Genomic DNA, 57,671 nt, shown 5'->3' with positions numbered 1-57,671 from the left:
TGACGGGCGTGGGCCGTCACTGCAGGCCGAACCGTCCTTCTTCGCCGGCGGCTTCGAGATCCAGGATGAAGGCTCGCAGCTCGTCACCTTGCTGGCCGGCGCGCAGCCGGGCCAGACCGTGATCGATCTCTGCGCCGGGGCCGGCGGCAAGACGCTGGCGCTGGCGGCGCTGATGGGCAATCAGGGGCGTTTGTTCGCGACCGACCTGGACAGCCGCAGGCTTGCGCCGTTGCATGAGCGGCTGGCGCGCTCGGGCGCGACCAATGTCGAGATCCGCATTCCGCGCAGCCGCGGTCACGAGCCCCTGATCGACCTCGCCGGACAGGTCGATCTAGCCTTGGTCGATGCGCCCTGCACGGGCTCTGGCACCTGGCGGCGCAATCCCGATGCGAAATGGCGCGTGCGGCCCGGCGCCCTGGCCGAGCGCGTCAAGGACCAGGCCGAGGTTCTGGCGCGCGCCGCGCGGCTGCTGAAGCCGGGCGGGCGCATCGCCTATATCACCTGCTCGATGCTGCCGGACGAGAATGACGAGGCCATCCGGGCTTTCCTCGCGCGGCATGCCGGGTTCGCGGTGGTGCCGCTTGCGCAAGTGCTGGCCTCGACCGAGGGGGACTTTGGTTTGCTCGCCCGTTTCGCCACGGAATTCGGCCTGCAGCTCTCGCCACGTCGCACCGGGACGGACGGATTCTACCTGGCTTGCACGCAACGCATCGCTTGAAAGCCAACAGGACGTTGCACGCTCGCGCGCGATCCATTAACCGAACGCGATGACGAGCGAAAAAATCCACGACTCCATTCTCATCATCGACTTCGGCAGCCAGGTGACGCAGCTGATCGCGCGCCGCGTGCGCGAGATCGGCGTCTATTGCGAGATCGCCCCGTTCCAGTCGGCATCCGAAGCCTTCCAGCGCCTCAAGCCCAAGGGCGTGATCTTTTCCGGCGGCCCCGCCTCGGTGCCGGACGAGGGCTCGCCCCGCGCGCCGCAGGAGGTGTTCTCGACCGGACTACCGGTGCTCGGCATCTGCTACGGCCAGCAGACCATGGCGCATCAGCTCGGCGGCAAGGTCGAGAGCGGCCACGCGGCTGAGTTCGGCCGCGCCGATGTCGAGATCGTCACGCCTTCGGCGCTGTTCGAAGGCATCTGGGAGGAGGGTGGTCGCTACCCCGTCTGGATGAGCCATGGCGACCGCGTCACGCAGCTCCCAGCGGGCTTCTCGGTCAAGGCGACCTCGGAGAACGCGCCCTATGCGGTGGCGAGCGACGAGGAGCGGCGCTTCTACTCCACCATGTTCCACCCCGAGGTGGTGCATACGCCAGACGGCGGCAAGCTGCTGCGCAATTTCGTCGTCACCATCTGCGGCTGCGTGCCGGACTGGAGCATGGCGGCCTATCGCGCCGAGACCATCGCCAAGATCAAGGCGCAGGTCGGCAAGGGCCGCGTCATCTGCGGCCTCTCCGGCGGCGTCGACTCGGCTGTCGCGGCCGTGCTGATCCATGAGGCGATCGGCGATCAGCTCACCTGCGTCTTCGTCGACCACGGCCTGATGCGGATGAACGAGGCCGAAGAGGTCGTGCGCCTGTTCCGCGACAGCTACAACATCCCGCTCGTTCATGTTGAGGCGGAAGCGCTTTTCCTCTCCGAGCTCGCCAAATGCGGCGCCGATCCGGAAGCCAAGCGCAAGACCATCGGCCGGCTCTTCATCGAGGTCTTCGACGAGGAAGCGAAGAAGCTCGGTGGCGCCGATTTCCTGGCCCAGGGCACGCTTTATCCCGATGTGATCGAGAGCGTCTCCTTCTCCGGCGGTCCATCGGTGACGATCAAGTCGCACCACAATGTCGGCGGCCTGCCCGAGCGCATGAAGATGAAGCTCGTCGAGCCGTTGCGCGAGCTCTTCAAGGACGAGGTCCGTGTGCTCGGCCGTGAGCTTGGCCTGCCGGAGGCCTTCGTCGGCCGCCATCCCTTCCCGGGACCGGGCCTGGCCATCCGCTGCCCCGGCGAGATCACCAGGGAGAAGCTCGACATCCTGCGCAAGGCCGATGCGATCTATCTCGAAGAGATCCGCAAGGCGGGCCTCTATGACGTGATCTGGCAGGCTTTCGCCGTGCTGCTGCCGGTGCGCACCGTCGGCGTGATGGGCGATTATCGCACCTATGACCATGTGCTGGCCCTGCGCGCCGTGACCTCGGTCGACGGCATGACGGCGGATTTCTACCCCTACGACATGGCCTTCCTCGGCCGCACCGCGACCCGCATCATCAACGAGGTCAAGGGCATCAACCGCGTCGTCTACGACGTGACCAGCAAGCCGCCCGGCACGATCGAGTGGGAGTGAGGGTTTAACGTAGGCTCGCGTAGGAGAAACTCGCTGGTCAGATGCGCAAAGAGACGGGACAAAGCGCTTATTGGGAGTTCTGATCTGATCCCCACAATACCGGCGCGGGCATCTTTTGGGGGCGCGGGTCGATTTTTACAAAAGTATCGTAGGTCTCAAGAAGTCAAACATGTGGGCCACTCATGTCAGTCGAGCGCTACATTTTCTTGATGAACGGCTGGTCAAGCACGGCGGGCGGCATTCAAACGGTCAACCGTGAACTGGTATGCGCCCTATCCGCAGCGCGCTCCTACGCTGCGTTCTCAGTGTTGGTTCCGCAGGCCTCACAGGAGGAGATTGGCGACGCGACGTCCAGGGGAGTAGAGTTGATCTCGGGGGGAGGGAAATCTTCCGACGACTGGATGTCCGCTGTGCTGTCGCCCGCCCTCGCGCAAATCGATCCTGCGGAGGTGGTGGCCTTGGTTGGACATAGCAGCTTCTCAGGCGGACAAGCGCGGCTCTTGCGCGATCGGCAGTTTCCTGGTTCCCGGCTGGTTCAATTCATCCACATGTCTCCCCTGCGGACTGAAGCGCTCAAGGAGTACCGACAAGACAAGTATGTCGCGGTGCGCGAGGACAAGGTTCGGCAGGAACAAGAACTTGCCGAAGCTGCCGATATCGTTATTTGCATCGGGCCGCGACTGCATCGCTATACTCGCGACTCGCTCGTTGCGAGAGGAGTAAGTGCAGATAGGATACACCCGTTGAGCTGCGGCCTAGCGCCGCCAACGATGCTGCGTGTACCTCCGCTCAATCCGACTGTGCTGTGTTTAGGCCGTACAGACAGCTTAGGCGTCAAAGGGCTCGACATCTTCGCCTACGCAGCCGGCTACCTCACAAATGATTGGAAAACACACCCCTCCACCGCGACGAAACCGGCGCCCGATTTCGTCGTACGGGGCGTGCAGAGTGACGGCGAGACCTTTGAGCGGCATCTCATTTCCCTTGCCGAAGAAGTAGGGCTAAGGCCGAAATTGATCGCACGACCCTACACGACTGTACAGCGAGATCTAGTCGCGGATTACACAGGCGCAAGTATCTTCATGATGCCGTCCAGAGAGGAGGGCTTTGGGCTGGTGGCCTGTGAGGGCCTGTCTCAAGGCGTTCCCGTCATACTGTCGGAAGACAGTGGCATTTCAGAATTAGCACGTGACGTGATGAAAACGCACCACCTGCGCGAGGATCCTTGCATAGTTTCAATGCGCGGTGATGCAAAGGAGATTGGACGCCGTTTCGCTACGGCGGCGCTGGAAATCCTCGTCGATGAGGAGAGGGCAACCAGCTATTATCAGGCGCTTCGCGAGAGAATGCTCTCAGTTGCATCGTGGAGTGCTGGAGCGTTGCGCTTCTTGGAAATTCTAGATCAGGCCAGATCGCGACCTAAATCACAGGCCAAAATCCCGTCGCCTTTTGGGGCCGCGTCATCCATATCCGCGGCACACAACTCCGAAAATGCCATCCAAGAGCTTCTATCCAAACAGGGCGTTCTGGCTGTTTCGTTGAAGCAAGCCCTCGTCGTCATTGTAGAACGTGGAAAGCGTCCAAATTTACCGGAAGAGATCGGAGGAATAGAGGTCGTAGTGAGGGAGGTCGATGCGGTTAGGCTCAGTTCAGAACTATCAAACGCTCACAGTGACGGACTCTATTTTGAGGGACAGCGCAGGGCATCGATAGGAGCCATTTTGGCTGCGCCAGACGATACGCTGCACGCGATCACAGCTGCACACGCGATAGAGCGCATGCCTATCGAGGAATTCGAGGTCAAGCTAGGCTCACTTACCCTTAGTGCAAGAGGCGTGGCTAAGCCAATCGGCTTAGACTTAGCGTTGGTCCGATTGTCAAATCACTCGCATTCCAAAAGTCCATGGAACCCGGCCCCGCCCGAGCTGAACGAGCGCGTGACCGTCAGAGTCGGGGATAAAACGTGGAACGCCAGAATTTCCACGGTCCAATTGACGGCGCGCATAGACGGCCTCGGGCACGGCACCATCCGCAACCTTTTCGAGGTGAACGTCCAGGGCGCCCTACCGCCAGGCGCGTCCGGTGCGCTCGTCGAAAGCGCAAACGGGCGCCCAATCGGGATCGTTCTGGCAACGATGTTTGAAACGAAGGGCTCACCGAGTTCGTATGTCGTCCAGGAGTTTTCCGATCTAGACCTACCAGGTTATTCTGTCGCGCACTTGCGGCCAAGGAAGAGCGAACTGAGCGTCGCCGTGGTTGCATCCTCGGCCGATATTCTTGCTGCTTTGGCGAATGTTGAGTCAGTTCACTGGATGACACGGTCGAGACTCGGCAATGAGACCATGATGGGCCGGATCGGGCTCGACGGTCCACTTATCACGGCCACTGCGACAGACAGATTTGGCGCAGTTGGCACCGCTATTGCGACAACTCAGGTTCTTTACAGGCAGATGCCGCACGTAATTATCCACCTTGGATTCTGCGCGGGGTTGGCGCCTGATCGTCAGCGCATCGGAGACGTATTGTTGTCCACCGAGGTGACATCGGTGGCAGTTGGCGCGCTTCGTTCGGACCAGCTTTTCCCGAGTATTCAGATTCTGACTGAGCGCCAGCCACAGCTTCGGCACAAACTTCTGGTGGCGATTTCTAGGTGGAGAAACGCCGATTTCGAGGTTCATTTTGGCCCGATCGCGGCAGTCGACTATTTGATCGAAAGCCCCAGCCGACTATCCAGAATCAAGGAAATAGGGCGCAACCTCTTGGGGATAGACATGGAAAGCGCAGGTTTCGCTCAAGCGGCCCAAAGTTGGAGCCACACGAGCCCCACCATCGCGCCCTTCATGCTGGTGGTGAACGGCATCACTGACTTCGCAGACGGACAAAAGATCGATCAAGGACGTAAGCCGGCAGCCAACAACGCCTCGCGGGTGGTCATAGAATTGGTCCGAGCCATTGATAATATGGCGATCTAGATATTCCAATGTAACCGATGTTTTCAGGCTACATTTTTGAGAGTGGGCGTTTCCGAATGGTGCAGGGCAGGAGATCGATCTTGCTGTTGGGATGGCTATTGACGATGCGGATGATGATGTTGGCCAAATAAGCGTGAGGCTCGACGCTGATGAGCTTACAGGTTTCGATCGCTGGTTTCGGTCAGCCCCTCGTCACATAACGACGCACGGTCGTAGATTGATTGATCGACTTCTGCTCCTTCTTGAACACATCCTGGAAGATGAGCTGGCCCCAAATGCGGCCGCGTGCGCGCACCAGCGCGCCCTCGTTGAGCTCTCCCAGCTTGACGGGTGCGAACCCGAACTGTTTGGCCAAATCCGCCACGGGAGCGATCCCGTCCTCGTCGTCACCAGACAGGAACGCGAAACGGCAACGCTTCCACATTTGCGAGAGATGATCTAATTGCAGCCTGGATGACTCACTGTCAGGGCTTCACGAACCGATAGGCGAAGCGATCGGTCTTACCCTTGATCGAGGGATCGAACACCTTGACGGAATGCGGATCGTCCTTGTTTGCGAGCAAGGTGCTTTCCGCGTCCAGCACGAAGCCGGCCGCCTCCACTTCCTTGCGAACGGAGGCAGGGTCGATCCGATGCAACGACTGGGCCTCGCTCGTACCCACTCCTGCGGCGGCGGCGTGATCGACGATGACGTAGCGCCCACCGGGCTTCAGCCGCTCGTAGACGGCTCGATTGAAATCGGCCGCTGTCGCGCCCTTGGCCTGCATCAGCGCGGTGTGGAGATCGTGGTAGAACAGGTGCAACCACAGGACATCCGCTGGTTGCGTGACCTTTGGCATCGCTATGAGGTCCGCCGAGACGGCTTCGACATTCTCTCGGCCCGGCTCTTTCGCAAGCGTCGACATGCGGCCGAGGGGATCGTTCTTGAAGTGGGCGACTTCCGCCGGCACGAAGCTGTAAACCCGTCCCACTGGTCCGACGATGTCGGAGAAGAGGCGCGTCCAGTCGCCGTCGCCCGGGTACACGTCGATCACGGTGGAGCCCGCATCGATGCCGGCGAAGCGGGTCAACTCGGATAGCTTGGATTGGTCGTACATCGGAATCTCCTTTACGGTTGGGCATATGACGAGCGGGCGGGGCGCGAGGGGGGCAATCCGCGGCTGATCACCGCCTGCCCGGAGCGGATGGCTGCAGAGGGCCAGGCTACGCAGGCTCGGATGCGTCCATCTGCGCGGCGCGGGCCAGTGCTTGCGTGTCGACGTATTCCCGGATCTTGGTCAGCCTGCCATCCCGGACAGTGATGGCGAAGATCCAATCGTCCTCGAACGTCTTGTTCGTGGCTTTGTTCTTTCCCCGCGCGAAGCCGACGACGAGGACCCGATCTCCTTGCGCCACGAACTCCCGGGGCTCCGTGGATGTTTCCATCGAGGTGGATGCCGTCTCGAGCAAATCCGCCAGCCCGGCGTGTCCGTGGCGCGTTCCGGCCAGCGGCCAGTCCTCGCCCGGAATGATCCACTCGATGTCCTCAGTGACCAGCGCCAGCAGGGCCTCCCTGTCGCCGCGGCCGATCGCGGCGAAGAAGTCCTTCACCGTCTGGATGTTCTTCTCGATACTCACGGGAATGTCTCCATTTCGCACGGATCGGATCGGGCTCGATCCGATCCGTGCATCGTGACCCTGCCGGCAGGCGCGTCGTGTTCAGTCGAACTTGGCCAGGTCCTTGAAGACCAGATGACCCCAGCTGTTTCCGCGCGCCTGGACCAGCAGCCCACCTTCTGAAAGCCCGCCAAGTTTGATCGGCGAGAAACCGAGATCGTCCGCGAGCGCAGCAATCTCTGCTGCGGCAGCGTCATCGTCGCTCGCCAGGAACACGACTCTCCTGCCACCATGCACGGCCGGATCCTGGTCAAGGGTGGCAGCGATCAGATGGTTGAAGCCCTTGACCAGCCTTGCCCCGGAGAAAGCCTGCGCGATGAATTTCGATGAAGGCTGTCCTGCCAGTTCCTCAGGCGGCACGCCGTAGGCATTGGTCACATCGACGATGGTCTTGCCCTGCCAGTTGGGCAGCGCCTTGGCGACATCCGGGTGCGACGCGAAACGAACAGCCAAGAAGATGATGTCCGCCTTGAGCGCGTCCGCCAGCGTCTTGGCAACGATCGTAGGCCCGATCGCCGCCGCATCGGCTGCAAAGCTTTCCGGGTCGCGCGTGGTTGCGACGGATACGTCGAGGCCCTTGCGGGCAAACGCCTTGGCCAGAGCCTGGCCGATGTGGCCGAAGCCGATAATTGCGTAGCTCATGATGTGTTCCGATCTTGCGTGATGTCGGGATCAGACTTGCGCCAGCCCACCGTCGACCGCGAGATCCACGCCGGTGATGTAGGAACTTTCATCGGAGGCGAGGAACGTGACGGTAGCCGCGATTTCCTCCGGCTGGCCCCTTCGACCCATGGGGACCTGCGAGGCAAATTGGGCGGCCGCCTGCTCGGCTTGCTCAGCTGTAAGGCCCGTCGTTGTCGCCAGGGCAGGGGTCTCGATCGGTCCTGGGCTCATCGAATTCACCCGGATTTTGCGGTCCTTCAGCTCCAGTGTCCAAGCGCGCGCGAAGTTGCGCACAGCCGCCTTGCTCGCTGCGTAAGCGCTGAACCCGGGCAGCCCCATCACGTTCGAGACCGAAGAGGTCAGGATAATCGAACCGCCATCCCGGAAGAGGGGAAGGGCCTTCTGCACCGTAAAGAACAGCCCCTTCACGTTCACGTCGAAGGTCTGGTCGAAATGAGCCTCAGTCGCCGCCGCGAGCGGAGCGATTGTCCCCGCGCCCGCATTCGCGAAGAGAATGTCGATGTGACCATGCTTCTCTTTCACGACGGCGTAGAGCCGGTCCAGATCGTCCAGGCACGCCACGTCGCCGACGACCGTCGTAACGTTGTCCTTGATGAGGGCAGCGGCCTCTTTCAGCTCTTTCTCGCGTCGCCCGGTAATCACGACATGAGCGCCTTCTTCCACGAAGCGTTTGGCCGTGGCCAACCCGATCCCGCTGCTGCCGCCAGTGATGACTGCGATCTTGCCTTCAAGTTTTTTCATGGTGTTTATCCTTCGCTGTGCGTGGGCCAGGCCTGGGCCCAGGCGGGGGTCAGAGTTGCGCCAGGCCGCCGTCGACGGCGACCTCGCTGGCTGTCATGAAGCTGCTGTCCGACGAGGCCAGAAAGGCTGCCGCCGCCCCGATCTCGGCCGGATCGGCCATGCGCTGGAGCGGAGTCATCGCGCCGTAGGCCCTCTGGCCTTTCTCGCCCAACGCCTGCTTCGCGAGTTCGGTCGCCGTCGCCCCGGGCGACAGCACGTTGACCCGGATGCCGGTGCCCTTCAGGTCCTCCGCCCAGCTCCGCGCGAGGTTGCGCACGGCCGCCTTGCTGGCGCTGTAGGCCGTGAAGCCCGGGGCGCCCGTGGTGCCGGCGCTCGATCCGGTCAGGATGATCGAACCGCCCGGGCCCATCAGCGGCAACGCCCGCTGGACCGTGAAGATCGTACCCTTCACATTGGTGTCGAAGGCTTCGTCAATGTGCTCGGCGGTGATCTGGCCGAGCGGAAGCGGGCTTCCCGCACCGGCATTGGCGAAGACGATGTCGAGGCTTCCGCGCTCGGCCTTCACCGCCGCGTAGAGTCGGTCGAGGTCGGCCTCATTCGAGACCGAGCCCTTCACCGCGCGGGCATTGGGGCCAAGCTCGGCCACAGCCGCATCGAGTGCTTCCTGCCGGCGGCCATAGATGAAGACGAAGGCGCCCTCCTCGATGAAGCGCTTTGCTGCGGCGCGGCCGATGCCGGTGGCGCCGCCTGTGATGACGGCGGTCTTTCCATTCAATCTGGTCATGTCATGGATCCTTCCAGGGTTTCGCCTTGGCATTGGGGAGGCGCTCCCGAGACCTCAACATGGGCCCGCCCAGGTCAGGCGTTGAGTAAGGAGGCGCGCATATCCGTGGTGCGAAAACGATCCGGAAGGGGTTCAGCGCCCGGCGAGACGACAAGGTTGCGCCGTTCGGAACTGGGCCGCGCTCGTCGACCTATGCTACGGTGATTGCTCAAATTGCGGGACGATGAGTTAGGGATCTGGAGGGCACCGCGCGGTGCCAAATTGCACCATGATCGACTGGGATGACGTTCGCTATTTTCTCGCCGTCGCGCGCGGAGGCTCGGTGCGGGCTGCCGCCGAGCGCCTCGGTGTGAACCACTCGACCGTGCTGCGACGCATCGCCCAGCTCGAGGAACGCCTCGGGGCGCAGATGTTCGAAAAGCTGCCTTCAGGCTACCGCCTGACGGCCGCGGGCGAGGAGGTCGTCGAGCTCGCGAACCAGATGGAAGCGTCGTCGCACCAGCTGGAGACGCGCGTCTTCGGGCGCGACCAGAGCGCGCGCGGGTTACTGCGGGTGACGCTGCCACCATTCCTCGCGACACATCTGCTCATGCCGGATCTCGCCGATTTCGCGCGTCTGCATCCGGACATCGAGATGGAAATCCTGTCGTCCGGCGAGGTGGCGAATCTGACCAACCGAGAGGCCGATGTCGCGATCCGCATTGTCACCGACCGCAAGACCCTGCCGCTCAATCTTCACGGCCTGAAGGGGCCGGAGCTGTTCAGCGCCGTCTACATGTCTCGCGATCGACTGGCCGCGTGGCGTGCGGGCGCGCCTGATCCGATCCGGTGGATCGTCATAGACGATCATGGACTCCCGGTCTGGGCGCGCGAGGGGGAGGTTCACACCGCGGGAGTTCCGTTCAGGACCCCGGACGCCGCGACGCAGATCGTTGCAGTGCAGCAAGGGATCGGGATGACGAAATTGCCGCGCTTTGTCGGAGATGCCGACGCTCTATTGGTGAGGGTGCCGGGCATCGACCTGCCGATGCATGGGACGCTCTGGCTTCTCACGCAGGGGGAGACACGCAAGACGAAGCGTGTACGGCTCTTCACCGAGTTTGTATCCCGCAGGCTCGCCGCCTACGCTCCGCTTCTCGCGGGGCTGTCCGTATCGCGCGACTGACAGTGGGGAAGCTGATCCTCGCGGAGTCTGTCCCGAAGACCTCCTGAGCCCCGGCCGGCGCCGTCGATGTGCCGAGCACGTCTTACTCGCGGCTGCACGGCGCTTTGCTCTGATGCGAGCGGTAGCCCAGGCTCTCTGCCGCGTCAGAAATGGGCTTTCGGCTGGAGCTTCAGCGTCGTTCGCGTGGAATCCGCCACCTTCGACAGCAGCCAGTCGGGATTGCCGAGATTGAAATAGCCCTTCAGCAGAAAACGCCAGAGCAGACGCTGCGCGTTCGAGGACGGCCCATGCTGCGTCAGTATTCTCGCGCACTCGGCCGTGGTTCGGCTGCCATGGATCGCGCTGTTGTTCACTCCGGTTCGCCGGAAGCAGGCAATCGGCCGATCGATCCGACCATAGGGCTCCTTGGTCAGGGCTCGGCAGAACATATCGTAATCGCCGGCGTCCTTGTAAGCGATATCGAACCCGCCCAGTTCCTCGAAGAAGCTGCGCGAGAAATAGGTCGCCATGTGCATGATGGGGTTCCAGCCCAGACAAGCGAGCATTGCGGGCGTCACCCAGTTCGGAGGCGCCGCGAGCCCACCAAGGCTATGCCCTTTCGCATCGGTCCATCTGATGGCGCCGACGACCCAGCGCCGGCGGCTTTCGCGGTAAGCCTTCACCACTGCGGCGGCTGCGCCCTCGAGCATCACGTCATCGGCGCCAAGAAAGCCCAACAACTCGCCGGACGAGTTGAAGGACCCCTTGTTGATGGCGTCGAAGATGCCGCTGTCCTTGCCCTGGAGCACGCGCAGTCCACAGCTGAGCGCGAGCTCTACGGTTCCATCAGTACTGCCGCCGTCGACGATCACATGCTCGATCTCGATGTCGCGCGTCGCATTCGCGCGCGCGGACTCGATGCATTCCTTCAGATACGCGACGGCGTTCAGCGTCGGAGTCACGATTGTCACGATCATGGAATTGCCCTGTCGTTACAGCCGGTCGATTACGAGAGCTGGGGCGAGGGGGCCGCTTCCGGTCTTGCGGCGATCATCGGCAAGGTCTCGTCCTCCGCCATGTCGCTCGCCATGTCGTCCTCGGCCACGACTGGAATCCGGGTTGCCGCGTTCTGCATGGCCCACATGGCCGCTTGGGTGCGGTTCCTGACACGCAACTTGCGCAAGATTGCCTTGACGTGGACCTTCACGGTCGCCTCGGCGATTTCGAGCTTGCGCGCGATGACCTTGTTGGATTCGCCCAGCATGAGCCCTTCCAGAATGCTGACCTCCCGGCCGGAAAGGCCCGAGAACGGCGACCCGTCGGCCCTGCGTTGCGCACCTTGGAGAAGGCGCTGTGGCGCGACCGCGACCTCCGAGAGCTGTGACAGCAACTCGGGTGGAAAGACGGCTCCATTCGCGATGACGACCTCCAGAGACATGATGAGATCTTGCGCGGAGATGGATTCGACAAGATATCCCACGGCGCCCAGTTGCACGGCGCGGTGCATCAATTCACGGCTGCCGCGCAGGGCGAGGGCCACGATCTTGGCGCTCTTGAACTGCCGCTTGATGTCGCCGACGATGGAGCAGGACATGTCGTCGATCACGACGATGAAGAGATCGGGAGATTTTTGACCGTTCTCGTGCCTATGGGAATCGAGGCTGGCGGTTCTTTGGCTTACGCGGAAACGCGCGCCATTCAGTAGCTGTGTAATCCCTTCCCGGAGCAGCGCGTTGTCACTCAATACGGCGGTCTCGATGAGTTCAGGCATCGTAATTCCCCCATTACTCGACACAAAAACCGATACGATAAGGACCTACTCGAACTACGGCGTATCCATTAATCTGTTAGAGGCATTCCGAGACGAGATTCGCAGCTTCTAATCAATTGGAGCACCGGACTGGCGCGAATTGGCATATGTGCCAGAACGGCATCGTTAATAATTAGTTCATACGGATGTGTTCGTCTTGTCAGGAAAGTACGGTCCTCGTAAGGACAATCCTTACAGGACACGGCATGGTTGTTAGTGTCGGGGCTTGGTTTTGCCCTGGCGCGGCTTGCTTCGCGGCTCCTGATCGATCTCAGACGTTCGGATCAGATCTCTGGCGAGTACAGCAGCTTCCGTCCGATTCCTGACATTGAGGACACGCATCACCCCCGAGACATGGATCTTCGTGGTTGGTTCTGCGATGTGGAGCGCCTGGGCGATTTCGCGGTTCGAAAGTCCATCCGCCAGGAGCGTCAGGACATCTTTCTGTCGCGGGGTTAATCCGAACGGGCTCTGCTGCAAGCTGGAACGCCGTTGCGGAGCCTCGCGAGGGCGCTGGCCTTCCGCGGCCTGGCCGAACGGAGTCAGGGCGCGCGGAATCGAGAGGCGCCCGGCAAGGACCTCCCTGACCGATTCAACGATCTCGTCATCCCGCTGCAGCGTTGAAATGAAACCGTGGAAGCCCTCAGCGATATAGTGGAGAACCTGGTCGAAAGTGCCGTCGGTTGAGATGACGACGTAGCGGGTCAGCGCAGAGGCGCGCTTGAAGTCCCAGATGATACTGGGACTAGCCGACCCCATCAGGTTCAGGCTGACGAGCGCGAGATGGATGTGTTGTTCTGACAGCAGGCCGCGCATCAGGCTGTCGAGATCGGTAGCCTCCAGAAATTCAGCCTCCGGCAGCGCAGCCTGCAGGACGACCCGCAACCCAGTGCGGTAGAGTGCATGTTCGTCGGCAACGAGAATCCTGACCATGGTTCGTGCCGCCGATCCGGTCGCCCTTTGCAGTCGGGAGGCGCGGCAGTTCTTGACGCAGCTTCCGCTCAGTTACAGGCGGCTATCGAGGCCCTGCCCCCCAGCTCCCCATGCACTGTGGTAACGGGAACGGTCCTGCAAGTCGCTACGCCCTTCAGGAGAGGGGGCGGCATTGTTCGTGGCCATCATTTCTCGACGATGCCAAGTTGAGTACTCCGCACAGGTCTGAGTGCGACGGCTCGGAGCACCGATGGCGTAGAGCAGGATGCGAAAAAGTGGGAACCGGCTTTTCGCATTGATCCGCCTCTGGTCATTGCCATCAGATATCGAGAATCCAGCCGTGGCTCGCGCCATATCTGATGATGTCGAGGCGCGAGTGCAGCATCAGCTTCTTGCAGGCTCTGTACCGGTAGGTTTCGACCGATTTGATCCCAAGTCCAACGCGCCGGGCGATCTCCTTGTTGGAATGACCGACGGCCGCGAGGCGCAGGACCTGCACTTCGCGGTTGGTCAATGTGCCGTTCGGAACGGCTGCGGGTGCTGGGCTGGGGGCTTGGGAAAGCTTGCGAATCCATTCGGAGCGGTACTCTTCCAGCTCGGAATCGATGTAGATGCCGCCGCTCAGCACCGTTCTGATGGCTTGGGTGACCTTGTCGCTCGACGAAGCCTTTAGGACGTAGCCGCGAATACCTGTCTTCAGTGCCTTCTGCACGTAGCTCGACTCTTCGTAGTGGGTCAGCATCACAATCAGGGTCGCGGGGGCCCCTTCAAGAATGCGCTCGGCCAGTGTGAGGCCGCTCATGCCGGGCAGGCCCATGTCGAGTATGACGATGTCGGGGGTTCGGTCGCGGACGAGTGCGAGCGCCTGGGAGGCGGAGGTGGCTTGTCCCACGAATTCGAGATCCGGCAAGCCGAGTACGAGAGCCCGTAGGCCGGTCAGGATGATCGGGTGATCGTCAACCAGTATGATACGCGCCGTCATGGCGGGTCACCTTGCTGCGGTTCGGGTCCCAACGGCGCAACTGCCGTCACGATTGTGCCGTTACCGAAACGCGGACCGATCTGCAGCGTTCCGCCAATGCTGTTCATGCGTTGCTGCATCCCGCGAAGTCCGATGCCTGAACTGCCGAATTCTCCCTGCTGCTGTGTTTGTGTCGACAAGCCGACGCCATCATCAGCTATCGTGAGCGTCACCGATCTGCAGTTGAATTCCAGGGCGATATCGATTTTCCGTGCGCCGAGCGCGTGCCTGAGCGCGTTCGTCAGTGCTTCCTGAGCAACCCGATACAGGTTGCTTTCGAGAGCGGCGGGAAGCGAGTCGGGCTCTGCTCCCTTCTTCTTGAAGGAGAGGTCGAGCCTGCCATCCGTCGTGAACCAAATGGCTGTGATCTCGATGGCCCGGCTGAGGCCGAGCTCCTCGACAATCCGCGGCCGACCACCGACCACGGCGTGGTGGATTTTACGCCCGACCTCGGAGACATGCACGGCGAGGTCGTGGAGGCGGCTTCGCGCCGGGCCGGTGGCGGCGTCTCGCATGCGTCTCAGTTCCACGAGAACAAGAGCCATCTCCTGGCCTGCGTGGTCATGGAGATCCTGGGCAATGCGCTCGCGCTCATCAACGCGGATATGTTTGATCTCGTTCTGCAGTTCCTGCTTCTGCGCTTCCGCGATACGCAGCGCCTCAGCGACGAAACAATACTGCTCGACCAGTCGCAGGCGGTCGCTGCGCAGTTCATCGGCTTGCTCCACGGCAAGGCGCCAATGCCGCTCGACCCGCAATCTCTTCATCCACTCTGCGCGCGCTACAAACCTTGCATCCCGCAGCGGGAAGAGGCGCAGCAGAAGGCTGGCCGGGCGGCTTTTGCGTCGCGGAACCAGAGCGTTGCCAAAGCAGCGATAGTCGAGGGCGCCGCCCTGTCCGTCGAAGCTGATCTTTTCGATCAACGGCTGACGGGAGCCCGAGCAGCGAATGAGATAGGTTCGCAAGGCTTCGGCTCGGCTGGAGCAGATCTCGAATAGCGACGATATCGAAGCTTGGGGAGAGAGAGCCAGGTGCGCTGCACGATTTCGCGCATGGATGCTTCCGTCGCAGCAAACAACGAGAGCCGGTTCGAGATAGGCTTCCAGGTCTAGCTCAGTTCGAAGCTGCAGATGCATCATCGCGGAAGTATTCCCTCGTATCTGGATGCAGTTCTGTTCGCTTGAGGTGAAGCACGACGCGGCATGCGGCGGCTCCCCTGGCGATCGTCTGTTCGAGATCGACGGCTGCATAGCCGACCGCATTAGCTGTCATCACGCCGAAGATGTTCGACGTCAGCATGCAGAGAGATGGGTGGTTGATGACTGCATTTCCCAGGGGGCATTTGCAATTGCCCAGGACGATATGGTCTTCGTCTTCTTCGATGACGAAGAATTCACCGCCAGAGCGCTTGTTCAGGTCGATCAGAGCCGCAAGAAGCTGATCTCGGTTGAGATTTTGAACGCCAAGCGCTGTCTTATACTGCTTCTCGATGTCCGATCCCAGTCGCGCAGCGATACTGCTGACATAGGCACAGGCCTCTTCGCCCCCAGCGGTGGTTTCGAGCAAATCGGCCATGCCGGCGACCATAGTGTCGAGAAGACGACGTTGGTCGAAATCGATGGCGAGCGATTCAATGCTGGGCGATGTCGCATTCGCAATGATTGGGGGCATGATGACTGGCCCTCCTAAGCAGATTGCTGATCGGATAGGGGCGTTCGAGCGACGGAGTTCGTGCAAGATCGACTATACGGCACGCAGGAGCTGCGAGTATCTCCTTTCTTCGATGATCCCATTCTTGTAAATTGATCTGTATCAAATTGACGCAGTTCTTGAGTTCCTTGCCGGAGAAGGAAAGCCGATGAGGGAATGCAACTCAGTTCGCAACATACAATTATGGGTTGAAGATAAAATTTTCACGCTGGTCATTACATAGCATTTAATCAGTTAAGGCAGCAAGGGTTGTTATCACATGTGCGCGATGCGTAAGGAGATAGGCGCTGCGGTGTTTCCAAGGTGAGCCCGGGAGCGCCGGAGGCGAAAGAACTGATTAATTTGAATCTGTTCTAGGCGCGTTTTGATCGGAGACAAGGCCCCGGTCTTACCCCATGAATACATCCATTCTATCATATAGTACCAAATTGAACGAAATTCGCCCGTCAGAATTTAGATATAAATTTCAGAATGAAGGTTGTTAAAAATTAATTTGAAAATAGAAATGTATTTTGATTGTTAAATTTAATACAGATAAAGATATGTTGTTTCAAATACATAATGAATCTTACGAAGAGTTACTGGCTGATCGATCGGGATATTTTGTAGATAATCTGGATTCAGTTACAAGAAGACCAGAATCAAAGCAAGATGAAGCATTTATATATCAGAAAACACCATGTTTATATCAAGTATTTGTGTTGAATTAACTATATCATCTTAGGTAATTGGTGACCGACATTCACTGAGTAAGGTAAACGAGATCGAGTGCGGCACGGTGCCGACTCACGACAGGCTAGGCGTTTCAGCGTTATGACCGACAGCGCTTGCATCGCGACCGATGGTTGACTCCCGGGTGCGTTCTTGGCGGTCACCTGCATGTCGTCGTGATGGCGCAAGACGATTGCTCGCATTCACCCGACGCTCGAGACGCCGGGCGCCTTGATCGAAAGATGCGCCTGAGGCCGCGGTGAAGCGACAAGCTTCCGAAGCCGCCGCCAGGCGAATGGCAGGAAGCTCTGTTGGGAATGGTCGACGGGCGTGCGCAGGATCAGGCCGGGATCGATGAGCATCTTCGCGCCAGTCCTATCCGCGAGGCGGCGGTTGAAGACCAGATGCTCGCAGATGCTGGGGCCGGGCTGGAGATAGCTTCCGATGCGATAGGCGTCGGTGCGGTAGAGGCACAAGCCGTTGAAGGTCGACGCGCATTCGATCTCGCGATCGTCGGTGAGCGCTCGCTGGTGCGGATAGATCCGCGAACGAAAAAAACGATAATAGGCGAAGATGTTGTTTCGGCTTCTTGCCAGGTCTTCGAGCAGCGTATCGAAGGATCTGTGATCGTCCTGAAATGCCAGGAGATCGTAGTAGTGGGGCCGCGACGTCGCCGAAACGCCGAAGATGCCTTGCCGCTCGAGTTTGGCTGCCGCCGCGAGCAGGGCGGCGGTCGAGGGGGGGCTGGCTATGACGTTGTCGATGTCGAGGACGCAGACGAAGCGGGGCTCGAGCTTGGCTGCTTCGAACTCGCTCTTGAGCCGCTCGCGACCAAGAGCCATCCGCTTGAGCCGGTCCCGCTCTCCCGCCATGAAGGGCGTCGGCACCAGAACGATCCGCCCGCTGGCCTCCGCGCGCTGAAGCAGTTCCCGTGTGCCGTCGCGAGAGCCATTCTCGCCGACGAATGCGACGACGTTGAGCCCTTCCGAGCGAAGCGCTACGAGCAGGCTCAGGAAGGACGGGATCGTCGCGGCACAATCCCTGGCCAGAGACAGAAAGACGAAATCGGGTCTCATCATGGCTTTCCCGCTCAGCAATCCGGGGCCTTGAGGGCGATCAGCGATTTCGTGAGGAACAGCACGTTTTCAGTCAGAACCCGTGCATCCGGAAAGAGCTCTGCGATCTGCGCCCGGTCGAGCATCGAGGTGCCTTCCACGATCTGCATGGCGTGGTCGAGCGAGGTGGCCTTTGCGTAGAAGCCGCGCGCCTTGCTCGACACCATCCGCCGCTGCACGGGTTGGGGCAGCCAGTGCAGGATCGGAGCGTTGCTGTGAGGGTCCAGCGGGAACCAGAAGTTCGGCGTCTGCACGTAATAGCTCGGAGCCAGCCGCCGGATCTCGGCGGCGACGCGCTTCATGTCGTCCCAGCGGCCGACATGCTCGATCAGCGAATTGGAATGGACGAAGTCGAAGCTGAGATCCTCGAACTGCGCGACGTTGCGGGCATCTCCCTGGATGACATGGAACCGAGGATCGGGCGATTGCTCCTTGGCTTCGATATTCAGGAGCCAGATCTCAACGCCCGAAGCGGGCATATCGAACTGCCAGTAGTCTGCGTCGCCTCCCATGTCGAGAATCCGGCACGACCCTCGCGCCCTGATCACGGTCTCGATGATCGGACGGATATAGGTCTTGAACCTTTCCTCGCGGAAATGCGCGCGTCGGAACGATTGCGGGATCATGTTCATGGGGCCTTCGCCTCGCGCTTGTCGTGCCGGTCCGGGGTTCGATTCTAGCGGCAATCCATCCCCAGGCGGCCGTCTTCGAGGACTAGGCGCATTGAGCTTGCGGACTACGCCGTTCTGGTGAGGTGGGCAGGGCGTGGCTAGCGTTTTCGAGCGAAGTGGACACAGGTTCGCGTGAATAAAACGCTTTAAAACAAAGAGTTAGAGGCTGTTGTGGGCTCTGGAGACGATTAACGATTCAATCGATCGCAAGCTGCTCTATTTCGGCCGGATGATCTGTCCGGTTGCCTCCTGGCCGCGCGTGCGGAACGCGTCATACGAAATCGGTCCCTGGCCCCAGATGAAGAGCGGGGCCTCGGTCGCTTGCTGCAGCACATAGGTGTTGCGGTCGAAGTGATTGTCGCCCGTTTCGATGATCCCGAAATTCGGGTTCGAGGCCGCGACATCGCTCGCGCCGCCCGATAGGCCGCTCGGCCCCTCGTAGATCACTTTATTGTCGTACACGGCATTGCCGACGGTCCTGTAGAGCGCCTTGGTACGACCGGCTTTCGCGGGCGGCTGATCGAGCCGCTCGCGGCCCTGATCGACGAGTACGATCCCGCTGCTGCCTTTGCTTACGGTGACCGTGTTGCCGTAGACGCGCACCCGCTCGGATGCCGCGATCTGGATGCCGGCGCCCCAGACCCAGAGGCTGCCTTGCTGGCCGCCACGCCCGGTCCCGTTGAGGCGAACGGTATTGTTGCGGATGATGGCATCGAAGCTGATCTCGTAGAAGATTCCGGCGTCGGAATTCCGCTCGACGACATTGCCTTCGATCAGCACGCTGCGGCAATCGACATCGCACCAGAGGCCTGAGCCATAGTTGTCATGCACGTGATTGGCGCGCAGCGTCAGGCGCTCGACCTTGCCCGCCTTGACGCCACCAGCCTCCCAGCTTGCGTCGAAGCCATAGATGTTGTTTTCGTAGATCTCGTTGCCCTCGATCACGACATCCGCGCCGTTGGGCGAAATCCCGAGCTGGCCGTTGTGGTGAACCTTGTTGCCGCGCACGACGCTCCCTTCGCCGGTCGCGATTCCCGATCCGCTGTTGAAGCGAACCTCGTTGTCTTCGATGAGCCAGGCCGTGGCGCGGGGATGCTCATCGCCGAAAATCGCGCCCTGCTGGGCCGGCGTCGCATATTTCTCCACGATCAGGCCTTTGACGATGACGCCGCGTGCACCGTCATTGCGAAAGGCATAGGGCTGCAGCGTCCGCTCCAGGGTACGGCCGCGCGGATCATCGGCGAGATAGGAGCGCCCCGTTGCCAGGTCGTTGAAGACGGTCCCCGGCCGCAGGCCGGCGAGTTCGGAGACCGGTTCCAGCGGCTGACCGTCGAGGAAGAAACGCACCGGATCGTTGCAGCGGGGACGCGAAGCCAGGCAGGTGCCGAAGGCACGAAGATGCGGCCGTGGCGTTGCGGTGACCCAGAAGGATCCCGACGGGCTCATATCCGCGACCAGCTCGGCTCCGTTCAGGATCGCACCCGGCTGGCCGATGAAAACCTGCCTGTCCTTCGGCGCGATGAGCTGAGCCCGATGTAGGCCGGGCGCGATGCAGAATGTCGCTCCCGGCCCCGCCTTGGCGACGAGAGCTTGAATGGTTGCACCGACAGGAACCTGGATCGATCCGGTTGGGCATATGGCACGCTCAGCGGCTTTGGATGGGGGGCTGCTCAGGCATGTCGCTGCCAGCAGCGCAGCCGCGCCGGCGATGTGCGCGCCAGTGCCTGCCATGCGTCGGGGCCGGGCGGGCACGACGGAGATATGCAAGCCGCGATAGATCATCAGCGAGCCGAGGCCGACCCCGAACAGGATCCAGAATGGAATGCCCAGCATCGGCCCTTCAAGCGCGACGTCGAAGGATGCGTCGATGATGATCGAGGCGACATAGCAGCTAAGGAAGATGAAATAGCGGGACCAATCGACATCGCCGCGCAGCCAGGCCAGGCGCGCCGCGCGCAGCAGTGCCACCATCCAGCTGGCGCAAGTGAGTAGCCACAGCGCCAGACCGGGCACTCCGCTTCTGGCGAGATAGGTCATGTGGACGCTGTGAGGGCTGCGCAGCAGCGGGCCGCCGCGTTCGAGGCCGACCACGAACCCGTCGGCTTCCGCCAGATTCACGCCGAAACCCTTGCCGGTCCAGAAGTAAGGCCCATGGACTGTGTAGTTCCGGATGGCTTCCCACCAGTTCAATCGCCATTGCTTGGTGCCGTCGAGATTGTTGGCGTCACTTGGCGCGGCGATGCTCACGACATTATCGACCAGAGCGCGGGCGCTGATGGGCCGCTCGCCCCGGGGCAGGTCGATCTCGAGATCGGCCAGATAGGCCAGGCCCATGATCAGTACGATGCTGCTGCCAATGGTGATCAAGCGGCGCAGCTGGCCGCTCAGCACCATGGCCAGGACCAATGGCGCCAGCAGGGCCAGCATGCCGCCGCGGCTCTGACTGGCGATCAGCAAGGCCGCGCTGAGAGCGGCAACGAGCCAGAAGCGCCCGACCTTGCAGAGCCCGACAAGGACAAGCACGATGGCGCCGCAGAGATGCGCTGCAAGCTCTCCCGAACGAACCGAGATGACCTCTACGTCCTGGCCGGGCAGCTTCGGGATCGAGCTGCCGAAAAACCGCGCAATGAGATAGAAGACGATGGCGATCGGGATGAGAAAGCGGGCGTGCAGCCTGAAATAGCCGATGATCTGGGCGAGCCTGGGCGGGCGCTCCACCAGCAGCGCCGCGACGATGAAGGCAAAGCCGGCATAAATCGCGACCGCACCGTCTCGCGGCGCGTCGATTCCATAAGCTCCCAAGCCCTGCAGAGTGCGCAGCAGGACCCAGGCCATGAGCAGGGTGGCGCTGACGGCCGGCACTGTCGCCACAAGCACCGTCATGCAGCCCGAGGCAAGGAACGCCAGCAGGCCGAGAGCAAACAGGATCTCGCCGATGAAAAGGGGTGGCAGGCCGAGATAGGCGAAGCTCTTCCCGAACAAGACATATCCGGCGAAGCCGAGCGCCAGCGCGGGCAAATAGCGATCGCTCGCCCGCCGGTCGGCAGAGCCGTCTGCCAGCGCTGGTGATCTCCCTTTCATGATCCGTCCTCGCTCTGCGCGGCGACCAGCCGGCGAGCGGCGAAGGTATCGCGCGGCCGCTTCGAAGCGGGGTGGGATTTGGAGGTAGCCATGCAGGCAAGGGCGATGCTTCACCCCCTTCTGGGCAGTCCCTTTGCGCAGCGCTGCTGCCGGGGGAACGGCGGTAAGCTTCCTTGGGCGAGATACGCCAGGGCTGTCGTCCGTGGTCGATCCCAGAAGTTGAGTGCATTGCTCTCGTGGAGGCAGGATGAAACCCAGCGTGCAGACGGGATCGACGGGAGATTCGCCCCCCTGGCCAGATTCGGATCCGGTGACCATGGCGCTCGCTCAGGACATGTCGGGCGGCCGGGCGCTGAGTGGTGTCAAAGCGCGCTTTCGCCCGATGCTCGGTCCCGTGCTGTCCTTTGGCGATCAGGCGCTCTCCAGCGCCTGCAATTTTCTGACGACCATCCTGCTCGCCCGGGCATTGGGCCTCGAAGCCTTCGGGCTGTACACGATGGTCTGGCTCGCGCTGTATTTCGCCATGAGCCTTCAGCTCGGCCTGATCGTCAGCCCCATGATGAGCATCGGGTCGAAAGAGGAGGGGGCTGAAGCGCAAGCCTACTACACCGTGGTCTTCCTGCATCAGGCCGGTTACGTCGCTGTCGCCAGCCTTGCGATCTTTGTCGTTTTGACCTTCGCTGCAGGCGCGGTTCCGCCGCTCGCTGGCCTTGCATTGCCGGGCTCGATAGCTGCAGCCGCCTATCTGACACAGGATTTCCTGCGGCGTTATCTGTTCGCGCGCCGTCAGCCGGCGGGCATCCTGCTGATCGACACGGTCAATCAGGCGCTGAAGCTTGGGGCGCTCGCGGCTCTCTGGCACGCCGACATGATCAGCGTCGCGGATTCGCTATGGGCCGTCGCTGGCGCTGCTGCGGTCTCGGCAATCTGTGGCCTGTGCATGGCGGGGCCGTTTCGCTGGAAGCCGGATGTCTTCATTGAAGTCACCGGCCGGCAATGGCGATCGGCACGGTGGCTCGTTCTCACCGGATCGGTGCAATGGGTGCTCAACTATAGCGGCCTGCTCGTGACGGCCGGGCTCTTCGGCCCAAAGATCCTTGGCGCGCTGAGGGCGGCCCAGAGCCTGCTCGCGGTGTTGAATGTCGTGCGTGAGGCACTGGATAATATTGTTCCACCGCTGGCCGGACAGGCCTTCGCGGAGGGTGGGCTGCCTGGTCTCAGGCAGATGCTCGGTCGCGCGATGCTGTTTGCGGCACTGACCGGCGTCTCGGCCGTGATGGTCCTTGGCCTGTTTGGTCCGTGGCTGTTGCACAGGCTCTACGGCGCCGAGATCCTCGAGTTCGACTGGGTGATCGTCTGGTATGCTTTCGCCTTCCCGATGGCGCTCATGAGCCAGGCTCTGGGCTGTGCCTTCCGGGCGCTGGAGCGCACGCGACCGATCTTCCTCGCAACGTTCGTCGGGGGCTGTTTCAACCTGCTTGCGGTCTATCCGGCTGCGGTCGCCTTCGGCGTGGCAGGGCTGATCGCGGTCACGCTCTTGTCGGAACTGGTCGTCCTGATCGTCCTGACGATCCTGGTGGTACGGGTGCCGGGCCTGGTGTCTGGCGAGCCTCGTGAGCGCACTCGCTCTGCCGGCGCCAGGGCGGTTGCGGTGCCGCTGCCATGATGCCGATCCCGTCATCGCAGGTGCATCTCTGGTGCTGCCATGTCGACCTCGACAGGACAGAGTCGGAGGAACGGTGCTGGATCCTGTCCGATGACGAACGCGCCCGCGCCGACCGCTTCCATGACGCGAAGGCGCGGCTCGCATTCGCCGCGGCGCATAGCTGGCTGCGGCATGTCCTGGCCCTCTATACGCTTGCCTCGGCGTCGCAGCTCCGCTTCGTCGAGACGATGTTCGGCAAGCCGATGCTTGCGAACGGGCACGAGAGGCAGCCCATAGCCTTCAATCTCAGCCATTCCGGGGAGTTGGCCATCGTCGCGGTGACGGCCGGAATGGCGGTAGGCGTCGATATCGAGCGCGTTCGGCCGGTCCCGGCCGAGGTCGCGGCAGGGTGTTTGGCGCCCGGTGAGATCGCGGGGCTCGCAGCGCTCGCGCCCGCGCTCCGCAACGAATGCTTCTTCCGCTGCTGGACGCGGAAGGAAGCCTGTCTGAAGGCGATCGGTATCGGCCTGAACGCGGCGCCCTCGAGCTTCGAAGTCTCACTCGACCCGTTCGTGGCGCAGCTTCTGGCGGTCCATTCCGATCCGACCGAGGCCGACCGCTGGCAGCTCGCCGACCTGCGGCCGGCGCCGGGCTATTGCGGCGCGCTGGCGGCGCGGCATCACGATTGGTCCGTGATCTGGATGGCGCGTCCGGCGCCGGCAAATGGAGCCCTGCGCTGAGATCAACCAGGGCGCGTCGCTTCGATGATGCGTTCGGCCATCGTCCGCGAACCGGCTTGCGAGAACGCACCCTCATGGCCTTCTCCTGGAAGGGCGAAGCAAGGCGTGCCAGTGGCGAAATGGCCCGTCCAGCCGAGGGCCGGGTCGGGTGGCCAGCCATCGGGGATCGCTTCGCTGCGGAAGAGCATAACGCGGCCGTGATAGCTGGGCGGAGCGTAGCGCTGGACCAAAGTCTCGAGCTCGTCCGTCGTGCGCCAGAACTGAGCTTCATCGGCCATTTCGTCGGCGGCTCTCCAGAAGAGCAGCCGTTTTGCCCGCCGCATGGCGGCTGTCGATTGCAGCCAGAACGACATGCGCGTCACAAAGCTGCGTGCGCCCGCGCGCCAGAACCGCCGGGCGAAGCGGCCCGCGCGCCTCAGCTTGAAGAGCAGGCGCGCACCGTAGGGTTGCCGCAGGAAATAGCCTGGGGCCCAGCAGTCGATCAGAACGAGCAGATCGACTTCGCGCCCGGTCGCCGCGAGCTGCCGGGCCACCTCACAGGCGATCACGCCCGATCGGCAGAAGCCGGCGATCCGGTATCGTCCGTCGGCTCTCGTCGCGATGATCGCGTCGCAATAGGCCGCCGCCAGCTGTTCGACCGAGGCCGGTGCAGCGCCGTCCACGAGCGGGTCGAGCAGTTGCAGGGCGACGAAGGGCTGATCGGGGCCGAGCTCTTGCGACAATGGCCGATACAGGCGCAGATTATGGGCTGTATGATTCAGCGCGAACAGGGTCGGCTGCGTGCCGGTCTGCTGCAGCCAGGTCCGGTGCAGCGCTGTCGCGTCGACCACAGGCGGCGGAGCCGGACCCGCCGGAAGCCAAAGCGGGGACGCGATCGGCAAGGAGGTCGGGGTCGGGCGGGGCAAGCGCTCGGTCGGGCTGGCGAGCAACGCTTCGGCAAGGCTTTCGTACCGCGCCACCAGCTCGCTTGCAGTCGCCTCGTCATAGAGATCGCGATGATATTCGCAGGTCAGGCGCCAGCCTTCCTCGCGCTCGACCAGGATGAAATTGAGGTCGTAGAGCGCTCCCGGCAGAGGAGAGGGGATCCCCGATAGCTGAAAGCTGTCATTCGCGAGCACGCCGATGAAGGCGCGTTGCACGATGAAATTGACCGAGATTGGCGGCCTGCTGGCATCCCCATGGGTCGGCAGCATCGGGACGATCTTGTCGAATGGCCATTGGTGATGGTCGACCGCTTCCTCGAATGTGTCGCGCGCGGCGCGGCAAAGGTCGAGAAAGCACTGTTCCTCCGAGAGCTGCATGCGCAGCACGAGCGTGTTGACGAAGGGGCCGACAATCGCTTCGAGCTCGACCTCGTCGCGGGCTGCCATTTGCGTGCTCAGCACGATGTCGCTGGCGCCAGTGCGCTGGTGCAGCAGCGCCAGGAGCACGGCATAGGCGGCGGCGAAGAATGTCGCGCCTTCGTTGCGCGCAAGCTCAGCGAGCTTTGCGGTCAAGGGGCGGGGCAGCAGCCTGGAGAGCGAGGCGCCGTTCGTGCTGCGCGTCGCAGGGCGCGGACGATCGGGCGGCACCTCGACCACGAGCGCGTTGGCGAGCTTGTGCGTCCAATAGGCTTCCTCGTGTTCGAGTGCGCCGCCGGCAAGTCCCTCATAGCTCCCCTCCGCGAAGTCGGAATACTGGAGCGCGAGATCGGGGAGAGCGGGTTTGCGGCCACGGCCGAGCGCCTGATAGGCGGACACGAAATCCTTGGCGATGATGCCCATCGACCAGCCGTCGCTGACGATGTGATGGGCAATGACCAGGATCACGGCCTCGGCGCGGCTCTTGCGTAGCAACGTCGCCCGCAGGAGTGGCGCCTCGCCCAGGTCGAAGCCCGTGCGCGCCTCGACCTGGGCGATGCGATCGGCCTCCGTGGTGCGGTCGGCCTCGGGCAAGCCGGACAGGTCGATCTCGACCAGCTTGAAGGGCACATGCTCCGCTATGGCCTGAACCGGGCGGCCATCCATGATCTGGATGGCCGTCCTGAGGCTTTCGTGCCGGTCCAGTATCGCCTGGAACGCATCCTGTGCGAGGCTGGCGTCCAGATGGCCGCGTATGCGCCATTTGATGACGATGTTGAGCGCGGGCGTACCCGGATCGCTGTTGTCGAGCTGCCAGTAGCGCTCCTGTGCCGAAGAGCACCGTGCCGTCATCACGATGCGGTCCGGTTCGCGGATATGGGTTTCGGGGTCACGCGAGAACTGGTTTGCCATGATTGTTCACCCCCGCTCGCGCTGTGAGACCGCGCCTGCTTCGCCTGGCTGCGCGGCGTCGCGCGATTGCCGCCATGGCCGCTTCCAGAAAGCGGGAGCGGCGGCCGGTTCGGTGATGCCTTCGTCGGGAAGCGATGCGGCGACGCTGGCGATCGTCCGGTTCCGGAAAAAATCCCGGGCCGCGAGCTTCAGGCCCTCGCGTCGCGCCCGCCCGGTGATCTGGAAGATGCTGAGGGAATCGGCGCCGAGATCGAACAGATCCTCATCAACGCCGATATCCTCGCGCCGCAGCACGTCGCACCAGATACGGGCCAGGGTTTCCTCGACGCGGGTGCGGGGCATGACCTTGCCGGTCTTTGGCACCGAGATGGCGGCGTCGGGAGCGGGAAGCGCGGCGCGATCGAGCTTTCCGCTGGAGTTGAGAGGCAGTGCCGACAGGCCCACCCAGGCCGTCGGCACCATGTAATCCGGCAGCTCCTGTGCAAGCATGGCCCGCAATTCGGTTGATGGCGGGCTTTCCGCGCCGATGACGTGGTAGCAGACCAGCCGTGGCTCGTTGGGGACGTCCTCGCGCAGGATCACGGCCGAGACGAGACCGGTCTTGCGCGCAAGGACAGCCTCGACTTCCCCGGGCTCGATCCGGAAGCCACGCAGCTTCACCTGATGGTCGAGGCGCCCCAGATGCTGGATTCGGCCGTCGGCGAGGTATTTGGCGCGGTCGCCGGTGCGGTAAGCCCTGGCGCAGGTCTCCGGATCGACTGGGTTGACGATGAACTTCTTCGCCGTGAGCCGTGGGTTGCTGGCATAGCCACGTGCCAGGCCTGCGCCCGCTATCAGCAACTCGCCGGGAATGCCGACGCCGACGGGCTCGTCATTGTCATCGACGATGTAGAACTGCGTGTTGGCGATCGGCAGGCCGATCGTGATGACGTCGTCGTCGGGGTGGATGCGGGCGAGCGAAGACCAGATGGTGGTCTCGGTCGGTCCGTACATGTTCCAGAGCTCGCCTCCGCCTTCGAGGAGCTTGCGGGCGAGCTCGAGTGGCAGTGCTTCGCCGCCGCAGAGCATGCGGAAGCCCGGATGCGAGCGGAAGCCGGCTTCCAGCAGGAGCCGCCACGTCATCGGCGTCGCCTGCAGAACGGTGGCGCCGCTCTGTTCCAGCCGCGCCAGGAGCTCCGTTCCGTCCTTCGCTTCCTCCGCGGTCGCGATTGCTACCCGGCCGCCCCGGATCAGCGGCAGCAGCAGCTCCAGCGCCGCGATATCGAACGTCACTGTGGTGACGGCGAGGATGGTGTCAGTGCTGCCGAAGCCCGGCTCGTTCGCCATCGCGAACAGTAGGTTCGACAATCCGCCATGAGTGACCTCGACACCTTTCGGCGCTCCGGTGGAGCCGGAGGTATAGATCACATAGGCGAGGTGATCGGCTGAGACCGGTGCCGTCCTGATGCCGGCGAGCTTATGGTCGGTCTGGTCCACGTCGATCGACATGATGCCTTCGTCGGGGTCGAGGATGGCGGGATCCGGCGGACCGGCGGTCAGAAGCGCGACGGCTTCCGAATCCCTCAGGATCGTCAGGATCCGGGCCTGGGGCATCACCGGGTCGAGCGGCACATAGGGGAAGCCGGCCTTGAGCGCACCCAGCATCGCGGCGACAAGCGCCGGAGAGCGCGCGATCAGGAGCCCGATGCGGCTCTCGGGCGTATCGATCCGCGCCATGAGCTCGGCTGCGATGCGGTCTGCCCACGCGTTCAGCTCGGAGTAGGACAGCTGCTCATCGCCGAATGACAAGGCGATGGCATCAGGCTGTTGCTGTGCCTGCTGCTCGAAGGCCGCAACAGTGCCCTCTTCGATCTGGAAGGCGACCTGCGTGTCGTTCAGGTCAGAGACGAGCCGCTGGCGTTCTCCGCCTTCGATCAGCGGCATCGTCGCGATGGTCATGTCGGGATTTGCCACGAAGGCAGCGAGCAGCGTGCGGTAGTGCCCCAGCCAACGGTCGATGGTCGCAGCATCGAAGAGATCGGCGCCGTAGCAGCAGTCGATCCGCAGCCCGTCGTCGGATTCCCCGATGTTGAAGTAGATGTCGAAGGTGGAGAACGATTTGGGGTTCGGCTCCGCGCTGGCGCTGACGCCGGACCCGAAGTCGAGATTGCCTGCCAGGCGCTCGAGATTGAACTGCACCTCGACGAGAGGCAGCCGGCCGGAGACGGGCGGGATGCGCAGCCGCTTCAGCAGCGCGCCGAGCGTGAAGCTTTGATGATCGTAGGCGTCGAGAATGACGCGCCCGACCTTGTCGAGATGGGCCGAGAACGGCTCTGCCGGATCGATGGCGCCTCGGATCGGCAGGAAGTTGACGCAATGGCCGATCGGCGTGGGGCCCTCCAGCAGCGATTGCCCTGCGGCCGGAACGCCCACGACGAGATCGCGCTGGCCCGAGAGCCGCAGCAGCAAGACCTGGAAGGCGGCGAAGAGCGTGGCGAACAGGGTTCGCCGGCGCTGCGCGCCAGCCGACTTCACCTGACGATAGAGTTCGGCGTCGATGAAGCTCGTGCGCGTGCCGCCGCGGAAACTGCGCAGCGCCTGCCGCGGCCGATCGGTCGGCAATTCGAGCGGGGCGGGAAGGTCCGAGAACATCCTGGCCCAGTAGGTTGCGGCCTCGTCGACGCGCGGGTCCAGGCGCGTCAGCTTCGCATATTCGGCGAAAGGCATCGGGGCCGTGAGGCTGCCGGTGCCGGAGCGATAGGCCGCGGCGATCTCATCCAGCAGGACATTCGTCGACCAGCCATCGCAGACGATATGATGCGCCGACAGGATCAGCACATGCCGGTCATCGCCGAGCCGGAGGATCTCGGCTTCCGCCACCGGGCCCTGCATGAGATCATAGGGTCGGCTGGCATAGGCCTCGATCGTGGCGTGAAGGGCCTCTTGCGGATCGGGTTCGCCGCGCAGGTCGCTCAGGGCGACCGGGAAGCTGCCCGACGGCGCGATCTGCATCGTCTCGCCATCCCCAGAGAACCTGGCATGGAGGATCGCGTGCCGGGCGGCGACCTGCCTGACCGCCTCCGCGAGGCGGGGCGCGTCGATGTCGCCTTCGAGCGTCAGGCTGACGGATTCGTTGAAGGCGGCGCTGGCTTCTGCACTCGTCTGAGCCGAAAGCCAGATTTCGTTCTGGGCCTCCGTGAGAGGAAATTCGGTCTCGGAGGGCGCGATGAAGGTCTCTGCCGCGTGGCTTTCGACGCTGCTGCCAGGCAGCATCCCGTCCCGACGCATGAGCTGGAGGCTTTCGCGGAAAGCCTGGAGGATCGCGGCGATTTCGGCATCGCCATGCTGCGTCGTCAGGAAGCACGGATAGTGCTCCTGGATGAAAATGCCGCGGGCCCGCAGATGATAGTGCAGCAGGCTACCCAGCCGATGATCGCGGCCCGGCTCGAAATAGAGGACGCTGCCATAACTTTCGATCGGCACGTCCCAACCGACCTCCGCGAAGGCGCGCTTCAGTTCCTCGGCCAGATGTTGCATGCGGTTGGTCAGCGCCTCCGTGAGCGCCGGCCCCTTGTCCCTGACATGCTTCAGCACGGCGACAGTCGCCGCCAGGGCGAGCGGATGCCTGACGAACGTTCCCGCGAAGAAGGTGACGCCGACCTCGGGCGCGCTGTCGTCGCCGAAGCGCCAGGCGCCGCCGTCGAGCGCATCCATGAAGCGGGGCGTGCCCGCCAGCAGCCCGACGGGCAGGCCGCCGCCCACGACCTTTCCATAGGTGGCTAGGTCGGGGTGGATCCCGAGCAGGGCCTGCACCCCAGCCGGGTGGACCCTGAATCCGGTCACGACTTCGTCGAAGACCAGGGCCGCGCCGGCCTGTTCGGTGATCGCGCGCAGCTCCTTGAGGAAGGCGGCGGGCAGGTATCCGGGCCGCCGGCTCTGCACGGGTTCGACGAGAACGGCAGCAAGCTCGCGAGCGTGCTCGCGGAGCCAGGCGAGGCTTTCATCCGTGCCGTAGTCCAGCACGGTCATGCGGCCGACGGCCTCCGCCGGGATACCCGGTGCGGCGGGCACGGAGCGGCGCTGCTCGCCCGCGCCGACGCCCCGGACCAGGACCTCGTCGAACTGGCCATGATAGGCGCCCGCGAACGCGACGATGCGATTGCGGCCGGTCACGGTGCGGGCAACGCGCATCGCGGCCATCACGGCTTCGGAGCCCGTATTGCAGAAGGCGACGCGGGCATGGCCGGTGAGCTCGCAAAACAGCCTGGACGCCTCGTGCGCGAGCGGCGATTGCGGCCCGATGGCAAAGCCTTCGGCAAGCTGGGTCTGAACAGCCTCGACGACGAAATCCGGGGCATGGCCGAAGGCGGTCTGGCCATAGCCGTTGACCAGATCGATGTAGACGTTGCCGTCGACATCCCAGATCCGGGCGCCCTTCGCCCGTGCGGCGACGATTGGGTAGACCATCTCTTTCCAGTCCGCGGCGAAACCCGAGACGGTACGTGGGTCGGCGAGCATCGGGCGGTACTGGTCCGCGAGCCGCTTCGAATGCGGGGTCCTGCCGACATAGAGCGCAGTCAACCGGTCGATATGCGCGCGCTGCGCCTCGTTGAGCGCCTCATTGCCCGCGCGGATCAAGGGCCGGAACCGTGTGGCCGGGCCGGCTGCGGCCGCCGCGTTCGGCGCAGCGGGAGCAGGAGCAATAGCCGGCGGAAGCTGTAGGGGCGGTGCCGCCTTTGCGCTGTCAGGCGATGCCGCCTGGCCGCTCAAGACCTGCAACTGACGCTCCATCAAACGCGACATCGCGTCGAGTTGCTCGCGCATCAGCGCGTCGATAGCCGAGCCGTTTGGCTGGCCGACGTCGATGGCGGCAGCGGACGGGGCAGGGGGCGAAGCAAGGGACGAGGCAAGGGATGGCGCAGCCTTCGCGGCAGCCTGCACGACGATGGCAGGCTGTGCGATTTCCTGCGGGTGAAGCTCGGCGATGTGGCGCGCTACGTCGTCGACGCTTGGAAGATCGTCGAGAAGCTGCCGGAAACGAATCTGCACGCCGAACGTCGTCTGCAGGCTTTGGGCAGCCTGCGTCAGCAGCAGCGAGTCGAAGCCGAGTTCGAGGAAGCTAGCGCCGGTCTCGGCTTCACCGAAGGCCCGGCCCGACAGGTTCTCGAAGATGGCGGCGACGCGGGAGCCAAGGCCCGAGCGGCCCAGGAGGAGGTCGACATCAGCTTGGCTGTCCATGGCCGGTTCCTGATCAGGTTGACCTTGATGAAGATCGTCGAGGGAGAGGACGGGTATGGCCGGCACGCTTCCGGCGGAGGCTGCGGGAGCCTCGACCCAGTGTCGGCTGCGCTCGAAAGGATAGCTCGGCAGGGAGACGCGTCTGCGGCGGCCTTCGCCGTGATAGGCAGTCCAATCCGGCGCGATGCCGGCGCTCCAGAGGCGCCCGAGGGCGGTCGCGAGCATCTCTCCGGCGTCGCCTTGCACTGCCGGCAGGCAGGAGATGGCGGCACGGCCAGCGCCTGCCCCTTGCAGCGCGAAGCTCGCCAGCGCGGCACCGGGGCCGACCTCGAGCAGTACTGGAGAGAGCTCGCGCACCAGAGTGGCGATACCGTCGGCGAAACGGACAGGCTCGCGGGCATGCCTTGCCCAATAGGACGGATCGGTCGCCTGTTCGGCTGTGATCCAATCGCCGCTCACACTTGAGACATAGGGCAGCGCGGGCGGATTGAGGCGGATGGCCGCGACCGCTTCGGTGAACGGGTCGATCAACGGGTCGATCATGCCGGAGTGGAAGGCATGCGAGGTCTGCAGCCGGCGATGCGTCACTTCGCGCCGCGAAAGCTCCGCCTCCAGCGCCTCGATCGCCTCGAACGGGCCGGCGAGCACGCTCATGCCGGGAGCGTTGACCGCTGCCAGCGAGACGCCATGACGCGCCAGCGCCGCAATTTCGGCATCGGGCAGGCGCACGGCCAGCATCGCTCCGCCCGGCAGGTCCTGCATCATGCGGCCGCGCGTGGCGACGAGCGACAGGGCATCCTCGAGCGAGAAAACGCCTGCGAGGCAGGCCGCGGCGAACTCGCCGACGCTGTGGCCGATCATCGCAGCGGGCCGCAGGCCCCAACTCGTCAGGAGCTGCGCGAGAGCGTATTCGACCGTAAAGATCGCGGGCTGAGCGAGCACCGTCGCCGAGAGGCGCTCCGGATCGGCGCCGCCATTGCTCGGATAGAGCTGGCTGCGCAGATCGAGATCGAGCCGGGGCTTCAAGATCTCGCAGCAGAGATCGACCGTCCGGCGATAAACCGGCTCTCCGGCATAGAGCTCTCGCGCCATCTGCGGGTATTGCGAGCCCTGTCCCGGAAACATGAAGACGAGGTCGCCTGGGCCGGTCACCGCAGCAGTGCGTGCGGTATTCTGCTTGCGCAGCGCTTCGGCGGCTTCTCCATGGCTGCTGCCGGCCACTGCGATGCGATGGGCGAAATGGCGCCGTCCCGTCTGCAATGTGAAGGCGATGTCGGCGAGGCTCTGTTCGGGGTGTGCGTCGAGGTGCTGCGCGAGCCGGTCCCGCGCGTGGCCGAGCGCCGCTGCGCTCCGGGCCGAGACCGTCAGAAGCTGGTTGCCGCGCGCCGGGGCCGCCACTTCGGTCGCGGGCGCCTGCTCCAGCACGAGATGAACATTGGTCCCACCGACGCCGAAGGCGCTCACCCCCGCACGACGCGGTCCTTGACTGGCAGGCCAGTCCTGCTGGCGATCGGCGATGAAGAATGGGCTGTTCGGCAGATCGAGTGCTGGGTTCGGCTGCGTGACATGCAGGCTGGCCGGCAGCGTTCCGTTCGCGACTGCGAGCGTGGCCTTGATCAGGCCAGCGACACCGGCTGCCGCGTCGAGATGGCCGATATTGGATTTGACGGAACCTAGTGCGCAGAAGCCGCGATCCTCGGTCGTCAGGCGGAAGGCGGCGGTCAGCCCGGCGACCTCGATCGGATCCCCCATCGGCGTGCCGGTTCCGTGACATTCGACATAGCCGATGGAGCGCGCCTCGATATCGGCGGCGGCGTGAGCCATGATGATCGCCGCCGCCTGGCCGTCGACGCTGGGCGCGGTGAAGCCGACCTTGCCGGCGCCATCATTGTTGACGCCGACGCCGCGGATGACGGCGTAGATGTGATCGCGATCGGCGACGGCATCCTCCAGCCGTTTCAGCGCCACGATGCCGGCGCCGCTGCCGAAGATCGTGCCGTTGGCGCCACTGTCGAAAGCGCGACAATGGCCGTCTGTCGAGACCATGCCGCCCTCCTGGGCGAGATAGCCTCGCCGCTGCGGGAAGGTGATCGAGACCCCACCCGCCAGGGCCATGTCGCAGCCATGGTTGAGCAGGCTCTGGACGGCCTGGGCGATGGCCAGCAACGAGGTCGAGCAGGCCGATTGGACCGCGACGCAAGGGCCGGTGAGACCGAGCTTGTAGCCGATGCGCGTCGCGGTGAAATCCGAGGCGGAACCGACCAGCATCGAAAGGTTGCCGACCTGAAAGCTCGACGTGTAGTCGGCAATGGCGGCGCGATCCTGAAACAGGTTGTGCAGCAGATAGGTGCTGGATGTCGCGCCGGCGAAGACGCCGATGCACTGACCGGGTCTGGCGGGATCGTAGCCCGCATCCTCGAGCGCTTCCCAGGCACATTCCAGCAGCAGGCGCTGTTGCGGATCGGTGACTGCCGCCTCACGTGGCAGCATGCCGAAGAAGGGAGCGTCGAACAGCTCGACGCCTTCGAGGAGGGGCCGGGCCGGGACATAGTTCGGGAGCGCGCGCGTCGCCGCATCGAAACTGTCTTCAAGTGCGGCGGGGTCGATCCGGGTGACGGATTCCACCCCGTTCATAAGGTTCTGCCAGAACGCGCTGATATCGGCCGCGCCAGGGAAGCGACCGGCCATGCCGATGATCGCGATGGCGGCGCCGGGGAGGGGGTCAGTCATGGGAACCGCCAGCTGGCGCAGCACTGAGCGAGGATACCGTCAATCCGCGTGAGCGCATCCCGCGTTCACGCGCTGCGGCAAGGGTGCCGAGCGTGCCGTGGCTCGCCGGCGTCAGATGGCCGGCCAGTGCGCGCAGGTTCGGGCGGCGGTACAGATCGATCAAGCAGAGGCCCGCCATGTCATGGGCCAGGTCTTGGGCCAGGTCTTGGGCGATGCGTCGGTGGAGTTCGGCCATCAGCAGCGAATTGCCGCCGAGATCGAAGAAATTATCGTCGATGCCGACCAGGTCGATCTTGAGGACACCGGCGACGATCTCCGCGAGTTGCCGCTCCAGCGCGCTGCGCGGCGCGCAATAGGGCGCGGCCGTGTCCGGCCGCGACCGGTCTGGCTCGGGCAGCGCCGCCCGATCGAGCTTGCCATTCACCGTCAGCGGGAGATGGGGCAGGAAGACGAAGGCCGCCGGCACCATGTGATCGGGCAGGATCGAGCCGAGATGGGCTTTCAGCGCGGCAGGCGAGGGCCGTTCGCCGCCGCCCGTCACGAGATAGCCGACGAGGCGATCATGGCCGCCGCCATCGGCACGCAGCAGCACCGCAGCCTGCCTCACAGCGGGATGCGACAGGAGCGCCGTCTCGATCTCGCCGAGCTCGACGCGGAAGCCGCGAATCTTGATCTGCTGGTCGGCCCGGCCGAGATACTCGTATTCGCTCTCGGCGATCTGGCGGGCAAGGTCGCCGGAGCGGTAGAGCCGGGCGCCCGGTCGGTGAGGATGCGGCACGAAGCGCGCGGCAGTGAGGTCGGGCCGGTTCAGATAGCCGCGCGCCAGCCCCGCTCCCGCGACGAAGATCTCGCCGATCTCACCTGTGGGAACCGGCAGCATGGTGTCGCCGTCGAGCAGCAGAATGTCGAGATCCGGAATCGCCCGGCCGATCGCGCTCGAGCCCCGCTTGGTTTCGGTCGGCGACAGGGGACGATAGGTGACGTGAACCGTGGTCTCGGTGATCCCGTACATATTGACGAGACGCGCGTGCTCGCCGCGCCGTTCGTACCAGCCGGCCAACCGTCTGGGGTCCAAAGCCTCGCCGCCGAAGATGACGAGCCTCAGCGCGAGCCGGTCGCGCCCCGAACGATCGCGATCGGCCTGGTCGAGGGCTGCGAACGCGGACGGCGTCTGGTTGAGGACCGTGACGCCTTCATCGGCGAGAAGGCGTAGGAAGGCTGCGGGATCGCGCGTCGTGCCTTCCGGTACGATCACGAGGCGCCCGCCATAGAGGAGTGCGCCCCAGATCTCCCAGACGGAGAAATCGAACGATACGGAGTGGAACAAGGTCCAGACGTCGTCGGGGTGGAAGGCGAACCAGGCTTGCGTTGCGCTGAAGAGCCGCGTGACGGCGGCGTGTTCGATGGCGACGCCTTTCGGACGCCCGGTCGAGCCGGAGGTATAGATCACATAGGCGAGGTCGCTGGCTGCCGGCGGATGCCTGGGCAGCGGGCGCCTCGCCGTATCGGCGTCCGCGCGATCATGCGGATCGAGCGACCGCCGGCCGGGAGGCAGCCAGCCGGCACAATCGGATGTCGCGACGATGATCGAGGCATCGGCGTCCTCGACCATGAAAGCAAGGCGTTCGCCAGGATAGGCGGGGTCGAGCGGCAGATAGGCGGCTCCGCTCTTCAGGATGGCGAGCATCGCCACGATCGATTCGAGGGAGCGTGGAAGGCAGAGCCCGACGATGGCGCCAGGCTTCGCCCCCATTGCGACCAGCCGGTCAGCCAGCTGGTCGGCGCGGTGGTCGAGCTCTGCGTAGGAGAGATTGGTCGCGCCGAAGGACAGCGCGACATGGTACGGCTGCGCGGCTGCTCGGGCGCTGAACAGGGTGACGAGGGTCTCGGCCTGGACTGGGGCCGCAGCGCTTGCGGTCCCGTCGAACGGCGGCGTTTCCGCCGGAATGGCCGCCTTGTCTGCGGCTCCGGCCAGGGCCTGGGCCCGGCCACGATCCTGCGTGCGGCAGGGGGTGGTTCTGTCGAGGATCTTGGTCATGAAGGGAAGGCTATGCGCCAAGACCCTGCGACAAAATGGGAGCAGTTGGAGTAACACCATCTTCCCATAAGTCAGTGCGTTCCGCGCAACTGGGCAGCGCCCGACGGTCCCCATCGGGCATGTCTCCGCAGAAGAGCGATGCTCGGAAGTGGCCGGCCTCTACCGTTTCACGAGGCCTTCAGCCGGAAATAGAGCCCTGAATAGGTCTCGACATGGCATTCCGGATGAAACGGCACATCCAGGCTGCGCGGCTTCTCCCAGGAATCGACGAGCTGGTAGCCGAGCGTGAGCATGCCGTCGATGAACCCATCGCGTTCCGCCACGCTATAGGGGCAAAACGCCACTTGCCGCGCGCGCGTGATCACGGACTGGATCGTCACGAAGGATCGTCGCGCGTGAAGCGGCGTCCGTTGTACGATCACGTGCCGCGGGCGATCCGCCCACGCGTTCAACCTGTCTTGAAGATAGTTTTCGGACAGATATTGCAGCGAGCCTGCGGCGAGCAGGATATCCATCCCGCAGCCTTCATCGATGGTGTTGGTGAAGCGCAGGCGCTGGGCGGCTTCCTTGCCGGCGAGCGCCTGACCGGCTTCCGTGATCCGGGGAACATCGAAGACGGTCCAGCGAAAATCCCCGGGGAAGGCGAGATAGCGGTCGTATTGGCGGAAGGCGTGACCGACATAACCACCAAGGTCGAGGAGCGTCCGGGCGCCTTCGTCCAGGGCTTCGCGCAACCAGAACAGGACCGGGTATTCGGTCGCGGGCATTGGCTCGAAGCCGCCGGCTGTCGTGGTGTAGTGGTCGATGTCCGCCATCGCGTCGTGGTCGAAACCGGCGAGGCCCGGCGGAAGTGCAAGGCGGGCTGCCTCGAAGCTCCCGTACACACCGCTATAGCCGCAGTGATATTTGCCGGCTTGAAAGCGGTTCTGGTAGAGCCAGCGGCGCATCGCCGTACCGGCTGGAAGCCAGCGAGCCGCCGGGAGCAGCCTTTGGCTCCAGGCTGCCATTGCCATCATCCATCACGCTCCCATCCTGCGCGCCGGCACCCGGCGGATGTCGAAGATGAAGGGCTCCGCTTCGCCTAGAGCGTTTTCGAGCGAAGTGGACGCCGGTTTGTGTGAAGAAAACGCGTTAAAACAAAGGGCTAGAGCAATTTGACGATCCAGCCGGATGGGAAATTGCTCTAGGGCGAAGATCCTGGTCGGGCCGCCGGCCTCCGCTCGCACGGTGATAGCGCGAGCGAACAGACGCATTGCGGGTTCGACGAAAAGAATCGTCAGGGCAAGGAGGAACAGGATCACCGTCGCCCGCAGACGGGTGGGGTGCGGAGCGATGTGGTGCGTGCGCGGGGCAGGTTGGACCGCCGGCCGATCATGGAGGATGGAGACCGGTGCAAGCCGTTGTGGCGCTTGTCTGGCAGGCGCGCCGAACGCCGCCGTCATCAGTTCGGCACCGCCGTCGTCAACCGCCAGCCAATGCTTTGCGAAGGTCGAGTGCTGGACCGCTGGCAAGCCCCTATGGGAGCGCTCGCCGTCGCGGTCTTGCCGGGCAGGGTTCTCCGACGTTGCCAAAGACGCCTCCATTCGTGTCGAGATGCGCTCCTGATCGCCTGCAGCGGAATCATCGCCGGATGCGGCGCCGGCTTCGAGATCCGCTGCAGGATGATGGCTTTGGTTCAGCGCCACATCATCAGACCCAATGCTGGGCGGCTTCGACGCGAATGACGTCGTCTTCGCCGAGATAGCTTCCGTTCTGGACGCTGATGAGTTCAAGCGGCTCGATGCCGCTGTTCTCCAACTGATGGGCGGCCCCCAGCGGGATGGAGATGTGCTCGCTCCTGCCGAAGCGCCCGATCGTCTCGTCGATGGTCACGGTGGCTGTGCCACGGACCACCACCCAGTGCTCGGATCGGAAGCGATGCTTCTGCAGCGACAGGCGCCCCTGGGGAGCGACGATGAGCCGCTTGACCTGAAAACCCTCGCCGGAATCGACGATCTGGTAGGAGCCCCAGGCATAATGAACGCTCGCATGCGTCTCCGCCTGGCTGCACCCCTTGCTGCGTAGCAGCTCGACGATCTGCTTGACCTCCGCTGCGCGGTTGCGGTCGGCGACAAGAACGGCATCCCGGCTCGCGACGACGATGAGATCTTCCACACCGAGGACGGAGGTCATCGGCCCGTCCGTCGAGACCAGGCAATTATGCGCGTCGAACAGCTCGACATTGCCGCGGCGGGCGTTCCCGCTGCCGTCATGGTCGCTCAAGGCCCACAGGGCGTCCCAGTTCCCGACATCGGACCAGCCGCACGAGGTGGCGACGACCGCGGCTCGTTCGGTGCGCTCCATGACGGCGAAATCGATCGAACGTTTCTCGGCCTTCACGAAATCGGCGAGGGCCAGCGCGAAAGCGCCATCCTCGTCTCGTCCGTTCGCGAGAGCGGCTTCGACCGCCTTCACCGTCGCCGGTTCAAAGGAGCGATATTCCTCGATCAGGGTTTTGGCGCCAAACAGGAAGTTGCCCGAGTTCCAGAGCCAGCCCTTGAGGAGGTATTCCGCGGCACGGTGTCCGTCAGGTTTCTCGGCGAAGCGTTCGACGCGCCGGGCTTCACCCTCGAGGACAACCCCCGGCTCGATCCAGCCATATTCCGTGCAGGCATGGCGCGCCGTGACCCCGAACGTGACGAGGCGTCCGGCTCGGGCGGCGGAAAGGCCGTTCGCGACGGCGCTCCGGAAGGCGGCGGGGTCGGTAACGACATGGTCGGAGGCGACCACGAGGACGGGGGTGTCCGCGTTTTGGCCTGCGGTATCTTGGCTTGCCGCGACCATGCAGCCGGCAAGGATGGCGGGTCCGGAGTCGCGCCGCTCGGGCTCCAGCACGATATCGGCCGAGGCATTTATCTCCGCGAGCTGCTTCTCCGCCAGGACGCGATGAGTATGGTTGGTCAGGATGATTGGGCGGTCGAACAGCTTGTGGCGCAGCCGCAGGACGGTGTCCTGGAATGTCGAGCGCTCACCGAGGAGCATGGCGAACTGCTTCGGGAGAGAGTTGCGGGATGTCGGCCATAGCCTTGTCCCGGCGCCGCCGCACATGATGATCGGGCGTATCTTCGAAGGCATGTGGGATCCTCTCGGCGGGTGGAGCGGCGACGTGGTCATTGCCGGCTGGCAAGGCCCGTGAGTGAGCGAATGCTTGTCTGGGTCTCTTCAGATTGCTTGCTTTCGATCGGCCCCCGCTTTGGAGCGATCTGGATGATGTCACCCGGCTGCAGGGCGGTTTCGAAACTCGCCTGGATCGTCGCCGGTGCGAGGCCGGTCTGGCGCGTGATCCGGAGGTCCCAGTCGGTCGCCGCGCCGGCCCCCTCGCTGGCGACCAGCCTGCGGCGTCGGCCATCGGCGATTTCGCGCGCGGTCGGAATGCTGCGCTCGACCTCCAATATCTTCTGCCGTGTTTCCTGGAGCTCGAGGACGACGCGGCGCATATAGGTTGTGTCGAGCTCCCTCAGCCGGAGCGTCAGCTCGCCCAGCGATGTTTCGTTCTTGGCGAGCTCGGCCTTGATGCGGGCGGCGTCGCTGCGCGCGCGGGCATGTTCGCGCTCGCGCTCGACCTGAACGGTTCGGAGTGCATTGCCGGTTGCGGCTAGCTTGTTGTATTCGGACGACTGCTCTTGTGTCAGGTCGACCTGACGCTTGGCCAACTCGGCCTGCTCCGTCAAAGCGGTCCTTTCGGATGCAAGCCGCGCGACCTGCTGGCTCAGCAATTCGCGGTCGCCCTCGCGCGCACGGCGCTGGAAGTCGAGGATCTCCTGCTCTCCAGCCATGATCTGGGCGCTGCCCGGCGCCGGCGACGACAGCAGTGCAAGCTGCTTCACGCCGTCACGCTCCGCCTCCAGACGGAGCCGCCTCGCCGTCAGCGTCTGGAGCGACGCGCTGAGCAGCTGCTCGCGCTCGTCGGCAAGCAGGAGCTCGGACCTGAGAACGGCGAGCGACTCGTCGCCGACGCGGTAGCCGCCGGCCAGCGCTATGGCCCCCAGGACACTGAGCCCGTGCCGGAAAGGATAGGTCCCCGGCGAGCGAACCTCGCCCATGACGTAGACGGGCTTCAGTTCGGCGATCCGCAGGCTGACGACGGCATCGCGAAGATAGCCATCCATGAGCGCACTGCGGATGCGCCCTTCCGCTTCGGGCGCTGTCAGCCCACCGATCCGGATGCGCCCAGCCAGGGGCATGTTCACCGCACCTGACCCATCGAGCACGAAATCGCCGGAAAGATCCGACTGGCCGAAGACGGAGATCGTGACCTTGTCGCCGATCGAGAGCGTTTCGGCCGCTTCGCGTTCCGCCGCCGATGCGTCTGGCACCAAGAAGCTTGGAGCCGTGAAGAACAGGAAGGCGAGCAGCGCGAGCAGGGAATACCGCAGGCTGTGCCGTCCCGACCTGCCGAGATGGGCCGGCGTTGCGGATGCGGGACGAGGTTCCCGTTGATCAGTTGAGGCGTGCAAGATCAGCTCCGACCGTCCTGCCCAGGCAAATCTCAGGATGGGATGCTGGGCGGCGTCAGGATGTCAGGACTAGGTCCGCTTTCCGCGTTGCCATTCAGGCCAAGGCACGTCGCCACAGGATTAATCCCAACGTGCTGTGCGGCCGTCGCTGTAGCGCCAGGGCGTCATGCTGGGTCGCAGGGGTCCCACCAAGAGGATGACCCTCCCAAAGCGTCCTTTGAGAACGGAATGCTTACGGCAAAGCTGCGGCTCGTTCCCGTGCACGACCCGGCGGAGTTCCGACATGCAGAAGCGTATTCTCGTCACAGGAGGTGCTGGCTTTCTCGGCTGCCATCTTTGCGAGCGCCTGGTCGCTCAAGGTCATCAGGTCCTTGCGGTCGACAACTACTATACGGGTCGCCGCGAAAATCTGAGCGCGCTCCTCGGACAGCCTCAGTTCGAGGTGATGAGGCACGACGTGACCTTCCCGCTCTATCTCGAAGTCGACGAGATCTACAATCTCGCTTGCCCGGCCTCGCCGGTGCACTATCAGCGCGATCCCGTGCAGACCACGAAGACAAGCGTGCTCGGTGCGATCAACATGCTCGGCATGGCCAAGCGGCTCGGCATTCCGATCCTGCAGGCTTCGACCAGCGAGATCTATGGCGATCCCGACGTCCATCCCCAGGTCGAGGATTATCGCGGGCTCGTCAGCATCAGCGGACCGCGCGCCTGCTATGACGAGGGCAAACGCTGCGCGGAGACATTGTTCTACGACTACAACAGACGCCACGGCGTCGCGATCCGCGTCGCCCGCATCTTCAATACCTATGGCCCTCGCATGAACCTCGAAGACGGCCGCGTCGTCTCGAATTTCATCGTCCAGGCGCTACGCAACGAACCGATCACGCTGTACGGAGACGGTCGGCAAACACGCGCCTTCTGCTTCGTCGACGATCTGGTCGAGGGGTTGATGCGCCTGATGAACGTTACCGAGCCGCTGGATGGCGCAGTCAATCTCGGCAACCCGGTCGAGACGTCCATGGCCGAAATCGCCAACCTGATCGTTTCGATGACGGGTTCGCGCTCGCAGATCGTCTTCAGGCCATTGCCCCAGGACGATCCGCGTCAACGCTGCCCCGACATCAGCAGGGCGCAGGAGCTGCTGCACTGGAGCCCCCGGGTCCCGCTGCGCGAGGGTCTCGAGCGCACGATCGCATATTTCGACGACGTGCTGTCGAGGGTGCACGACCCGGTGCGGCGGGTCGAGGTTGCGAGGGCCGGCTGATGACATCGCAAACCTCGCTTCCTCACGCCCGCATCATGGGCGTGAATGTCAGCGCCATCACGATGGCGGACGCGCTGCGCGCGATCGAAGACTGGATCGGCCGGAAGGCTCACCACTTCGTCTGCATCACCGGCGTCCATGGGGTGATCGAAAGCCAGTCGGATCCGGCGCTCATGGCGATCCATGAACATGCCGGGCTGGTTACGCCTGACGGAATGCCTCTGGTCTGGATGGCTCGCAAGCTCGGACACCGCCATACGGAGAGAGTCTACGGCCCGGATCTGATGCTGCAGCTCTCCGCATTGTCGGCGGAGAAGGGCTATCGCCAGTATTATTTCGGCGGGGCCCCGGGGCTCGCGGATCGCCTGCGCGATCGCCTCACGGCGCGTTTTCCAGGGCTTGCTGTTGCCGGCACCTTCTCGCCGCCATTTCGGCCGATCCCGGCCGACGAGGACGAGGCGATGGTGCGTATGATCAACGATGCCAGGCCCGATATCGTCTGGGTCGGACTCAGCACCCCCAAGCAGGAATACTGGATGGCCCGACATGTCGGCCAGATCGACGCGCCCGTGATGATCGGTGTCGGGGCGGCTTTCGACTTCCTCGCCGGCACGAAGCGCCAGGCGCCCCTCTGGATGCAGCGAAACGGGCTCGAATGGCTGTTTCGCCTGTTGTCGGAGCCACAGCGGCTCTGGCGTCGCTACGGCAAGATCGTGCCGCAGTTCATGCTTGGCGCCAGCTTGCAACTTCTCAGGGAGAAGGTCGCGACAACGGCTACCCACAAAAGATAGCTCGTCTCAAGAGAGGTATAATTCGGTTTGACCACTGCTGGAGCCGGATGATTTCAGATGAAATCACGCAGTGATCCCATTTGAAATCTGAATCCGCCTCTCATCCAGAAAATTCGAGCAGGATCAACACGAAAACTCGGTCTCCATTTTTCGTATCCGGCTCTGAATAAGATAAAAATCGTTGTCCCTGAAACTGAATTCTATGTGGAGTGGTCTAATGTCTCAGAAATCTGTTTTGGTCACGGGTGCTGGCGGCTTTATTGGCTTCCATCTGGTCAATTATTTGAAGAATCGTGGTTACAAGGTCCGCGCCGTCGACATCAAGGACCCGGAATACCAGGTCAGCTCGGCGGACGAATTCCGGATCCTGGATCTCCGCGAGATCGAGGACTGCCGCGAGGCCGTTCACGGCGTGTCCGAGGTCTACAACCTCGCCGCGGATATGGGCGGCATCGGCTATATCTCCGGTGCGCATGCCTCGATCACCTACAACAACACGATGATCAGCGCCCAGATGCTCAAGGCCGCGCACGACGCCAAGGTCGAGCGCTTCCTGTTCTCGTCGTCGGCCTGCGTCTACCCGCAGCATCTCCAGGATGTACCTTCGGTGGTGCCGCTGAAGGAAGAAGATGCGTTCCCGGCCGATCCGGAGCCGGGATACGGGCTGGAGAAACTTTATACCGAGAAGCTGTGCCAGTACTTCACGGAAGACTATGGCTTCCAGACCCGGCTGGTCCGCTTCCACAATGTCTACGGGCCGCTCGGAACCTATGACGGCGGCAAGGAGAAGGCGCCCGCCGCCATCTGCCGCAAGATCGCGCACGCGAACTCCGGCGATACCATCGAGGTCTGGGGGGACGGCAAGCAGACGCGCTCCTTCATGTATATCGACGATTGCGTCGAAGGGATCTATCGCATCATGCGGTCTGATTATTCCGGGCCGCTGAATCTCGGCACAGATGAGCTGGTCGACGTCAGTGGACTCGTCGACATCATCGCCGAGATCGCCGGAAAGACGATCCTCAAGCGTTTCAACACCAATCGCCCGCAGGGCGTCCGCGGCCGAAACAGCGACAACAGCCGCCTGCGCGAGGTGCTCGGATGGGAGCCGCTCATCCATCTCAGGCAGGGACTGATTCCGACCTATGCCTGGATCGAGGGGCAGGTGAAGGCGGGCGGAGCCGACCGCCAGGCTTTGATCGAGCCAATTCCGAGGGTCGCAGCCCAATAGAGCCGGATGACTTCGGATGGGCTCACACAGTGATCCCATCCGAAGTCTGAATCCGTCTCTCATCAAAGAGCGAGAACAGGACAGATACGAAAAACCGGTTTCCACTTTTTCGCGTGCTGCGCTGGAGCGTTTTCGCGCGAAGTGGGTATCGGTCTGCGTGAAGAAAGCGCGTTAAAACAATGACCTAGAGCGATTGAACGATCCAATTCGAGAATTGCTCTAGCGCAGCCAGGTTCTGCCATCACGTGACACGGGAGTTCGCTATGCCGGACGTTGTCACCACCGTCGTTCCATCCGCGATCGCCATCGCAAAGCCGAGCCACCAGCTCGGTGCGAATGTGGCTCCTGCAATGCGGCGGCAGCTAGTTGCCGCTGCGTTGCTGGCGGGAGATCTCGTCGCACTGACGATCGTCGCAGGCATCCTGCAGCTCGGCGCGGCGATAGTGGCAGACGATACCAGAATCGCCATGGCGAGCCTGATGTTGGTCTGGGTTCCGGCTCTATGCGGGGCGCAGGCCTGCTTCGGGCTGTACGGCTCGGAGCGCGCCGAACCCGTCGACAGGCTGCGCCGGCGCACATTTGGCAATGTCACGGCGGCCGCAGTGGTGATCGCGTGGCTGATGATCGCAGCGCCACCCTCCCATTTCTGGGGCTTCGTCGTCATCGGGGCGGCCCTGACCGTTATGCTCGGCTATTATGTCGAGGCGCTCGTCCGGAGCGTATTGCTACGCCACTCGCTATGGACCGCCCCCACCATCCTCTACGGAACGATGTCGGCCTGCGCGGCTCTTGCACGCAATCTGGTTTTACGACCGGAGTTGGGGCTGAGGCCGGTCGCCATACTGACCGATGATGACGGCTATGCCTTGTCCGACGTCGGACAGATGGCGGGTATTCCGGTCATCACTTCCGGACAGGCCAATGTCATCTCCTCGCGGATCGAGGTCGCTCTTTGCGCATCGGGCGATCTACGCGGAGAAAAGGCGGACTGGCTTGCGCGCCTGCCTTTGCGCCAGATCTTCGTCGTTCACGATGCCTCTGCGCTTCAGGTCCTGAATCCGCGGCTGCGGGCGATGGGCGGGTTGCTCGGGCTCGAGCTGCGCAGCGCCATTCACATGCCTCGTAATCTGCGCCTGAAGCGCATTGCCGATCTCGTGGTGGCGATACCGCTTGCTGTCCTGGCACTCCCCGTGGTCGTCCTGTTCGCACTTGCCGTGAAGGCGGTCGATGGCGGCTCCGCCTTCTATGCACAGCCACGGATCGGCCGGAACGGCCGCATCTTCAATGTCTACAAGCTTCGCAGCATGTATGCGGACGCCGAAGCGAGGCTGGCCGCCCATCTTAGCGCCGACAGCGCCGCGCGGCAGGAATGGGAGCGGTTCTTCAAGCTGTCGAACGACCCTCGGATCCTGCCCAGAATCGGGCAGTTCATCCGCCGGTCCAGCGTCGATGAGCTGCCGCAGCTCTGGAACGTCCTGCGCGGCGATATGAGCATCGTCGGGCCGCGGCCGTTCCCGGCCTATCACAGCCAATGCTTCGACGTCGCGTTCCAGGTCTTGCGGACGAGCGTACCGCCCGGCCTGACGGGCTTGTGGCAGGTGACCGACCGCAGTGACGGCGACCTCGCGGTCCAGAAGCAGCAGGATAGCTTCTACATCCATAACTGGTCGTTCTGGCTGGACTTCTACGTCCTGCTCCAAACCGTTCCGGCAGTGCTGCTGGCGCGAGGTGCGAAGTAACGCGCCGCAAGCGGTTTCGCGTTTGCGGGACACGGGGCGCAGTCGACCGCGACCCTCATTCGGATCAATCGAGATCAGCCGGGGCAAGCCATCATGGATTTCTTCAGCGAAATGCGAGGCTCTCGCCAGCCGGCGACATTGTCGAGCCACTATGATGCCGTGAGCTTCGATTTTCTTGCGATGCTTTGGCAGCGGCGCGTGCTGATCCTGTCGATGGCCTGCGGCAGCATGCTTATCGCAGCGTTGGCCACGATGATCATGCCGCCGCGCTACGCGGCCGATCTGGTGCTGCAGTTCGATTTCACGCGCGAGGATGCCACGAGTGGAGGCGGCAAATCGAGCAGCGTCGCGCTCGATGCTTCGACGCTCGTCGAAAGCGAAGCGCGGATCATCCGCTCGCTTGCGACGGCGCGCGCCGTCGCGTCGCGCATGGGGCTCGATAGCGAACCCGAGAAACCGGCCTCATCGCTGTCAGGCCTGCTGGCGGGTGCAGCCGAGCTGATCTTTTCTTCGCCGGTTCGCAACCGCATCCGGGACTTTCTGGGGCTTGGCGGCGCAGGTCCCATGACCGTGCCGGCGAGGCGCGACATCGTCGCGCAGAAATTGTTGTCGTCGCTGACGGTCAGCAACGATGCGAAGGCCTATCTGATCACGCTCAAGTATCAGGATACCGACCCCGATCGCGCTGCGCGGATCGTCAATGCCTTCGGGATTGAGTATCTCAGGCGGAAAATGGAGGCCACTGCGAGCGCCTCGCAGCGCTCCAGCCAGTGGTTTGGCCTGCAGGCGCAGGAGGCGCGCACCAATCTCGTCAGGATCGACAAGGAGATCGAGGACTTCCGTATCCGGACCGGCTTCGTCGAGCTCGGCCAGGACGGTGCCGACATGCAGCAGCAGCAGCTTCGCGACATGCTGGCCCAGCTCAATGCCGCCTCGGTCACGCGCCTGGCGGAGGAGACGCGCCTGCATCGTGCGCAGGTGTCGCTTGCTGCCGGCAATGTGCCGCAGGCGACGGATCTCGGCGGGTCTCCGGTCGTTCAGGCGCTTTTGGACGAGGAGGGAAAGGCGCGCAGGGCCCTGGACGAGATGGTCAGCTCGGCGGGCGATCGCCATCCCGCGGTCGCGCGGCTCAAGCTGACGCTTACATCTGTGCAGGAACGGCTGAAAAAGCAGCTGGTCCAGTCGGTCGCCAACATCGAAACCGATGTGCAGGCCGCCCGGGCTGCCGAGGCTGCGCTGTCGCTGCGCGTTGCGGCACTCCAGACGAAATCCATTGAGTCCCGAGGGCTGGAAGGCCAGCTGAAAACCCTGCAGGCCGAGGCGACGGCCGCGCGCGATCGGCTGAAGCAGCTCTCGGACGCACAGCAGCAGTCCAGCGCCGTGAGCGAACTGAGGCCTGTCGTGGCGCAAATCCTGGCACCCGCCGAAGTTCCCTCGCTGCCGGCTTCCGCCAGCCCGACGCTCGTGCTCGGCCTCGCTTTGATGGGCGGGCTTGCCGCAGGGGCATCGCTCTCCTATGCGCTGGAGAAGCGGGATCGCGGTTTCCGCAGCGAAAACGAGTTCGCGGCAGAGACCCGCGTCAACTGCGTCGGCCTTCTTCCCAATCTCGAGCATTATCCGAGCGGGCTGGAAAGTCTCGTCTTCGCCGAAGCGGTGCGATCGACGGTGGCTGGAATGTTTCCTCCCACCAACCCACCGAAGGTCGTGCTGATCACGTCTTCGGCGCCGGGCGAGGGCAAGTCCTTCGTCGCCTCCGCCATGGCCCGCGTGCTCGCGAAGATGGGGCAGCGGGTCCTGGTGGTGGATGGTTCGCCCCGGCGCCTGCTGCTTGGCGAAAACTTCCCGCACGAAGCTCTGCTCGACCAGTGCCTGCCTCAGGGCGGCGACGTCGCCGCGGATGCGACCCCTGTCGCGACGGTCCGGCGAGCATCCGGCCTGCGGGACGGCCAGAACGTCTACTCGAATCCGGCGTTCGAGGCGATGCTGCGCGAGGCGCGGGCGAGATACGACATCATCCTGTTCGAGGTCGCGCCCGTACTGCTCTCGGCCGACAGCGCATTGCTGCGCGAGCACGCCGACACGGTGCTGCATGTCGTCAAATGGAACGATACGCGCAAGACGACTGTCGCGACGACGCTCGACCATCTCGCCCGGTTGGGGCTGGATGTCGGGGGCATCGTGCTTAACTGCGTCGATCTCGAGGAGCAGGGGCGTTATAACGCCTCCGACCGCGGCCAGATCTACCGGGATTACAAATCCTTCTATCAGGCTTCGGCATGAGCAGGCGCTCTCGCCACCCAGGTCTGCGCTTGCTGGCGAGCACGGACTTCAGCTGTCAGGGCTGCGGTTCGCCCGCCGTTTCGCTGCCACGCGACCTCTCGGCCCAGGGGCTCGTGGTCTGCGATCGCTGCGGGCGTCCGGTTGCGACTCTCGCCGCCTTCCGGGGCTACGTCGATCGCCTGGCGGCGGGCCCCGAGTTCTGCGACCACCATCTGACGGTTTGCCATTCTGACGCTGCGGAGCCGTCTTCATCCACAGGATGAGGGGCAATTCCGAAGGCTACAGCGCGTTGATATAGTGTGCCAATTTTGCACAACTAGTACTAATGCACTAATTCCCTTTGATATAAATCCGGCTTGCTGGGTAGAATAGCCTTGCTGCCCTGGGGTATCTAGAGGCGCGACCACACCTCAAGTGTTCTCGCCTTGAAAGGAGCCCCTTTATGGCTAATTTTTACGTTTCCTCAACAGGAAATGACAGCAATACCGGACTTGACGCATCATCGGCTTTCGCGACCTTGGAACGTGCCCAGGAGGCCATGCGGCAGAGCGGCGGTGCCGATACGGCCTACCTCGCTGGAGGTACCTATCATCTTGACAGCCCACTCCACCTGACATCTGCGGATTCCGGCTCGTCCTTCGTGGGCATGGCCGGGCAGAATGCCGTGGTCAGCGGCGGCACGCCGGTAACCGGCTGGACACAGGGTGCGAACGGCATCTGGTCGGCCCATGTCGACGATGCCCAGGTCCTGCAACTCACGGTCAACGGCGTCCAGCAGGTCCAGAGCCGCTTTCCCGCCGCCGATCCGAGCGATCCCATCCGGGGCGGTTGGCTCTGGGGGCAGGATCTGCCCAGCGGATCCGATCCCGGCAAATCGCTTGCATTCAATCCGTCGGATTTTCCCGCCGGTCATGCGCCGCAGGTCGGCGCGACGGTCACGGTCTTTTCGGAGAACGGCTACGCTAACGACCATCTCACCATCGCGTCCATCAAAGGCAACGTGATGACCTTCACCACCGAGGCCAATTACGATCTGGGCCCCGCGAGTAGATTCTATGTTTCGGAGAAGACGCCGGACAGCGTCGGCGAATGGTCGTTCGACAGTCAAACGCACACCGTGTTGTTCAAGGCTCCGGCGGGCTTCGACGGCCAGGGGGCCGTGGTCTCGGATGATCACAGCCTGTTCGTTGTCGATGGCGCCAAGGATGTCAGCATAAAGGGCCTGACCTTCACCGATACGGCTGCAGCTGCAGGCGACCCCGTCACTGCGGCGGTCGAGGTGCATGACGCGACCGGGCTGACGGTGGAATCGAACCATTTCGTCAATGTCGGCGTTGGTGTGGTGCTGCATGGCGACAGCAGCGGAAACCTGATCTCGAACAATAATTTCGAGCATACCTGGTCTAGCGCAATCGCGTTGAGCCCTGGGACCAGCGGCAACCAGATTTCGAACAACGTGATCGATCATTCGAACGAGGCCTTCGTTCAATTTGGCTCGATCGACATGCAGGAATCGGCGCACAACCAGATCGACCACAACACGATCACCAATGTGCCGCGCTTCGGGATTTCGGAAGTCAATTACGACCCGAACCAGGTTTCGGGCGGAAATGTCATCGAATACAACGACATTCGCCATTCCGGTCAGCAGACGCCCGATGTCGGCGCCATCTACCTGTTCTCGCACGAGGATCCCGGCGCGCTGGGGGATACGATCCGATACAATCACATCGTCGATACCGGCGGCCTCAATACGCATGACGGCGGGTTCGTCGCCGGCAACGACATGAGCTCCGGCATCTATCTCGATAACCTCGCCAGCAACGCGCAGATCTACGGCAATTTCGTTCAGGGAACGGCCTTCAGCGGCATTCTCATCCATGGCGGATCGGGCAACGAAATCCACGACAACACGCTGCTGGACAACGGTAAATATGGCATTTCGACCATCGGTGTGGACGGCTACACGATCACCGGTAACGAGACCTACGAGAACTTCATCCAGGTCTCGAAGGATGGCAGCAACACGATCGATACCGATCAGACCAATCCAGGCCTGATCCACAACAACGTCTACTACAATCCCGATGGCGCGGCGCTGACGGTAGCCGATGTCTCGCTCGCGAGCTTTCAGCAGCGCGGCGGCGATGCCGGCAGCGTCGTGACGACTCAAGGAGGCTTCGCCGATGCCGCACATGGCGACTACAGCTTCACGACTGGATCGGTCGCGCAGTCGCATGGCATCGAGACGGCTGCGTTCGGGTCTTCCGGCGCCACGATTGCGGATTCGGAGCCGGTCACCGGCACGCCGGTGACATCACCGAGCACCGGCGAAACGCCGGTCACAGTCGAGCCCACGACGCCTGTAACGGAAACACCGCCGGTCACGGTCGAGCCTACGACCCCGGTCACGGCGGAACCGACGACGCCTGTCGCGGAAACGCCGCCGGCCACCAGCCCGGACGTGATTTCGATCCCCGAGGTCACATCGCCTCCGGTGGTCACCACGCCGGTTGCGCCGTCGGTCCCGACGACCCCGTCAAGTGGGGGCGGTCATCACGGCTCCTGGGGCGATCATGGCGGTGGCCGCAACTGGTTCCAGGATATCCAGGCGCGCCAGGACGACGACAACGACCGCCACCACCAGTCCTCGCACTGGCACTGGCACTAGTCGGTCGCGGGCCTAACCCATGACGACGACCCGGTTCCACCGTCGGAGCCGGGTCGTCATTCATCCGTGAAGATCCCGCATCCGCGATGACCCCGCATCGATGAAGAGCCCGTATCCACGATGACCCCGGTCGGCGCTGATTCATCGCCTGTCGAGCGGGTATCCGCATTGCTTCGTTCATCCGAGCTTCGCGATCACTCCGAGGAACCCAACGACTATGCTTTCGCAAACGGTTCGCAATCTGACGCCTGCATTCGCTTCACTTTTCGGGCTGTCCTTCGTGCTCAACCTGTTCGTCTTCGTTTCCCCGATTTATACGATGCAGATCTATGATCGGGTGCTGACAAGCCGGAATGGCACGACGTTGGTCATGCTCTCGCTGATCGTGCTTGTCCTGTTTGCAGCTTATGCTGCGCTCGAGCATTTCCGCAGCCGCGCGCTCGTTCAGCTCGGTCTATGCGTGGATCGGGCGTTGTCCGAACCGGCTTTCGAAGCTGCTTTTCGCGGCGCATTGGAAGCAAAGGGCTCGCAGCAGGTCGTGCCCGTTCGTGACGTGGAGACCTTGCGCGCCACATTGTCGGGCAGCCTCGTGCCGGCTCTCATGGATGCGCCTTGGGTCCCGATCTATCTTGCTCTCTGTTTCGTCCTCCATCCCGCGATCGGCGTCGTCGCCACGGTTGGAGCGGTCGCAATCCTGGGTGTGGCCCTGCTGAACGAGCGCATGACCAAGAATTCCCTGGTTCATGCGTCGGAGCTCGGTCACAGCGCGAGCGAGCGCCTCGCCGCATCCCTCCGGAATGCCGAGGTCATCAAGGCATTGGGGATGGGTCGGGCAATCCGCGGCGAGTGGCAGGCCCGGCACGAGCGAGCTCTCGAGCATCATACGCGGGCGGCCAACCGGGGCGGAACGCTGCTGGCGGTCACCAAGCTGTTGCGGCTCGCGCTGCAATGCGCCGTTCTTGGCGTCGGCGCCTATCTCGCCATCAATCAGAACATCGCGGCAGGCGTGATCTTCGCCGCCTCGCTGATCATGGGGCGGGCTCTGGCCCCCATTGAGGGCGCCGTCGGCCAATGGAAGAGTTTCGTGTCGGCCCGCAGTGCCTTCCAGCGGCTCGGCACGAGCTTGAAGACACCGTCCGATAGCGGCGGCATGACGCTGCCGCATCCGGCCGGGTCGCTGCGCGTCGAGGGGTTGAGCGTGCGCGCTCCCAATGGGCAAGCGCTGCTTTTGCACAATGTCTCGTTCGAGGTGGAGCCAGGCGAGATTGCGGCAGTCATCGGGCTGACCGGCTCCGGGAAATCCTCGCTCGCTCGCGCGCTGGTTGGCGTCTGGAAGCCCGTTCAGGGCGTCGTCCGCCTCGACGGCACCGACATCAGCCATTTTTCCGATGACCAACGCGGCCGTGTCCTCGGCTACCTGCCGCAGGATGTCGAACTGTTTGCCGGAAGCGTGCGCGACAACGTAACCCGCTTCGATCCCTCCGCCACTGACGAGGCGGCCGTCGCCGCCGCCTCCGCCGGCTCGGCGCACGACCTTATCCAGAGTTTTCCGGACGGATATGCGACGCAGATCGGTGACGACGGTGCGACCCTCTCCGGAGGGCAGCGGCAGCGGATCGGCCTGGCGCGGGCGCTCTATGGCCAGCCTGCGCTGGTCGTGCTCGACGAGCCGAATGCCAATCTGGATATGGATGGCGATGCCGCGCTTGGTCGCGCCTTGGCGGGCCTGCGCGCCGCGGGCGCGATCGTCGTGGTGATCACGCATCGCCCGCAGCTTCTGTCGCAGGTCGACAAGATCATTCTCATGCAGAAGGGCCAGGCCGTCAGGGTCGGTCTGCGCGATGAAATCCTGCCGGTGTTGCTGCAGCCCGGCGCTGGGGCGAGCGTTCGGCCGCCACAGCGCGTTCAGGTGCGCAGCGGCGAGCCGGTTTCGGTGGCAAGGTGGGGGCGGCGATGAAACTTACATTCAATCCTGCGATAGGGCGCTATCTTGCGATAGGGCGCCAGCGCCTCGAGCCGGCGCTTGCCATTCTGAAGCGCTGGCTCCCGCCGGCCGGGGGCCCTATCGAGGGGGGCGGCGATTGGCGCGCTCCGGTTCGGAAGGGCTACATCGTCGTTGCCGTCGTGCTGGGCGTGGGTGGCCTCTGGTCGGCGACCGCTCGCCTCGATAGCGCCGTCGTCGCTCATGGCAGCGTTGTCGTGGAAAGCGACCGCAAGGCGGTTCAGCATCTCGAGGGCGGCCTGGTCGAGGCCATCGTCGTGCGGGACGGCTCGGAGGTTAGAGCCGGAGAGGTTCTGCTCAGGCTCGATACGACGCATGCGGCCGCGCAGAAAAGCGTGTCGCGGCTGGGTGTGTTGCAGGCATTGGGCGAAGAGGCGCGGTTTGCGGCCCAGATCGACCGGTCTGATCGCATCGATTTCCCAAAGGAGCTGACCGATGCTGTAGAGACCGGGGAGGCGCGCCGCATCATTCTCGACCAGGAGCGGCTCTTCAAGGAGCGTGCTTCGGCCCAGAAGCTGGAAGTCTCCATTCTGGGTGAGCGGCTGTCGCAGTCCCAGAAGCAGCGCGACTCGACCGAGGCACAGCGCGATTCCGCGGCCAGCCAGGCAGCCAGCATCAAGGACGAGCTCGCCAAGCTGCAGCCTCTGGCCGATCAGGGTTATATCGCGGCAACGCGCATCAACCCGTTGCGCCGGTCATTGACGGAGCTTCAGGGCCGTATCGGGTCGCTGGAGGCCGATCTGATGCGTTTCTCCGTCGCCAACGACGAAATCCGGCTGCAGATGAGCCAAATCGGCTTGCGCGCTGCCGAAGAGGCATCGACGAAGGTCGCGGAATGCCGGGTGAAGCTCGCTGATGCGCGCGAAAAGCTGCGGATGGCCGAGGATGTGCTGGCGCGTGCGGAGGTTCGCGCGCCGCGCGCCGGCCGGATCGTGGCCTCGAAGGTCCACACCGTGGGAGCGGTGGTCAAGCCGGGCGAGACCATGATGGAAATCGTGCCGCAAGACGACGAGCTCGTCGTCACCGCCAAGATTTCGCCCCTGGACGTGAACAACCTTCGCCCGGGCATGGCTGCGGAGGTGCGCTTGCCCTCGTTCAAGGGTCGGGCGACGCCCTTCACGGTCGGCGAGGTCAAATCCGTCGCAGCCGATACGCAGCGCGACGAGGTCTCGCAGCAGATGGCCTATGAGCTGCGCGTCAGCATCTCAGCATCGGGCTTCCCTCCGAAGATCCGCGCCAAGCTCAAGCCGGGCATGCCGGCCGACGTCTTCGTCCCGACCGGTGAACGAACGGCCCTGGCCTATCTGATGCAGCCCCTGCGGGATTCCATGCGTTCGGCCTTCAGGGAGGAATGAGGCCACGCCGCGGGGCCGAGTGAACTCATGGGGCCGCAGGGCCGATTTGTTCGGCGCGGTCCACGCCACATGCGGCCGACTGCTCGCGGCATGCACGACGCAAACAGGGTAGCGCGAGCCAAAACAGGGTACGACCGAATCGGGGCTATTGCCGGAAATGCACCGTGCTAGATCAGCGTCTTCGAGGAGCTGATCCGCATGCATCCGAAGATCATTCCTGTCGTCATGTGCGAAGGGGCCGGCATTGGTTTGTGGCCTGTCTCTCGCAACACCATGCCGAAGCAATTCATCCCGCTCTTTGGCCGGGACTCCGCCTTTCAACGCACGGCAAGACTCCTGTCCGACGCGGCTGTCTTTGACAGGCTCGTTGTCGTCGCCAGCACGGAACACCGTTTCACCGTCGTCGATCAGTTGCAGGCGATCGGGGTGAAGGCCGAGATCGTGGTCGAGCCGGTTTGTCGCGGCTCCGCTTCCGCTGTGGCGATCGCGGCCGAGCTTGGTCTTGCCCGCGATGACGCTGCGCTTGTTGGCGTCTTCGCCGCTGATCATGTCGTGCAGGACGGCAGGCTTTTCGTCGAGACCTGCACCAGAGCCGCAGCTGTGGCCGCTCAAGGCGGCATCGTGACGATCGGGATACCACCGGCCTATCCTGCGACGCGCTACGGCTATATCCGCCCCGGCTCGGAGATCACGGATGGCGCGCATCAGGTCGAGGCCTTCGGCGAGGCCACCGATTCCGTGCAGGCGGCGCGCTATCTCGCGGACGGCTATCTGTGGAATTCGGGCAACCTCATTTTCAATGCGGCGACGATGCGCGCCGAACTCGAGGCATTCGAGACCGATGTGATGACGTCCATCGGCGAGGCTGTTGCGAACGGAGGTCACGAGCTCGGATTCCTGACGCTCGAGCCGCGTGCTTTCGCCAAGGCGCCGGAGGTTTCGATAACCGCCGTGCTGGAGCGGACGCAGATGGCGTCCGTGATCGCCGGGCAGTTCGGCTGGTCGGATGTCGGGTGCTGGTCCGCGGTCTGGGAGCTTTCCGAGAAGGGGGCGAACGGCAACGTCGTCGAAGGGCGGGGCTATGTGGTCGATGGCGCCAACAACCTGCTGCGCTCCGAGGATGCTCTCCTCACTGTCGTGGGCGTAAACGACATAGCCGTCATCGCGACGCGCGATTCCATATTGGTGGTGCCGAAGGCCATGGCCGGCAAGGTGACCGACGTTGTCGCTCTGCTCACGGCAAATGGCGAGCCGGAAGCCGGCAGCCATCGCGAAATCCACCGGCCCTGGGGCAAATACCTTTCGATCGATCTCGACACGCGTCACCAGGTCAAGCGCATCACGGTCAAGCCCGGCGGCGTCCTGTCCCTCCAGAAGCACCACCACCGAGCCGAGCACTGGGTCGTGGTGCGCGGGACGGCCGAAGTCACGCGCGATGACGAAATCATCATCGTGCACGAAAACGAGTCGATCTACCTGCCGATCGGCTGCGTCCACCGCATGGCCAATCCCGGCAAGATCCCGCTCGATATCATCGAGGTCCAGGTCGGCTCCTATCTCGGCGAAGACGACATCATCCGCATCGAGGACATTTACAAGCGATGCTGAGCTGAGAGATCCAGATCTGAAGCTTCTGCCTTGTGCGGGCTCGTGATGGAACTATCCGGCTCCGCCAGCTCTTTTGGACATGGCTTGCTTCCCGCTAGACCGCAGGCAATGCGGCCTGCCTGACACTACTCTTCACCGCGTCGATGCAGTGCGGGTTGGTGGAGTTTGCGCGCCGAGCGGGTGTCCGTTTCGCACTGATCGATCATCATCGCGAGCGCGGCCAGGACGATGTCCTTCTTCGAGGCGTCGGGATGCTCAGTGCGAACTGCGTTGAACAGGTCCTTCGCATCCGAATAATGATGGGTGAGGCGAAGCAGCGTCGCATTCAAGCTTTTGCTCTTGGACGACATGGTGAAGCCCTTTGCGCGACTAGCCCGGCGCGCAGCGGTTCATCGGGACCGCGCTTCTCGCCGCGCGACAACCCAGCTCGAGCGCTCGTCTGGGGACCTAGCCTTCGCTGTCGTCGATCGTCAAGGCAGCCTCCATCTGCTCGATCGACATCGTCACAAAGAGAGGCCGATAGTCGCCGGACTGTCATGGAACTCGCCGACACCTTCGGGGATCCAGCCAGCGGAGCAGACATGGACTATTTCAGGCGCTTCACCTTCCTGTTCGCGACGCCGAGTTTCGACGCCGAGGATCTCGAAGGCATAAGGTTCAACCAGATCGTCGATGAGATCGAGCGGTCCGGCTTCGAGGTCGTGAAGGCCCGCAAGCTCGAAGATGCCGAAATCGCCGTGCAGACTGATGCTGCCATCGGCTGCATGGTCGTCGACTGGGGCAAGAAAGGCCTCGAAGGCAAGACAGCGGCCCTGATCAACCTGATGCGCCGCCGCGGGCTCGACTTCCCGATCATCCTGCTGATCCGCCGCAAGCGCTTCGAGGATCTGCCCGTCGAGGTGCTCGACTTCATCGACGGCTATATCTTCCTGTCCGAGGAGACGCCGCCCTTCATCGCCAAGAGCCTGATCAGCCGCCTCAAGCAATATGCCGAGACGCTGAAGACGCCCTTCTTCGGCGCGCTGGTCGACTATGCCGAGGAGGGCAACCATCTCTGGACCTGCCCGGGGCATAATGGCGGCGTGTTCTACAGCCGCAGCCCTATCGGCCGGGTCTTCATGGAGCATCTCGGCGAGGCCGTCTTCCGCGACGATCTCGACAATTCGGTGCTCGATCTCGGCGATCTCCTGACCCATGAGGGCCCGGCCCTGAAGGCCCAGAAGGAGGCGGCCCAGATCTTCGGCGCGGAGAAGACCTATTTCGTCCTCAACGGCACCTCGACCTCCAACAAGGTGGCGCTGGCGGCGCTGGTGACCGATGGCGACCTCGTCCTGTTCGACCGCAACAACCACAAGGCGGCTCATCATGGCGCCCTGATGATCGGCGGCGGCATCCCGGTCTATCTGCCGACGATCCGCAACGCCTGGGGGTTGATCGGCCCGATGCGCTGGGACGCTTTCGACGAGGAGGCGCTGCGCGAACGCATCCGGACGCATCCGCTGGTCAAGGACCCTGACGCCTGGCAAAAACCGCGCCCCTTCCGCGTCGCCGTGGTCGAGCAATGCACCTATGACGGCACGATCCACAGCGCCCAGATGATCCTGAAGCGCATTGGCCATCTCTGCGACTATATCCTGTTCGACGAGGCCTGGGCCGGCTTCATGAAGTTCCACCCGCTCTATGCCGGGCGCTTCGCCATGGGGCTTGCCGATCTGGGGCCGGACTCGCCCGGCATCATCGCGACGCAGTCAACGCATAAGCAGTTGGCGAGCTTCTCCCAGGCTTCGCAGATCCACATGAAGGACCGGCATATCCGCGGCCAGAAGCGCCGCGTCGAGCATCGGCGCTTCAATGAGAGCTTCATGCAATATGCCTCGACCTCGCCCTTCTACCCGCTCTTCGCCTCGCTCGACGTCGGCGCGCAGATGATGAAGGGGCGCTCCGGCGAAGTGCTCTGGGATGACACGATCCGGCTCGGCATCGAGCTGCGCAAGAAGATCCGCGCCGTGCGGCGCGAATTCGAGGAGAAGGAAATCCTGCCGGAGCGGCGCTGGTTCTTCGAGCCCTTCGTGCCCGACCGCGTGACGATCCCCGATGCGGCGCGCGAGGGGGCGGTCCATGACGTCGCCTGGGAAGCGGTCGGCACTGACCAGCTCGCCAGCGACCCTTCCTATTGGCAGCTCGCTCCGGGCGCCGCCTGGCATGGTTTCTCCAATCTGGAGTCGGGCTTCGCCATGACCGAC

At 63.5% G+C, this 57,671-nt stretch carries 38 protein-coding genes and 2 pseudogenes (2 of these 40 only partly in view); 16 read left to right on the top strand and 24 right to left on the bottom strand.

Annotated elements, in window-relative coordinates; translation table 11 throughout:
• The 3 genes from J2Y55_RS14135 to J2Y55_RS14125 all read left to right on the top strand — a co-directional run.
• Positions 1–718, top strand: partial view of an RsmB/NOP family class I SAM-dependent RNA methyltransferase gene (locus tag J2Y55_RS14135; RefSeq protein WP_310154062.1) — the 3' portion only. Its footprint begins 581 nt before the window's first position; the window shows 718 of its 1,299 coding nt (coding positions 582–1,299); its start codon lies beyond the left edge, outside the window; its stop codon occupies positions 716–718.
• 49 nt (positions 719–767) lie between these two features.
• Complete coding sequence (gene guaA / locus J2Y55_RS14130) at positions 768–2,333, top strand: glutamine-hydrolyzing GMP synthase (RefSeq protein WP_310154059.1); 1,566 nt, start codon at positions 768–770, stop codon at positions 2,331–2,333.
• Between the two features lie 182 nt (positions 2,334–2,515).
• A complete protein-coding gene (locus tag J2Y55_RS14125) occupies positions 2,516–5,305 on the top strand; it encodes a phosphorylase family protein (RefSeq protein WP_310154057.1) in 2,790 nt (929 codons plus the stop codon).
• Between the two features lie 23 nt (positions 5,306–5,328).
• Here the strand turns inward: J2Y55_RS14125 and J2Y55_RS14120 are convergent.
• From J2Y55_RS14120 to J2Y55_RS14090, 7 genes and pseudogenes are all read right to left on the bottom strand, one after another.
• Positions 5,329–5,474, bottom strand: a pseudogene (locus J2Y55_RS14120) (transposase domain-containing protein); the annotation flags it as partial.
• Between the two features lie 12 nt (positions 5,475–5,486).
• A pseudogene (locus tag J2Y55_RS14115) lies at positions 5,487–5,714 on the bottom strand (hypothetical protein); the annotation flags it as partial.
• Positions 5,715–5,769: 55 nt separating this feature from the next.
• Positions 5,770–6,402: a class I SAM-dependent methyltransferase gene (locus tag J2Y55_RS14110; RefSeq protein WP_310154054.1), complete on the bottom strand. Its 633-nt coding sequence runs from the start codon at positions 6,400–6,402 to the stop codon at positions 5,770–5,772.
• A gap of 106 nt (positions 6,403–6,508) precedes the next feature.
• Entirely contained in the window at positions 6,509–6,922 is a 414-nt protein-coding gene (locus J2Y55_RS14105) for a nuclear transport factor 2 family protein (RefSeq protein ID WP_310154051.1), read from the bottom strand.
• An 81-nt stretch (positions 6,923–7,003) separates the two neighbouring features.
• A complete protein-coding gene (locus J2Y55_RS14100) occupies positions 7,004–7,603 on the bottom strand; it encodes an NADPH-dependent F420 reductase (protein ID WP_310154048.1) in 600 nt (199 codons plus the stop codon).
• A gap of 30 nt (positions 7,604–7,633) precedes the next feature.
• On the bottom strand, positions 7,634–8,386 hold the full coding sequence (locus J2Y55_RS14095; protein ID WP_310154046.1) for an SDR family NAD(P)-dependent oxidoreductase: 753 nt from the start codon (positions 8,384–8,386) through the stop codon (positions 7,634–7,636).
• A 49-nt stretch (positions 8,387–8,435) separates the two neighbouring features.
• Positions 8,436–9,170, bottom strand: coding sequence for an SDR family NAD(P)-dependent oxidoreductase (locus tag J2Y55_RS14090; protein WP_310154044.1), 735 nt, complete (start codon positions 9,168–9,170; stop codon positions 8,436–8,438).
• A 268-nt stretch (positions 9,171–9,438) separates the two neighbouring features.
• Here J2Y55_RS14090 and J2Y55_RS14085 point away from each other — a divergent pair, with 268 nt between their 5' ends.
• Positions 9,439–10,335, top strand: coding sequence for a LysR family transcriptional regulator (locus J2Y55_RS14085; protein WP_310154040.1), 897 nt, complete (start codon positions 9,439–9,441; stop codon positions 10,333–10,335).
• Positions 10,336–10,478: 143 nt separating this feature from the next.
• Here J2Y55_RS14085 and J2Y55_RS14080 read toward each other — a convergent pair whose 3' ends face one another.
• From J2Y55_RS14080 to J2Y55_RS14040, 9 genes are all read right to left on the bottom strand, one after another.
• Positions 10,479–11,291, bottom strand: coding sequence for a glycosyltransferase family 2 protein (locus J2Y55_RS14080; protein WP_310154037.1), 813 nt, complete (start codon positions 11,289–11,291; stop codon positions 10,479–10,481).
• 29 nt (positions 11,292–11,320) lie between these two features.
• Entirely contained in the window at positions 11,321–12,085 is a 765-nt protein-coding gene (locus tag J2Y55_RS14075) for a LuxR C-terminal-related transcriptional regulator (protein ID WP_310154033.1), read from the bottom strand.
• A 252-nt stretch (positions 12,086–12,337) separates the two neighbouring features.
• The gene (locus tag J2Y55_RS14070; RefSeq protein WP_310154030.1) at positions 12,338–13,057 is read right to left on the bottom strand and encodes a response regulator transcription factor; all 720 of its coding nucleotides are present in this window, start codon (positions 13,055–13,057) and stop codon (positions 12,338–12,340) included.
• Between the two features lie 319 nt (positions 13,058–13,376).
• Positions 13,377–14,039 carry a response regulator gene (locus J2Y55_RS14065; protein WP_310154027.1) on the bottom strand — a complete coding sequence of 221 codons (663 nt, stop codon included), beginning with the start codon at positions 14,037–14,039 and terminating at the stop codon, positions 13,377–13,379.
• Complete coding sequence (locus tag J2Y55_RS14060) at positions 14,036–15,217, bottom strand: sensor histidine kinase (RefSeq protein ID WP_310154024.1); 1,182 nt, start codon at positions 15,215–15,217, stop codon at positions 14,036–14,038. The genes J2Y55_RS14065 and J2Y55_RS14060 overlap by 4 nt, the downstream gene beginning before the upstream one ends.
• The gene (locus tag J2Y55_RS14055) at positions 15,192–15,749 is read right to left on the bottom strand and encodes a methanogen output domain 1-containing protein (RefSeq protein ID WP_310154021.1); all 558 of its coding nucleotides are present in this window, start codon (positions 15,747–15,749) and stop codon (positions 15,192–15,194) included. Before J2Y55_RS14055 ends, J2Y55_RS14060 begins: the two co-directional genes overlap by 26 nt.
• A gap of 953 nt (positions 15,750–16,702) precedes the next feature.
• Complete coding sequence (locus tag J2Y55_RS14050) at positions 16,703–17,575, bottom strand: glycosyltransferase family protein (protein ID WP_310154018.1); 873 nt, start codon at positions 17,573–17,575, stop codon at positions 16,703–16,705.
• Between the two features lie 14 nt (positions 17,576–17,589).
• Positions 17,590–18,246, bottom strand: coding sequence for a methyltransferase domain-containing protein (locus J2Y55_RS14045; RefSeq protein ID WP_310154016.1), 657 nt, complete (start codon positions 18,244–18,246; stop codon positions 17,590–17,592).
• A 255-nt stretch (positions 18,247–18,501) separates the two neighbouring features.
• On the bottom strand, positions 18,502–21,366 hold the full coding sequence (locus tag J2Y55_RS14040; RefSeq protein ID WP_310154013.1) for a right-handed parallel beta-helix repeat-containing protein: 2,865 nt from the start codon (positions 21,364–21,366) through the stop codon (positions 18,502–18,504).
• A 316-nt stretch (positions 21,367–21,682) separates the two neighbouring features.
• On the opposite strand from J2Y55_RS14040, the gene J2Y55_RS14035 reads away from it, so the two are divergent.
• Together J2Y55_RS14035 and J2Y55_RS14030 are read left to right on the top strand one after the other, a co-directional pair.
• A complete protein-coding gene (locus tag J2Y55_RS14035) occupies positions 21,683–23,032 on the top strand; it encodes a lipopolysaccharide biosynthesis protein (RefSeq protein ID WP_310154010.1) in 1,350 nt (449 codons plus the stop codon).
• Positions 23,029–23,751, top strand: a complete 723-nt coding sequence (locus J2Y55_RS14030) for a 4'-phosphopantetheinyl transferase family protein (protein ID WP_310154007.1) — start codon at positions 23,029–23,031, stop codon at positions 23,749–23,751. Before J2Y55_RS14035 ends, J2Y55_RS14030 begins: the two co-directional genes overlap by 4 nt.
• Positions 23,752–23,753: 2 nt before the next feature.
• Here J2Y55_RS14030 and J2Y55_RS14025 read toward each other — a convergent pair whose 3' ends face one another.
• The 7 genes from J2Y55_RS14025 to J2Y55_RS13995 form a co-directional block, all read right to left on the bottom strand.
• Entirely contained in the window at positions 23,754–26,003 is a 2,250-nt protein-coding gene (locus J2Y55_RS14025; RefSeq protein WP_310154005.1) for a condensation domain-containing protein, read from the bottom strand.
• Between the two features lie 6 nt (positions 26,004–26,009).
• A complete protein-coding gene (locus J2Y55_RS14020; protein WP_310154002.1) occupies positions 26,010–33,950 on the bottom strand; it encodes a non-ribosomal peptide synthetase/type I polyketide synthase in 7,941 nt (2,646 codons plus the stop codon).
• Positions 33,943–35,988: an amino acid adenylation domain-containing protein gene (locus tag J2Y55_RS14015; RefSeq protein ID WP_310153998.1), complete on the bottom strand. Its 2,046-nt coding sequence runs from the start codon at positions 35,986–35,988 to the stop codon at positions 33,943–33,945. The genes J2Y55_RS14020 and J2Y55_RS14015 overlap by 8 nt, the downstream gene beginning before the upstream one ends.
• A 167-nt stretch (positions 35,989–36,155) precedes the next feature.
• Positions 36,156–36,935 carry a methyltransferase, TIGR04325 family gene (locus J2Y55_RS14010; protein ID WP_310153995.1) on the bottom strand — a complete coding sequence of 260 codons (780 nt, stop codon included), beginning with the start codon at positions 36,933–36,935 and terminating at the stop codon, positions 36,156–36,158.
• Between the two features lie 72 nt (positions 36,936–37,007).
• A complete protein-coding gene (locus J2Y55_RS14005; RefSeq protein ID WP_310153992.1) occupies positions 37,008–37,673 on the bottom strand; it encodes a hypothetical protein in 666 nt (221 codons plus the stop codon).
• A 4-nt stretch (positions 37,674–37,677) separates the two neighbouring features.
• The gene (locus tag J2Y55_RS14000; RefSeq protein WP_310153989.1) at positions 37,678–39,102 is read right to left on the bottom strand and encodes a mannose-1-phosphate guanylyltransferase/mannose-6-phosphate isomerase; all 1,425 of its coding nucleotides are present in this window, start codon (positions 39,100–39,102) and stop codon (positions 37,678–37,680) included.
• Positions 39,103–39,137: 35 nt separating this feature from the next.
• On the bottom strand, positions 39,138–40,343 hold the full coding sequence (locus J2Y55_RS13995; protein ID WP_310153986.1) for a polysaccharide biosynthesis/export family protein: 1,206 nt from the start codon (positions 40,341–40,343) through the stop codon (positions 39,138–39,140).
• Positions 40,344–40,767: 424 nt separating this feature from the next.
• On the opposite strand from J2Y55_RS13995, the gene J2Y55_RS13990 reads away from it, so the two are divergent.
• The 9 genes from J2Y55_RS13990 to J2Y55_RS13950 all read left to right on the top strand — a co-directional run bounded on the left by J2Y55_RS13990 (position 40,768) and on the right by J2Y55_RS13950 (position 55,428).
• The gene (locus J2Y55_RS13990; protein ID WP_310153984.1) at positions 40,768–41,751 is read left to right on the top strand and encodes a UDP-glucuronic acid decarboxylase family protein; all 984 of its coding nucleotides are present in this window, start codon (positions 40,768–40,770) and stop codon (positions 41,749–41,751) included.
• Positions 41,752–41,813: 62 nt separating this feature from the next.
• Positions 41,814–42,542, top strand: a complete 729-nt coding sequence (locus J2Y55_RS13985; RefSeq protein WP_310153982.1) for a WecB/TagA/CpsF family glycosyltransferase — start codon at positions 41,814–41,816, stop codon at positions 42,540–42,542.
• A 217-nt stretch (positions 42,543–42,759) separates the two neighbouring features.
• Complete coding sequence (locus J2Y55_RS13980) at positions 42,760–43,773, top strand: NAD-dependent epimerase/dehydratase family protein (RefSeq protein WP_310154360.1); 1,014 nt, start codon at positions 42,760–42,762, stop codon at positions 43,771–43,773.
• A 263-nt stretch (positions 43,774–44,036) separates the two neighbouring features.
• Positions 44,037–45,512, top strand: a complete 1,476-nt coding sequence (locus J2Y55_RS13975; protein WP_310153979.1) for an exopolysaccharide biosynthesis polyprenyl glycosylphosphotransferase — start codon at positions 44,037–44,039, stop codon at positions 45,510–45,512.
• Positions 45,513–45,605: 93 nt separating this feature from the next.
• Positions 45,606–47,792 carry a GumC family protein gene (locus J2Y55_RS13970; protein WP_310153976.1) on the top strand — a complete coding sequence of 729 codons (2,187 nt, stop codon included), beginning with the start codon at positions 45,606–45,608 and terminating at the stop codon, positions 47,790–47,792.
• 538 nt (positions 47,793–48,330) lie between these two features.
• Positions 48,331–50,463 carry a right-handed parallel beta-helix repeat-containing protein gene (locus tag J2Y55_RS13965; protein ID WP_310153974.1) on the top strand — a complete coding sequence of 711 codons (2,133 nt, stop codon included), beginning with the start codon at positions 48,331–48,333 and terminating at the stop codon, positions 50,461–50,463.
• 217 nt (positions 50,464–50,680) lie between these two features.
• On the top strand, positions 50,681–52,420 hold the full coding sequence (locus tag J2Y55_RS13960; RefSeq protein WP_310153971.1) for a type I secretion system permease/ATPase: 1,740 nt from the start codon (positions 50,681–50,683) through the stop codon (positions 52,418–52,420).
• Positions 52,417–53,820: an HlyD family type I secretion periplasmic adaptor subunit gene (locus tag J2Y55_RS13955; protein ID WP_310153968.1), complete on the top strand. Its 1,404-nt coding sequence runs from the start codon at positions 52,417–52,419 to the stop codon at positions 53,818–53,820. The genes J2Y55_RS13960 and J2Y55_RS13955 overlap by 4 nt, the downstream gene beginning before the upstream one ends.
• A 198-nt stretch (positions 53,821–54,018) precedes the next feature.
• On the top strand, positions 54,019–55,428 hold the full coding sequence (locus J2Y55_RS13950) for a mannose-1-phosphate guanylyltransferase/mannose-6-phosphate isomerase (protein ID WP_310153965.1): 1,410 nt from the start codon (positions 54,019–54,021) through the stop codon (positions 55,426–55,428).
• 125 nt (positions 55,429–55,553) lie between these two features.
• Here the strand turns inward: J2Y55_RS13950 and J2Y55_RS13945 are convergent, their stop codons facing one another.
• Positions 55,554–55,778, bottom strand: coding sequence for a hypothetical protein (locus J2Y55_RS13945; protein ID WP_310153963.1), 225 nt, complete (start codon positions 55,776–55,778; stop codon positions 55,554–55,556).
• A 231-nt stretch (positions 55,779–56,009) separates the two neighbouring features.
• Between J2Y55_RS13945 and J2Y55_RS13940 the strand changes: the two genes are divergently transcribed.
• Positions 56,010–57,671 carry the 5' portion of an Orn/Lys/Arg family decarboxylase gene (locus tag J2Y55_RS13940; RefSeq protein WP_310153960.1) on the top strand. It continues 708 nt past the right edge of the window, so 1,662 of the gene's 2,370 nt are visible here — the first part of the coding sequence; it begins with the start codon at positions 56,010–56,012; its stop codon lies beyond the right edge, outside the window.

It is taken from the genome of Allobosea sp. BE125 (assembly GCF_031456075.1).
Classification (GTDB): domain Bacteria; phylum Pseudomonadota; class Alphaproteobacteria; order Rhizobiales; family Beijerinckiaceae; genus Allobosea.
Note: the sequence above shows the minus strand (reverse complement) of the source record. Positions and strands in the feature narration are given on the sequence as shown.

What these genes read in the sequence shown, in the direction of transcription:
- J2Y55_RS14015 (WP_310153998.1), bottom strand. Translation starts at nt 35,988, where the DNA reads ATGACCAAGATCCTCGACAGAACCACCCCCTGCCGCACGCAGGATCGT.
- J2Y55_RS14025 (WP_310154005.1), bottom strand. Translation starts at nt 26,003, where the DNA reads ATGGCAAACCAGTTCTCGCGTGACCCCGAAACCCATATCCGCGAACCG.
- guaA (WP_310154059.1), top strand. Translation starts at nt 768, where the DNA reads ATGACGAGCGAAAAAATCCACGACTCCATTCTCATCATCGACTTCGGC.
- J2Y55_RS13970 (WP_310153976.1), top strand. Translation starts at nt 45,606, where the DNA reads ATGGATTTCTTCAGCGAAATGCGAGGCTCTCGCCAGCCGGCGACATTG.
- J2Y55_RS14125 (WP_310154057.1), top strand. Translation starts at nt 2,516, where the DNA reads ATGTCAGTCGAGCGCTACATTTTCTTGATGAACGGCTGGTCAAGCACG.
- J2Y55_RS14050 (WP_310154018.1), bottom strand. Translation starts at nt 17,575, where the DNA reads ATGAGACCCGATTTCGTCTTTCTGTCTCTGGCCAGGGATTGTGCCGCG.
- J2Y55_RS13950 (WP_310153965.1), top strand. Translation starts at nt 54,019, where the DNA reads ATGCATCCGAAGATCATTCCTGTCGTCATGTGCGAAGGGGCCGGCATT.
- J2Y55_RS14100 (WP_310154048.1), bottom strand. Translation starts at nt 7,603, where the DNA reads ATGAGCTACGCAATTATCGGCTTCGGCCACATCGGCCAGGCTCTGGCC.
- J2Y55_RS14075 (WP_310154033.1), bottom strand. Translation starts at nt 12,085, where the DNA reads ATGCCTGAACTCATCGAGACCGCCGTATTGAGTGACAACGCGCTGCTC.
- J2Y55_RS14035 (WP_310154010.1), top strand. Translation starts at nt 21,683, where the DNA reads ATGGCGCTCGCTCAGGACATGTCGGGCGGCCGGGCGCTGAGTGGTGTC.
- J2Y55_RS14030 (WP_310154007.1), top strand. Translation starts at nt 23,029, where the DNA reads ATGATGCCGATCCCGTCATCGCAGGTGCATCTCTGGTGCTGCCATGTC.
- J2Y55_RS14090 (WP_310154044.1), bottom strand. Translation starts at nt 9,170, where the DNA reads ATGACCAGATTGAATGGAAAGACCGCCGTCATCACAGGCGGCGCCACC.
- J2Y55_RS14040 (WP_310154013.1), bottom strand. Translation starts at nt 21,366, where the DNA reads ATGAAAGGGAGATCACCAGCGCTGGCAGACGGCTCTGCCGACCGGCGG.
- J2Y55_RS14110 (WP_310154054.1), bottom strand. Translation starts at nt 6,402, where the DNA reads ATGTACGACCAATCCAAGCTATCCGAGTTGACCCGCTTCGCCGGCATC.
- J2Y55_RS14065 (WP_310154027.1), bottom strand. Translation starts at nt 14,039, where the DNA reads ATGACGGCGCGTATCATACTGGTTGACGATCACCCGATCATCCTGACC.
- J2Y55_RS14095 (WP_310154046.1), bottom strand. Translation starts at nt 8,386, where the DNA reads ATGAAAAAACTTGAAGGCAAGATCGCAGTCATCACTGGCGGCAGCAGC.
- J2Y55_RS13975 (WP_310153979.1), top strand. Translation starts at nt 44,037, where the DNA reads ATGCCGGACGTTGTCACCACCGTCGTTCCATCCGCGATCGCCATCGCA.
- J2Y55_RS14055 (WP_310154021.1), bottom strand. Translation starts at nt 15,749, where the DNA reads ATGCCCCCAATCATTGCGAATGCGACATCGCCCAGCATTGAATCGCTC.
- J2Y55_RS14045 (WP_310154016.1), bottom strand. Translation starts at nt 18,246, where the DNA reads ATGAACATGATCCCGCAATCGTTCCGACGCGCGCATTTCCGCGAGGAA.
- J2Y55_RS14060 (WP_310154024.1), bottom strand. Translation starts at nt 15,217, where the DNA reads ATGATGCATCTGCAGCTTCGAACTGAGCTAGACCTGGAAGCCTATCTC.
- J2Y55_RS13955 (WP_310153968.1), top strand. Translation starts at nt 52,417, where the DNA reads ATGAAACTTACATTCAATCCTGCGATAGGGCGCTATCTTGCGATAGGG.
- J2Y55_RS13960 (WP_310153971.1), top strand. Translation starts at nt 50,681, where the DNA reads ATGCTTTCGCAAACGGTTCGCAATCTGACGCCTGCATTCGCTTCACTT.
- J2Y55_RS13965 (WP_310153974.1), top strand. Translation starts at nt 48,331, where the DNA reads ATGCGGCAGAGCGGCGGTGCCGATACGGCCTACCTCGCTGGAGGTACC.
- J2Y55_RS14020 (WP_310154002.1), bottom strand. Translation starts at nt 33,950, where the DNA reads ATGACTGACCCCCTCCCCGGCGCCGCCATCGCGATCATCGGCATGGCC.
- J2Y55_RS14010 (WP_310153995.1), bottom strand. Translation starts at nt 36,935, where the DNA reads ATGCGCCGCTGGCTCTACCAGAACCGCTTTCAAGCCGGCAAATATCAC.
- J2Y55_RS14080 (WP_310154037.1), bottom strand. Translation starts at nt 11,291, where the DNA reads ATGATCGTGACAATCGTGACTCCGACGCTGAACGCCGTCGCGTATCTG.
- J2Y55_RS13980 (WP_310154360.1), top strand. Translation starts at nt 42,760, where the DNA reads ATGTCTCAGAAATCTGTTTTGGTCACGGGTGCTGGCGGCTTTATTGGC.
- J2Y55_RS13945 (WP_310153963.1), bottom strand. Translation starts at nt 55,778, where the DNA reads ATGTCGTCCAAGAGCAAAAGCTTGAATGCGACGCTGCTTCGCCTCACC.
- J2Y55_RS14000 (WP_310153989.1), bottom strand. Translation starts at nt 39,102, where the DNA reads ATGCCTTCGAAGATACGCCCGATCATCATGTGCGGCGGCGCCGGGACA.
- J2Y55_RS13990 (WP_310153984.1), top strand. Translation starts at nt 40,768, where the DNA reads ATGCAGAAGCGTATTCTCGTCACAGGAGGTGCTGGCTTTCTCGGCTGC.
- J2Y55_RS14070 (WP_310154030.1), bottom strand. Translation starts at nt 13,057, where the DNA reads ATGGTCAGGATTCTCGTTGCCGACGAACATGCACTCTACCGCACTGGG.
- J2Y55_RS14085 (WP_310154040.1), top strand. Translation starts at nt 9,439, where the DNA reads ATGATCGACTGGGATGACGTTCGCTATTTTCTCGCCGTCGCGCGCGGA.
- J2Y55_RS13985 (WP_310153982.1), top strand. Translation starts at nt 41,814, where the DNA reads ATGGCGGACGCGCTGCGCGCGATCGAAGACTGGATCGGCCGGAAGGCT.